The following is a 42081-nucleotide window of genomic DNA, read 5'->3' on the forward strand; positions in this document are numbered from 1 at the left end:
CGGGGAGAACGGGCTTACGACATTTATTCCCGTTTGTTGAAAGACCGAATCATCTTCCTGGGCACTCCCGTGAACGACGTGGTCGCCAATGCCATCATCGCGCAGCTTCTCTTCCTGGCTGCGGAAGATCCGGAGAAGGACATCAGCCTGTACATCAACAGCCCGGGCGGCTCGATCACGGCCGGCATGGCCATTTACGATACGATGCAATTCATCAAGCCGGACGTCTCCACCATCTGCGTGGGCATGGCCGCCTCCATGGGAGCGTTCCTGCTCGCGGCTGGGGCCAAAGGCAAACGGTTCGCGCTGCCCAACAGCGAGGTGATGATCCATCAACCGCTCGGCGGCGCCGAAGGCCAAGCCAGCGACATCGAGATCCGAGCCCGCCGCATTCTCCGACTGCGCGACAAGCTGAACCGCATCCTGTCCGAACGTACGGGACAGCCGCTTGAGCGGATCGAGAAGGACACGGACCGCGACAACTTCATGGAAGCCGCCACCGCGATGGAATACGGCCTGATCGACAAGGTCATCGAGAAAATCTGAGCGGAATGCCACCTTGGCGCCGCGCAAACCAAATCCCCTTCCGCCCTTCTGCGAAAGGGGATTTCTCATACCATATCTCCCCTATTCCGTCAAGAAGAATTCGCAGATTTGAATCCCCCCTCTTCCTCGCAAGCGATCCATGGTATCCTTTCAACAGAGGTTGTACCAGTAACCTCCAATTCTAGTTTTTTACTAGGAACTCTGGAATAGGGGGATCCCGAACATGAACCAACGGACCTATCCTTATCTTGTGTCCCAGCAGCCGGAATCAAGCGAGTCCGATCCGCGCTCCAATGGCGATCCCGTCGAGCTGATAGCCGCTCGCCGCTTAAGCGATAAAGCGTCTTTGCTCCGCCCGCTGCAAGATGAACACCTGCTGGAAGTGTACCGTGAAGCCAAGAAAATGAACTTATCCGAAGAGTTCATCGAATTGCTGGAAGAAGCGATCTCGATGCGCCATTTGGAACACCGACGGGAAGCATGATCCCGTGGGTGCTTGTCTTTCCCATCCACAACGCCGCTCCGAACCGGAGGCGGCGTTTTTTCTTCCCTCCCCAAAAATCGCTGGCTGGCGAGGTCGTTCGGTGGTACGGGAGGCTGGACGGTCGAGCTTCTTCAAAATGGCTTCAAGACCATAAGCACGGTAATGGCAACCATCAGCGCCTGCGCCGCCGATTCGAACGGCACGATCGTTCTCATCGCTTGCGCGAACTCGCGAGGAATCTCGTCCCCTTGACCTTGATTTTCGGGCATCATCTGCATGATCTTCTTCGCTCGCGGCTCGATCATGGCGCCGATCGCGACGATCATTAACAGCGAGAGCAGGATGGCTACATTCAGCCATATTTGGGTGAACCCTATCTGAGTCTCAGCCATGAGCCAAACTCCAGTCACGATAAGGACGACTCCGCCGATTTTGGGCAGGAATGCCAGCTTGGCCGCGACGCCGAAAGCAAACCGCAGCTGGCCTGCGGTTCTGGCGGATCTGCGGATGACGGGCACGACAAACGCGGGGCCGATGACGGCCATCGACGCCAATACATGAAAAACAAGCAGCCATCCATACAAGCTGTTCACTCTTGTTCCCTCCTCAGCGCGCCGGAATATCGCTTCGATAAGCGAGTCCAACCCTTTTCCGTTTATACGGCCCGTCGAGCCCGACATGGTTCAGCATCCAATTCGCCACGTCCTCATAAGCGACATTCAGCTCTTGAAGCCGGCTGAACAAATAACCGGCGATATCGGCCTCGGAAAGTTCCTTGATCGTCTCCGGAACGGACAAGGGCAAGATGTCCGTCGTCACATGCAAGCGAATCGGCTCCGGGTGCCAGGTCGAATCGACCATCGTTCCCGGGCACATCACGGACCAGTCGAGCCGGCTCCGCCGCAGCCTCTCGAGGTTCCGATTGTGCGTCTGATACATGGGCGGGAAGCCGGGTAGATGATTGCCGATGAGATCGGTATGCGGAATATCCAACAGGCCGGCTCCACCCATTAGCCATACCCGCCCGGTGTAGCTGGGGTGGTCCTCGCATTGGCTGACAATGTTATCGACGATTCGAACAAATTCATCTCCCTGCCCCGCATGTCCGGCTGTGATAATCGCGGCGTCTTGATGCGAGAGCGCCTCGCGGACGCTGTGCGGATCCATGATATCTTGCGCGATCACCTTCACTAGCCTTGTCGCACGCTCTCCTTGCTGTTCATACAGCTTCTCGGGGCTTCGCACAAAGGCGGTCATTTCAAGCCCCATCCGAACCCCTTGCGCCAGCACTCTTCTTCCCGTATTTCCCGTTGCTCCGAAAACGATGATTTTCATCTTCCTTGCCCTCCTTCAAATTGTTTCCTTATTTATCATCTTTGGGTTGATTGAAGCTTAACATTGCTCTAAGATCTTGATAAGAACGCACTTTGATGTCGGGTACTCACTTGAAAGTAAGTATAGGCAAGGAGGGATATCATGTTTGTCCGCGCGGAAACCGGGGAGGACAGAAAATGCCCCATCGAGACCGTGATTCAAGTCGTTGGCGGCAAATGGAAGCCCCTGATTTTATGGCATCTGCTGAACTCCTCCAAGAGGTTCAGCGAGCTGGAGAAGTTGATTCCCGAGGTCACCCAGAAGATGCTGGCGCAGCATTTGCGGGAGCTGGAGATCGATCGGCTGGTGACGCGCACGATCTATCCTTCGGTCCCTCCCAAGGTGGAATATTCGATGAGCGAACACGGCAAGACGCTGATTCCGGTGTTGGAAGCCATGTGCCAGTGGGGCGACAATCATAACAGGCAGAGCCCGAAGCCGATTGCCGGGGCAGCGTCGAATTCGGTGTAAGTCTGCGTTAAGCGCAAATAAGCCCCGCCACATCCGGACGGGGCTTATCTGTGCCGAATATTCTTTCTCCGTGCTTGAACGAACCTCCGGTTCGAAACGGAATGTACGCAAGGATATACTCGTTACATCTGATACTGAACCGTTACGCTCGTGCTGATCTCGATCTGTCCCGCTTGAACGGAAGTCGGCGCGCTGGCCGAATCCGCCGCCATCGACTTCTCCATTGCCGCATACATCACCGGAGGCGCGGAAGCGGCGCCTTGCACGATGTTCACGACGCCTTTGACCTGACGTTTGGCGGAAGCGGCGAGCACGTTCGCCTTGGCGTCGGCATTCGCCATCGCTTTCTTCAAGGCTTCCAGCTCGTATTGGTCGGCCTTCTCCGTCGAGAACTGCACGCCGTCCATCCGGTTCGCACCGGCCGCGGACATGGCGTCAAGCAGCTTGCCGATCTCGTCCAGCTTCCGGTAGCTGACTTTCACGGAATGGACAGCGGTGTATCCGATCAGCTTGCGCCCTTCCTTCTCCATGTAATTGTACTCCGGCTGTACGTAGAAACCGGTCGTCTGCACGTCTTTCTTGCTCAGTCCGAACTTCTCATACAGCACCTTCTCGATCGCGGCGAATTTGTTCGCGTTGTCCTGCTGGGCTTCGCCCGCCGTGGCCCCGCGCGTCTCCACCGCCGCGTTCACGTAGGCGATGTCCGGATCGACCATGACGGAACCGGTCGCGCCCACCGTAATCGTGTTCAGCGCCGTCTGGCTTCCCGACGCCGCTGCCGTCTCTGCCTTCACGATGCCGACCTCCCCCTTGCCGATCCCGAACCACCCGATCACGGCCGCCGCCATGACCACAACCGCCATTTTCCAACCCTTCTTCATCACCCGTCATCAGCCCCTTTTGCGCGTTTGATCCTATGGACGCAGGATGGACAACAAAGGTTTCAAAATTACATCGCCATTGCCGAAAAAATGCAAAAAGCTCCCTCACGGGAGCTTTGAGCGGTTGATTTTACTGGTTTTCCAGCTCTTCTTTGCTGACAAGCTGGACTAAAGCGGTTACAGCTTGCTCTGCATCGGAACCTTCCGCGCTGATGGAGACCTCCGTGCCGGAGCTGATGGCCAGACTCATGATACCCATGATGCTCTTGGCGTTGACTTTCTTGTCGTCCTTCTCCACGAAGACGTCGGAGGAGAATTTATTGGCTTCTTGCACGAAAAGCGCCGCCGGTCTGGCGTGAAGCCCCGTTTTGAGCCGAACAACCACCGGCTGTCTCGTCATTGGAACGGCTACCCCCTATCATGATTCAACCAACCCGCACATGATCTTCCGTGCATGGTTTCATACAATATTATAACATTGTTTGGAACAAAAGCGCCATATCGTTATGATCCGCCGTTCCGGATTTTTTCCGCCCATTCGTCAAGCTTCCTCAGCCTGTGGTTCACGCCGGACTTGCTGACCTGGCCTTTCAGCAGATCGCCGACCTCCTTCAGGTTGATGTCGGGATGCTTGAGACGGATTTCCGCCACTTCCCTGAGCTTCTCCGGCAAATTCTCTAGCCCGACTTCCTTCTGCAGCAGCTTGATGTTGTCGATTTGCCGGACGGCCGCGCCGATCGTCTTGTTGAGGTTGGCGGTTTCGCAGTTGACGATCCGGTTCACGGAATTGCGCATGTCCCGCATGATGCGGACGTCCTCGAACTTGAACAGCGCCTGATGGGCTCCGATGATGCTCAGGAATTCGATGATCTTCTCGCCTTCCTTGATGTACAGGATGAAGCCTTTCTTGCGCTCGATGAACCGGGCGTTCAAATGGAACTTGTTCGCCAGCTCCACGAGGGCGCGGCAATGCTCCTCGTACATCGAAGCGATCTCGAGGTGGTACGAAGAGCCTTCCGGATTGTTCACCGACCCGCCGGCCAGGAAAGCGCCCCGCAAATAAGCGCGCTTGCAGCACCCTTTCTTGATCAGGTTCTTGTCGATGCTCGGGTGGAACTGGAAGCCCTCCGTCGTGATGGCCAGTTCCTTGAGAAGCTCCTCTACGCCCCCGGGGACCCGCACCATGTAAACATTATTCTTCTTCAGGCGCATTTTCTTGCGGACCAACAATTCCGTCGGGACGTTAAAATGCCGTTTGAGCAGCGTGTACATTCTCCGCGCGATAGCGGCGTTTTCGGTGGAAATGTCCAGCACGATGCGTTTGTTCGTCAGCCCGACCGAGCCGTTCATCCGGATCAGCGCGGAGAGCTCCGCCCGCTCGCAGCAGGATTCGGAATCCACCAGCGTCAATTCTTTTTTGGTCTGGGCCGCAAAAGACATCGTTCTTACCCCTTCCGAAGCATCCAATTCTCCACGAGCTGGTAAATGTGGTCGCTCAGCTTCGCGGCGTCATGGCGCAAATACGTTCTAAACAAGACAAGCTTATCGGCGATGACCTTGTAACCCCGGCGGGTCACTTCCTCCAGGTCCAGGTGGACCGCCTTCGCGCCTTGCTCGGCGTAGAGGCTTTGGACCTGCGGAGGAATCTCTCCGTTGTTCACGATGACATAATCGAATAAATGATGCCCGATATGGCGGTGGATCGCGGCCAGATGGTCGCTCACCGAATAATTGTCCGTCTCGCCCGGCTGGGTCATGACGTTGCATACGAACAGCTTCACCGCATCCGATGCGACGATCGCTTCGGCCAGCTTGGGCACGATCAGGTTCGGAATGATGCTCGTGTACAGGCTGCCCGGCCCGATCAGGATGGCATCCGCCTCCCGGATCGCGTCCACGGCTTCCGGAAGCGGCTCCACGCGCTCCGGTTCGATGAAGACCCGGCGGATCGACATGCCCGCCTTCGGGATCGAAGATTCGCCGACGACGATCGTTCCGTCATCCATTTCCGCTTTCAATACGATGGCCTGGTTCGCCGCCGGCAATACGCGCCCTCTCACCGCGAGGACCCGGCTCAGCTCCTTGATCCCGGTCACGAAGTCTCCCGTGATCTCGGTCATCGCCGCCAGGATCAGGTTGCCCAGGCTGTGACCGGCCAAGCCGGTCCCGTTGTTGAAGCGGTATTTGAGCATTTCGTACAGCAGAGGCTCGGTATCCGCCAGCGCCGTCAGCACGCTCCGGATGTCGCCCGGCGGCGGGATCTGCAGCTCCTCCCGGAGAATGCCCGAGCTCCCGCCGTCATCGGCCACCGTCACGATGGCCGTAATGTCGAGCGGCTTCATCTTGAGGCCGCGAAGCATGACGGACAAACCCGTTCCGCCCCCGATCACGACGATGCGGGGAAGCCGGGGCCGTGTCGCAGTCGATTCCATTCCTTCACCTACCCTTGCCGCTCGCGTTCGGCATCGCGGTGGTGAACCCTGACCGTTTCGGTCTCGCCGGCGGCAAGCATTCTGCCCAAATATTCGCCGAGCGCCACCGAACGGTGTTTGCCGCCCGTGCAGCCGATCCCGATGACGATTTGGCTTTTGCCTTCCTTCTGGTACAACGGAATCAAATACTGCAGCATGTCGAGCAGCTTCTGCAGGAATGTCTGGGTTTCGGGCCATTTCATGACGTAGTCGTACACTTCTTGGTCCTGGCCGGTCTTCGGCCGCAGGTTCTCCACGTAGTGCGGATTCGGCAAAAACCGGACGTCGAAAATGAGATCGGCGTCGATCGGCACCCCGTACTTGAAGCCGAAGGAAGTCACGTTGATATTGATCCGGTTCCGGTCGAGGTTGGTGAATCGGGAAACGATTTTTTCCTTCAGCTGGGCGGGTTTCAGGCTGCTCGTATCGATTACCTGCGTGGCCCAGCCTTTCAGGTCCTCCAGCAGCTTGCGCTCCATGTGGATGCCGTCCAGCGGCATGCCCTCGGGCGCGAGCGGGTGGCGGCGGCGGCTTTCCTTGTACCGCTGCACGAGCACCGAGTCGGTCGCGTCCAGGAACAGGATTTCGTAATGGATCGTGTAGTGCTCCCGGATGAAGCCGAGCGATTCCGACAAGGCGGTGAAGAACTCGCGGCCCCGCAAGTCGATGACGAGGGCCACCTTCGCGATCCTCCCTTGCGACTGTTCGATCAGCTCGGCGAACTTCGGAATAAGGACCGGCGGCAAATTGTCCACGCAGAAGAACCCGAGGTCCTCCATGCTCTGGACCGCGATCGTCTTGCCCGCACCCGACATGCCGGTGATGATGACGAGCGTCGGTTGTGATCCGTGCAATTCCATGTCCGTACCTCCCCTGGAATGACAGGGCGCCTGAACCGCGCGGAGGAGCCGCGTCGGAACAGGCGCCGTATAACGGAATCAGGCGTTATGCATCAATCCGGCTGCGCCGACGACGCCGGCATTGTTACCGAGTTCGGCCGCCACGATGTCGACACCCTCCTGCGCCTTATCCTGTGCGTACTTGTGGAAGACTTCGCGAATTTGGGCGAATAGGAACTCCCCGGCTTTGCTGACGCCGCCTCCGAGGATGAACCGCTGAGGATTGACGATGACGGCCACGGTGGCCATCGATTTGCCGAGATAGTAGGCGGCCCGGCTGACGATCCGCTGGGCGACCTCATCGCCGTTCTTCGCGGCGTCGACGACATCCTTCGCGGTGATCGTCTCGATGAGCGACAGCGTCGTGCGGTCCCCCCGCTCGACGGCGTCTTTGGCCATCCGGATGATGCCCGTCGCCGACGATACCGTCTCCAAGCAGCCCATTTTGCCGCATCCGCACTGGATCGCTTCCAAGTCCGGGACGATCGACATATGGCCGAGCTCGCCGCCCATTCCGGAGAATCCCTCGATCAGCCGCCCTCCGACGACGATGCCGCCGCCCACGCCGGTGCCGAGCGTATAGCACACGACGCTGGAAATCCCGCGCCCCGCGCCGCCCCATGCTTCTCCCAGCGCCGCGACGTTGGCGTCGTTGTTAACCCTGACCGGTTTATTCAAGACCGCTTCCAAATGATCCTTCAGAGGAACGTTCGTCAGCGGCAAATTCGGCGAAAATTTGATGAAGCCCTTATCGAAATCCATAAATCCGGCGATGCCGATTCCGACCCCGGCCACCTGATCCCAAGTATACGGCGACTCCGACACGACATGCCGGGCATAACCCGCAATGTTGCCGAGGATCCTGTCCGTCCCCTGCTCCGTTCCCGTCGGGCCTTCATAAGTTTGAAGAAGGTCCCCGCTCTCGTTGCATATGCCAACCTTGATGGCGGTACCGCCGATGTCCGCACCGACGTAGATTTTTTCCGGCATTTCCAGGCACACCTCAATGTTATGAATACTGATCAATCACAGGGTTACAGTACCCACTATAAGGCAACGGGCCCCAGCGGTCAAGGAATCTCGAAAGGAGTGACGCCTTCTTCCACGACATGGAAGAAGGCCACCTATGGGTGACCTTCTTGGCATGCCGGAGATGGGAAGTGCTTCCGCAGGTGTCTCCTTATTCCCGCTTTCGGGCGACTACCGCTAACCGGCCGTTGTCGGTCGAGTATTCGCACGTAGACAGTACGATAAGCTTGTCGCCATACCGGGCTGTCACGCCTGTGTCGTAAAGAGCGAGTTTTTTGACGTTCTGCATGTACGAATCGAACCCGCCGGGCGTTGCCGCGTTCTCGATCCGGTAGTATTTAAAAACGTTGTCCGATTTGCGATAAACCTTGGACAGAATGACGGCGACAATCTCATATTCTTCTTTTTCGTAAAGAGTACTGAACTGGAACACCGCATGTTCCTTGTAGTAGCTTTCTTTCTTGTACTTCATCAGATCCGCGAACATGAAGCCGCTTTTCATGTGATGTCCGTGAATCAGCAAAATGTTCGAATCGTCTATCCGACTGTGGGCGGCGTCCAAAAAAGGGAGCCCGTTGATGTTCGGCTTTTTATCGAAATCGTGATCGAGATAGAATTCCTCGTCCTGCGCGTTCTGCATGATCGGGTAATCGATTCGGGTACCGCCGATAGACAGCCAGCCGACGATGTCCGGGTTTCTCGCGTGCAGCTCTTGAAACTCGGGGAGCATGGCCGGCTCTTGCTTCGCGGTGAGAAGCGAGGGGGTTGCGGCACCCCCGCCCGCGTTCGAATGCGATTTCCGGACTTCCGTCGGATGCGGCAGCTCTTGTATTTGCTTCTCCGCCTCATAATCCCGCAAGTAAATTCTCGCGGCGGAGGCAAGAGAGTAAACCAACAGAAGACCGGAAACGGCGATAAGAATTTTTTTGGTTTTGCTCATGTTCTTACCGCCTTTCCGTTTACTGAACGCGTTGTTTCTCCTTGCTTTTGCGCAGACTGAAACCGAGCGTGATCAAGGACATGAGCGCCAAAGCCATGTAGAAGATGGGCGATGCGCTGTTATCTCCTGTTTTCGGAACATCGTCCAGCTCGTTGCCGTTGCGCGTTCCGTTGTTGCCGTTACCGGGTACGCCGTTGCCGGGTACGCCGTTGCCGGGTACGCCGTTGCCGGGTACGCTGTTACCGGGTACGCCGTTGCCGGGTACGCCGTTGCCGGGCAAGCCGTTGTCGGGTACGCCGTTGTCGGGCACGCCGTTGTCGGGCACGCCGTTGTCGGGTACGCCGTTGTCGGGCACGCCGTTGCCGGGTCCGTTGTCGCCGTCAGGTTGGTTGCCGTTGCCAGGCGGAGTGCTCTCGGGCGGAGTGTAGGTTCCGCCGCCACCGTCGGAACGAATCGGTTGCATGGGTACGTTGTGTCTAACGATATCGGATTCGACAGAGATTATAGGGCTCTTATACTCCTCATACCCCGTCTTGGTGACGACCAAATAATAATCCGTTTCCGGGAATACCATATACGCATAGAAACCGGTCGGATCGCTGAATTGTTCCGGGCTATCGTTATCGTTAGGCGCAAAACCCGGAATCGGAGGTAAGATTACTTTATCGTGCGCAGTAATCCCTTTCTTTTTATTCCGCTCCGTATCCGCATAATACAGCGTCACCGTTGCTCCTTCGATCTGCCCTGTGGCGATCCCCTTGGTTGCATCGTAAACGGTGCCGTACGGATCAACCAGTTCTTCGGAGATATTGAGCTCTCCGCTGTCGCTCACCTTCAAATCCTTGCCCGCGATCACGAGCAATTCCTTGCCGTCCACTTCATATCGCAGTTCCAGCTTGTAATTGCCCGTAGACAAGCCTTCTGCCGCGAATGTGCCTTGCTCTCCCAGCGGGAACGCCTTGCGCTCGCCGTTGTCGTCCAGCACATAGTTGCCGCCAGACTTCAAATAAATCTTCATCTTCTTGTGATCGAGAAAATCAGCTAGGAGCGACTTCTCGCCATCCTGCTGCTTGAACAGAACGATCCCTACCGCTGTAATGTCCGCCGGAACGGTTTCGTCCGTCACGCTGCCGTCCACGTTCGCTTTTTGCGTGAACTCGACAGGCACGTCCCTCCCGCCTACAGGATACACCTTCGTGTACGTGATGGTATAGTCGGCATCCGCTTGGGCAGGGACGGAATATTCCCCATCCCCATTCGTATAGATGGTTTGCTTCTCGCCTGTCTTCACATTCGTCACGATGATTTCCGCATTCGGAATGATTTTTCCTGTGTTGTTGTCACGCAGCACGCCTTCCAGATACGGGCGGGTATTGACAAAGAGTGCTTTGGCCACTTCTTTCTCCGGAATGTGATCTGTGCGAACGAAACTTTTAGGTTCCGTCACATAACCGTCCTTCGTATAATCATCCTGGGTCACCGTATACTCGAGATCCGCCGGAAGTCCTTGCACAACGAACGTCTGGCCATCTGTAAGTTCGAAGGTGTCACCGCTCTTAACCACGCCCTTGCTGCCGTCCGACTTCTCATAGGAGTAGGATTTGTCTCCCCCCTCGCCTGTGAAGGTTACGGTGTACTTGAACGGCTTCTTCTTGTCGTCGTCTTTACCTTTAACCTCGTTGCTGATGAGCAAGCCGCCCTCCACGACTCGCACGTTCGTGAACGGGGCATTTTCATCTTTGCCCGCCATGACTCCAGTTCGATACCGTTCCTCTGGGTTGGTCACGTAGTCTTCGGTTGTGTAATCCTTCTGGGTAACTGTGTATTTCAGACCCTTAGGCAGACCCGAAATATCCAGTGTCTCTCCATGCTTGAGCTTGAAGGTATCGCCGGACTTGATCGTACCTGAGCCACCGCCCAACTTCTCGTAAGCGTAGCTTCCCTCCTTGCCTGTGCCGTCAAAGGTCACCGTGTACTCGAAGTCCTTCGTCTTGACGCCGTTGCCCATGACCGTATTGCTGATCGTCAGCTTGTTGACGCTCCGATCATTGGTGAAATCGGCCTTGCGATCGGCGCCCGCCATGATGCCGTCATCAGACAATGCAGGCGTGGTCGCGTAGCCGTCGTTCTTGTAATCGTCCTGGGTGATCGTATACTTCAGGTTATCAGGAAGCCCCTTAATCTTAAAGGTCTCGCCATCCTTGAGCATGAAGGTATCGCCGGATTTGATCGTGCCAGTCTTGCCGTCTGAACGCTCATAATCATAGGCTTGACCCTTTCCTGCACCGTCAAAGGTCACCGTGTACTTAAACGGCTTATCCGGTTCTGCGCCGTCTCCCGTGACGGTATTGCTGACGGTCAGATTGCTAACGTTCCGCTTGTTGACAAAATCCGCTTTGTGGTCGCCTTTATTCACGATAGTGCCTGACAGCTTTCTCGTCTCCGGCATGGTCGTGTAACCGTCAACGGTCGTATAATCGCCCTCGGTTACGGTATAGATCAGATTTACTGGCAATGCCGGCAGCGTCACAGATTGCCCGTGTTTGAGGGTAATCTTGTCACCGCTCTTGATCGTGCCAAACGTATTATCCGGCTTCTTATAGGTGTACTCTCCATCCTTGCCTTCGCCGGTGAAGGTCACGGTGTATTCAAAATCCTTGGAAGAATCGCTGCCGTTGCCTTCCACCTTATTGCTGATGGTCAGCTTGCCTTGGGCCGGTGTGGGCACGACCAGCGGATTATCAGAGGATACTTTCACTCCGTCTACCCAGATGGGCTTCCCGGGTGTATTACCTACATACACCTGATAAATTCTTGTTGTCGGCAACCATGTCGTTGTGTCAATATAGGTTTCCTTCAGCTCATAAAGGCCCGGATCCGGGAACAGCAGATTAAGCTTGCCGTCATTTCCGGTTTTTCCTTTGGCAACTTGCGCTCCGCCGTCTTTCTTATACAGCGTAAACTCTACGTCCTTCAGCGGATTGCCATTGGGATCTACCTTTTTTAGTGCCAACAGGGCATTGGAGCTGGACGCGCCTGCTACGTCCGTGCTATCCAACGTGCTCTCGCTCTTGGCGCTGATAGATTTCAGCTTGTCATCGCCCATCAGCTTGACCTCGTTGCCCATCTTGTCGCCGGCTTTTGCTTTCTTGTTGTCCACCTCGGTCTGGTATACGAACTGATAGAGCCGATTCGGATCGGTCATCCGGAATGTCAGAACGGTCGTGCCGTTCGCGCCGGGCATTGCTTCTGCTTGAACCTCGCTATTCGGATCGCTGAGGTCCAGTGCGGTACCCTTCCTTACCAAAGTCCCGCTCGCGGTCATCTCGGCGCGGTATACCGCCATGCTCGGCGCGGTCAGCACCAGCTTGCCGTCTACATCATAGCGCAGGTTCATGTTCGCGCCGATCGTATCCTGCAGGTACACGCCTTGCTCCATGTTGAACGGAGGGGTATAGTTTACCGTCCATTCCAGCACGCCCGCCGTCGGCTTGCTCACCGATTTGCTCAAGGTCTGGATCGGGACGATGACCTTGCGCTGTTCCGTGACCTTCTTCTCCACGCCGCCCCATGTCATGAACAGGTCGGCTTTGTTATAGAGCACCTGCTTGGCTGTTCCGTTGGCAATGTACTCCTCCAAATATTTCTCCAGCGCCGCATTGGAAGGTCTTGCCTTTACTAAAATGACATAAGGGCTTTCCAGCTTGGAGAAAGTAAAGGTTCCGATATTGCCACTACTGGCGAATTTGACTACATGACTCGGGTCAGTCCGTTCAATTACCTTTATTGCATCATTGCGCACACCGTACTCAGTGCCACCGCCATTGTCCGAGTAGCCTTTGTACAGCTCGAAGTTCTTGTCCTCGGAGAACGGAACAAATTCCCAACCCTCTGGCAGGGTGTCCACCAGTCTGATGTCGGTGACGACTCGACTGCCGCCGTCCTTCGCCAATTCATCGGTGTTGTAGCCCGGCATGTTCACGCCCAAGCGGAACGTAACGGTCTTGGTCGTCCGGTCAAAGGCAGAAATCGTCCATGTTTCATTGCTATCGTTTCTAATGTAGCTGCCGACGTTATTCGGGGTAACGATCTCAGGCGTACCGTCTGCCTTCAACGGCGTTGACGCGAAAAGCATATCCTTGTTCAGCATACGCACATGAAGATTAATCCAATTATCCGCCGCTTTTACGGTTTCGCCGTCAAAGAGCAGGGCCCGATTCCAGCGGGTTTTACCTACGTTAATATCTTGCCTGAAGAGAACGTCCGGGTTGGTCTCAAGTGCACGGAAGCTGAAGGAGGTAGCTTTGTCCGTGTTGTATCCGGTCACTTTGATCAAATCCGCTACCGCTTCGCCGTTCACTTTTAAAGGAATAGCCTTCAAGGTCAAGCCAGACGCATTGGTCACGCCCTTCAAGCTTCCCGCATGATACTTCTTCCACAGCTGCGCAGTATTTACATTTGCTTTGATTTTCGCAATCGTTTCCGCGCTTACCTCGCCGGTTTCATCCACAGCGTCGTTCAAGACGTTCAGATCTCCGCCATGAACGAGCACATCGTAAACTACTGCATCCGGCAGTGCATACTGTGGCGTTAAGTTAACGGTCCATGTAATGCCGCCTAGGTTATAATCCGCCATCGAAATAGAGCCTGCTTTTGTGAACGTATGCGCCCCGATCGTAATGACTGCTTCGTCGGTTACCGCAGCGGGTCTGGTACCGGTGCTCACATCATTATTCTGGATGGCGTTGCCGCTCGCGTCCTTGACGTCTAGGTCCCAGTTCGCGCGGGGGACGTTGGTGAAGCTGGAACCGCTAATCACCTTGGACTTTACGACCAGCCGGACAGCTTCATTTACATCCCCGAAGGAATAGATGCTTGTCGTGGCTGGATCCGGTTGGATCTCCGTTGCAGTGCCCCACTTCTTCCCTGCGGCATCCCACAACTGCCACTCTGCCGATACGAATTCAAGTCCCGTCGGCAGCACATCCGTGATCGTAAAGTTTTTCAGACCCGTCTTATGATAATTCGCATTGACGTCGGTCGTCCAGGTGATGATTTGATTCGCGTGGTCATAGGCACCGGACGCTGTAATCCAATCGGGTGCAAAGGAAATCTCTTGGTTTGCGCTCACTAAAACCGTGTCATCACTCTTTTTTAATTGCACGATGCCATTCATGTCCCGATAGCTGCGACCAAGATTTCCCGGCGGATTCCGGTGCTCGTAATAGTAAGCTTCTTTCGGAATCCATGTCTTGAACTCGACCTTCGGATCTATACCGGTACCTGGCGGGAAGATGTAGCTCAGCTTACCGTCGGAGTCGATATTGGGCTCTACCGCTATGTCGTTGACCTTGAAGGAACCAAGCACATAGATGCCTCGGACATTACCAAAGCCAGTATTATAAGAGGCGGGATCCGTAAAAAACTTCTCCCCGTCGAGCGGCAGCTTGATTGTGGCATCAAACTTATCGAAAGCAGATACTGTTGACTGCCAGGTAATCGCACCTTCAACAAATTGTGCGGGTTGAATTCCGCGATAGCTATATTGATCCCACTTGATCATTCCCGGCGAAAGCAATGTAATGCTGTATGCCGGTGTGACTTCCGGATTTTTCAGTTGATACGCCCCTCCGAAAATGGAGATAGGCTTTGACTCTCCGTATTCTAAGCCCGTCAAATCCGAATTGGCGGTGGTTTCAAAGCCGAACGTAACCGCTCGTCCAACACCGTTGAAAAAGCTATCGTCGCCATTAAACACGATCTTGATGCTGTTCGGGGTGAAATAGGCAGTCCCAAGCTGTTTCGCGCCAAATTCAGTTGTTGCCATCAAAGTTTTGGTAGCTGTCGGCAACACCACTTCCTTGAAGTGGGGATCTCTCGTCAGCTCAATCCAGTCGCCCTTCTGAATGTACTTGCTAGAATCAGCATTCGTCGGATTCGGATCGTCGCCATTCACCGGCACCTTGAGACCCTCCGACTTCAGCGTAAATTGCTGTCTGCCTTGGATGGTTTCTCCGGGTGCAATAACAGCAAGAGGAGTTCCCTGCAGCACTGTCAACGGAAAGGTTGAATTCGCCCCCATAAACACATCGGTTTTGTCCGATGCAACTGCCGCCGCCATAGCCATCGGGGCGGCAGCCCCCGGGTTTCCATACACTGCCTCGGATACGGACGGTTCCGTCGCGCCGGCCTCGCCGACCGTTGCCGTCCCGGAATCGTCTGATGATGCGGCAGCAGCGAATGTCGCGGTCTGTAAGGCAAGCAAAACCGCCAACAAGAAAGAGATTACCGTTTTGCCTACGCTGCGTTGTCGTTTCATTGCATGATTTCCCTCCACTTCCCTATGTATACTTTCTTATATGAATGAGTCTATCAATCCAACCTCAACAAAAACTATACAACCTGACCGTCTATACAAACGGAAGCCATTTTCCGATAATTAGGAGATGTGCAATCCAGCGATTCGTAATAGGGTTGCATGCACAAAGCCAACAACAAGTTAGACTCTCAAGGAGGCAGCTCCTGTGAAAGCCATATTGGTTGACGATGAGCCCTTGGCATTGCTTGAGTTACAAAAAGCGATCAAGAACGAAGTGAGCGGAATGGAGGTGATCGCCGCTTACTCGAATCCGGAGGATGTCGTGGCCGGCGTATTGGCGCATCGCCCCGACGTCGTGTTCCTGGACATCCAGATGCCCGAGATCGACGGACTGAATCTGGGCAAGCAAATCCAGTCGGTCGTACCCGGAATCGAAATCGTATTCGTGACCGGTTACGACCGGTACGCGGTGCGCGCTTTCGAGCTCAATGCACTGGACTATATTATGAAGCCCATAGATCGGGATCGTTTCCGCCAAACCGTGCTGCGACTCAAGGAGAAATTAAGCCTGAAGGGCGCCGCGAATGTCCGAGAGACGAACTCCCCATTCATTCGTTGTTTTCATCAGGTTCAGTTTCAATTGCCCGGCATGGATGCGCAGACCGTCAAATGGCGGACGAGCAAAGCGCAAGAGTTGTTCGCCTACTTGCTCCATCATCGGGACCGGACGATCAGCCGCGGCGTTTTGCTGGAGCTCCTGTGGCCGGACCTCGAGGAGTCTAAAGCCGCGCAGCAGCTCTATACGACGATTTATTACATCCGCCAAACGTTGAAGAAATACGGCATGGACATGATTTCCATTCAAAGCGGGGATTGGGAAGCGGGATACCGACTGGAACTGGGGAAGGTGCGGGTGGAAGCCGAGAAATGGGAAAACGACTTGAAGCAACTGGGCCCCCTGGATCCGAACACCGCGGATGCTTACGAGCATGTACTGAATGCTTACAATGGCCATTATCTTGAGGCTTATGGCTATATATGGGCGGAACACGAGCGGGAACGGTTTCGGTTGCTCTGGTTGCACCAAATGAGAAACTTGGGCGAGTTTTACGAACGGCACGGACTACCGAGAAAAGCGATCGAGGTTCATCTCCGTATCCAACGAATGCTTCCGGACGAGGAGGAAAGCTATTTCTCGCTGATGAAGCTGTATGATGCAGCCGGCGAAAGCATAGGCGTTGAGGAGCAGTATCTGCTGCTGACAACGAGACTGGAACGGGATTTGGAGACGCCGGTCAACACCGACATCGACAATTGGTATAGAAGCTGGAAATTGGTTGGCCAAGCCACATAACGACTGGGACAGCGCCGAAACGACAGAAGAACCGGAGGAGACTCCGGTTCTTCTGTCGTTTCGTGCGTCTATTAAGATACCGCTCCCGACCAGTCGTGGACGGCCGAGCCTTCCAGGAACTTCTCCGCGTCGAGCGCCGCCATGCAGCCGCTCCCGGCCGCCGTGATCGCTTGGCGGTATTTGTTGTCTTGCACGTCTCCGCAAGCGAAGATCCCTGGCACGTTCGTCTCGGAGGAGCCCGGCTTCACCTTGATGTAGCCGATTTCGTCCGTGTCGATCTGGCCGTTCAGGAACTTCGTGTTCGGCGTATGGCCGATCGCCACGAACAGGCCTTGCGTTTCGATGACCTCTTCCTTGCCGGTCTCGTTATTCAGGACTTTGAGTCCCGTGACGCCCATTCCGGTCGCGATAACTTCCAGCGGCGTGCGGTTAAGCGCCCAAGTGATTTTCGGATTCTCGCGGGCGCGGTCCTGCATGATTTTGGAAGCGCGCAGCTCCTCGCGGCGGTGTACCAATACGACTTCGGACGCGAACCTTGTCAGGAAGTTCGCTTCTTCCATCGCGGAGTCGCCGCCGCCGACGACGATGATTTTCTTGCCGCGGAAGAAAAATCCGTCACAGGTCGCGCAGGTGCTGACGCCGCGTCCGACATTGTCGCGTTCGCCGGGGATGCCCAGGTACTTGGCCGATGCGCCGGTCGAGATGATGAGCGTCTCCGCCTGCAGCGTTTCCCCGCCTTCGAGGGTCAGGGTGAAAGGACGTTTGGACGTATCCACGGAATTGATCCAACCCGTCCTGAATTCCGCTCCGAAACGCTCTGCCTGCTTGCGCATGTTGGCCATCAGTTCCGGCCCCATGATGCCTTCCGGGAAACCCGGGAAATTCTCGACTTCGGTCGTGGTCGTCAATTGTCCGCCCGGCTCCGGGCCTTCGATGACCAGAGGATTCAGGTTGGCGCGCGCCAGATAGATGGCCGCCGTGAGTCCGGCAGGGCCGGTTCCGATAACGATCGATTTGTACATGGTTTCTTCCTCCGTCTCTCTATATGTGACGTTCGTTTATTTCTTCTCCTTGAAAGCGGGAGTCGTCAAATCGAGCTTCTCGCGGATTCCGCAGGCCTCGTCAATCCGGTTGGCATACCGGCTGATGCTCGCCTGCGAAGCCCCGTAGCGGCTCACCAGATCGGAATAGGTGACCGTTCTCCGGTGCATCTTGGCGGTCCAATATTCGAGAGCCGCCGCCCAGCCTGCCGCCTTGTGCAGCTTCGGCACTTCCGGGTACACCCGGGACAGGTAATCGACCCACAGCGTCATCATATCGTGCTGCTGGACGACGTCGTACCGGCCCGACATGTTCTCCAGCGCCTTCTCCAGCACCGCCTGCCACGCGCTGTCCCATACGGGCAGCTTCGCCGACTTGCGGCGGGCTTCCAGCGTGATCGTGCGGCCGCTGAACGTCACGGTTAGCGCGTCCTGGACGCCGATCGAACGGAGCACCAGCACCGCCACCCGCTTGAGCTCGTCCTCCTCCTCGGGATCGACCAGGAACGCCTTCAGCGCCTCGATCACCTCTTCGTCCGCCACAAGGCCGAGCGCTTGGATGACCTGGACCTTCGTACGGCGGTCGCCATGCCGGAGCGCCCAGAAGAACGAGGAGCGGATCAGAGGATCGCGCTTCAACGCTTCGGATACGAGCCCGGGGCTGGCTTCCCAACGCTTGAACTGTTCTTCGAAAGGCAGGTGGTAATGGTAATGGACCGGCGGCCTTTCCTCGCCCGTCCGGATTTTGTCCAGCTTCCGCAAGTAGAACGTCGGAACCTCCGACTCCGGATCGAGTCTCCCGGCCTGCCGCCAATAGCGGTCGGCTTCGTCGTACAAGCCGAGATTAACCGCCGCCACGGCCGCAAAATGGTGCAGGCTGGGCTCGCCCGACAGCTCGCCGGTCTTCAGCAGGCGGCGGAAATGGCGGTAAGCCTCGCGGTGCTCTCCGACGATTCCGAGCGTCGTGGCCAGCTTGAACACGTGCTCGGGATGGAAAGGCACGGTTTTGCGAAGCTTCTCCATCAGCGACCGGAGCTGCGCTTCGCGGTTCGCGTGCTGGTAGAAGATGGCCAGGTTGCACAGCGCGTGCAGGTTGCCGGGCTCCGCGTCCAGCACCTCGGTGATCGTCTGGACCGATTTGTCGAACAATCCCATGTAATAGTATGCCAAGCCCAGATTGTTGCGGGCCGCGAGGAAATCGGGCTGGCGCTGAATAATTTCTTCCAGGATCTTGACCGCCTCGGCGAACCGTCCGGCCTCGAGGAGCTCGCGCGCCTTGTCGTGGGCGAATACGTTCTCCTTGGATTTGATCGTCGAAATCTTGGTCGGCCGGTTCAGCTCGTAGCCGAGCAGGTCCAGCAGTTCGTCCGCCTCGTCGAGGAACTGGCCCTCCGGGTCGTTCTCGAGGTAGCGCACGAGCGCTTCTTCCGCCGCCTCGTACAGCTCCATGTTGGCGTAATTGTTCGCCAGGTAGTAATAGCATTCGGTCATGGCCGGATCGATGCGGTCCAGAACCGAGCGCAGAATGACGTTCGATTCCTCGTACCGGCCCATTTCCGACAAAATCCCCGCCATGTTGCAGTGGTTGACCGGGTTCTCCGGTTCGTATTCGACAGCCCGGCGGAAATACTTCAGTGCCTTGTCGTAATGGAAGCGGTCCAGCGATTGCACGGCGCGTTCGAAGAAAAAAGTCGCATCCAGACGCATCGGGATGACTTTGGGACGCCGGTTCTTGTTCTTGGCAACGCGTTTCCGCTGACTCATCGGCAAGGCACCTCCCCGGTTGTTCTCGCGTTATCGTTCACTCTATGCCTCCATGCAGTTCCCCTCTTCGTTATCCAAGATTATATCACAGCGTTTGCCATCCATAAAATAAAAACGCGCGCCCGGGGAGGACGACCAATTTATAATCATTATAATCTAAGCTTGATTTTAAACAAGGGGGTTGGCTGATTTTATAAGAATGAAACGAACAGCCTTAGTCCGATGGATGATCGAACTAAGGCTGCCGATATCGCTTGTTTCATTGCCTAACACGAAGACGTTCATTGACCGTCCAAGGCTTCGCCGAGCCGATCCAACAACGCCTTTGTCCCGTGCTCACGCTGTTCGGGCGTATCGTGACCGTCCAGAAATACGCCCTGTTCCGTATAGATCAACCGCGTTCCGACTTCCGCGTGCTTGAATTCCACCGTGGATACGGAAACGGATATCCGCGTGTCATCCATGTCTAACGTATACGAATAGACAATGCGCTGGTCCGGAACGATTTCCTGGTAGCGGGCGTCGAAGGTGTACACCGGGCCCCCGGGCGGACCCCCGCGGTTGAACTCGCGTCCTCCGACTCGGAAGTCGAACTCTTCGGCATTCGGGAACCAGGCGGCTTTGGCGGCCTGGCCCGCCCGGGCTGGCGAGTGTTTATAAATTCGTTCGATGACGAAAGTGGAATGTTTTGCGGATGGTTCATTCATCGTTGCTTCCTCCTTGTCCGGGTTCTCCCGGATGTTTGTCGAGATACGCGCCAAGCCGGTCGAGATGGAAGTCCCAGCTCGACTTTCGCTCGGCGAAATATTTCTCGTGATTCATTCGCATCACCCGCATGGATAACATGGTTTCAGCCGCTTGTTCCGGGTTTGTCTTCAGGTTCTTTGTCATGCAATCTCATGAACTGCGCACCACCTGTCATCTATGCACTTCCATCACCTCGTGGTTTGCTGGATATTTTCACTCCTTAGTCGACGCACTGCCAACGCAAAAAGCTGCGTTTAGGCACCAGGTTCCTAAACGCAGCTATTATTTATTGCTAGTTTAACACTGGCGTAATGTTAAACCAATTTAGAGTGTTTTCAACTTGAGTATAAACTTCGACGTGATTTCCATTCAATGTTCCGTCACCAACATGAGTTCCCATTAATATACCATCATAATCATCAAATAAGATTCCACCGCTATCTCCGGGTATTGCAGTATAGTTGGCTGCAGTTAAATTGCTATTACCGAGTGAACTTATATTCGTCGAGCCTATTAATCCATAGCTTGTATTATTATAACCAGAGAATGCTACATATTGCCCAACATATTCATTACTTTCTCTTTGATAACTTGTAATTGCCTCATCTCGTGATGAATTAAGATATACATCATTGCTTACGATCCAACTGGGTGTAGGGATAAGCATTGCATCTACAGAACCAGCATCCCTCACTTGTCCAGTGATATTTGAAGAGCCAACGATGTATGCATCCGCATGACCCCAATAAGGTTGTTTAAATGTATCCATGGCTACGCCATCATGGCAGTGGCCAGCAGTAACAACAAAGTAACTGTTACTTGAATTCTTCGCAGAAAATCCAACTGAGCAGGTACTTCCGCTGCTCGACCCAATTATTACACCACTCTGAATCGGATTATACATACTTGTTTTACTCTCGTTTCTCAACATGCTCTCATCCACTTGGAAGAATTCCAACATTTTTCCGTAACGATTGGTCATGTAATTTGTTGCATTCTCTGTCACATATCTAAGTCCTACTTCAATCTCATTGTCAACAACATCTGTTGCAATTGACAATACATCAATACCTTGAGCCTTTAGAGTTTCTGTATCTTCGAATATTGCTTATGCTTTTCATTCAGCTCTTCTTCACTAAATTTTGCATCAATAAACTTTATCTTTTCAGGTTTTCCAAAAAGACGTGTTGTCTTCTCAATTTCTAGGTTTGATGTATTATTAATGCCCTTGATTCTGACATATAGAACGCCACCTTCATTCTGCTTAACAAATAATCCTCCGAAATTATCATCGCCAAATGCTGTTTTTAATTGAGCTTTAACTTGTGGGATTCGCTCATTTAAAAATGCGAGTCTTTCCTTAAATTCTTTTTCTTCATCCAGTGTCATATAAAAATCGTGCAGAACAAGATCTTGTTGATTCTTTTTTTCTAACAAACCTTTCACATAATCTGAGTCAGACTTAAAGCCAAGTTCCATCCTCTTTTTAATATTATATTCCAATGATGCGGATTTCTCGTCCCTTATTTTCGAATCGACTTCATTGTTTACGTCATGATCGTTTGCCCCAAATACATTACCGGCCAATAAAAGAAAACAACATAATGCACTCATTCCAGTAAAAAAGATCTTTTTCATAAAGTTCATCTCCTTTTTATAGTCAACCTTTTTCATTAAATGTTTGTAATATTTGTCACCTTCCTGTATGTAGTATAATAAAAAGTGAAATTAATGTAAATTATTCTGTTATATCATATCTTTTGAGGGAGGGCTGAATGTGAGCAGATCACTATTCATTTTCTTCTTGTGTTTATCATTAATTACCGCGTGTAGTAAAGCAGAGAAGAGTCAATTTGTTGTGGAAGGTACTGTTGAACGCATTGAATACTCCAATGATTACGTATTAATGTATGTGGAGAATTTCCCAATTCCAATATCTAAGGACGAGAAGCAACAATATTCAGTTGGACAAAAAGAGAGAGCGACACTTCAAAGTACAAAAAGAACGGATATCTATAATCCTAAGTATATTAAAGTCAAAAAAATTGAGATTCTTTCTCCCTAATAAAAAATGAAGAACAGAAGCCGTAAGGCGAACTGTTCTTCATTGTCTCATAAACGTATTAGATTCCCGCGTTCTTGAACAGCGTGCTGATCGAGCCGCCTTCCATGATGATCCGGATCGATTCCGACAGCATCGGGGCGACCGACAGGACGCGGAATCGCGGCGAGCGGTCCTCCGGCAGCAGGATGGAGTCCGTCACGACGACCTCCCGGATATTCGGATGGTCCAGCTTCTGCAGCGCGTTGGCCGAGAAGAGCGGATGGGTGGCGCAGACGTAGGCGTCTTGCGCGCCGCGTTCCTTCAGGCCTTCGACGACATTGACGATCGTGGAGCCGGTATCGATCATGTCCTCGATGATGATCGGCGTGCAGCCTTCGACATTCCCGATGACGTGGGTGATGACCGACTCGTTGTGGCTCGGCCGTTTCTTGATCATGATCGCGAACGGCGCGTTCAGCTGGTTCGCCAGCTTCTCCGCGGTCGAAGCGCGGCCGGCGTCCGGCGAAACGACGACCGGATTCGGCAAATTCAAGCACTTCAGGTGGTCGCTGATCAGATCCAGAGCGGTCAGGTGGTCCACCGGAATGTTGAAGAAGCCTTGGATCGCCGGAGCATGCAGGTCGATCGTGATGACCCGGTGGGCGCCTACCGTTGTCAGGACATCGGCGACCATCTTCGCGGAAATCGGTTCCCGCGGCGCGGCTTTCCGCTCCTGTCGGGCGTATCCGTAATAAGGAAGCACGAGATTGATGGTACGGGCGGATGCGCGTTTGGCCGCATCGATCATGACCAGCAGCTCGACGAAGAAATCGTTGATCGGATGGGAAAAGGACTGGATCAGGAAAACGTCGCAGTTGCGGATCGTTTCTTCATAGTGCACGTAAACCTCGCCGCTTTTGAACCGGGATACCTTGATTTTTCCGAGCGGAAGTCCCAGCTGTTCGGCGATCTTCCTGGCCAGCGGCTCGTTGGACGTTCCCGAGAAAACCCGGAGTTTGCTGCTGCTGTACATGTGCCCCTCCAAAAATATCGGAATGTGCGACATTAACCGACTCATTTCGTTCAAACCCATTATACATGACGCGGACGGGTTTTCACAAAGGAATCCTTCCCCTTAAGCGGCCTTCAAATGTGGCTATTTCGTTAATTCCGGAGCTTCGGAGAATACGCTCCGCCTCTTCGGCTTTCTGCCCGACCCGGTCGGGATGGTGCGCATCCGAGCCGTACGTGACCGGAATGCCCAGCTCCCTGGCGCGCTTCAGTATCCTCGGGGACGGGTACATTTCCTTGGCCGCCGTATGGATGCCCGCCGCGTTCAGCTCGATCGCGAGTCCATGCTTCGCGACCGCTTGCAGCGCGCTTTCCTCCAGCTCCGCCGTGTCCTCCTCCGGCCGGTACCCGAACCGCTTGATCGCGTCGATATGGCCGATGTAGTCGTACAACCCGGCGGCCGCGGCTTTGCGCACGGCACCGTAATATTGCTCATACACCTGGAAAATGTTGCGGCCTTCCCAGTTGTGCACCTGGCGGAAATCCGTCACGTCCCACGTCCCGAGAAAATGCACCGAACCGATGACGTAATCCCAAGGATACGCCTCGATGATTTTGGCGATCTCGTCCTCGTGGCCTTCGATGTAATCGCCTTCCAGTCCGACGCGCACGGAAATTCGATCCCGGTACTTCTCTTTGAGTTTCAGGCACTCTTCCACGTACCGCGGCAGCTCGTCCATCGGCATCGCCATCTCGGGATAATACGAAGCGGGGTCGACGTGAAGAAGAGGCATGTGATCGGACAATCCGATCTGGACCATGCCTTGGGCGATCGCGCTTTCGATGTATTGCTCGAGGGTGCCGACGGCGTGGCCGCAGCGCACGTGATGCGTATGGTAATCGATTTTCATGGCTGCCATCCGCCTAATCCTTCTTGACGGGCTTCCGGTGGCGGAATTCGAGCTCTTCCAGCACGTCGTCCAGCGGAATCCGCTGCTCGCGCAGCAGCACCATCAGGTGGAAAATGAGATCGGCGGCTTCGGCTCGCAGCTCCTTGGCATCGCGGTTTTTCCCGGCGATGATGACCTCGGCCGTCTCTTCTCCGATTTTTTTGAGGATTTTGTCCAGGCCCTTGTCGAAAAGATACGTCGTATAGGAGCCCTCGGTGCGCTCGGCGTCCCGCTGCGCGATCGTGGCCTCGAGCTGGGCCAGCGGGGCGAAACGGTCGGGTTTTGCGTCGTCGGCGGTTGCGTCATCCGCCTCCGCGCTGCGGTAGAAGCAGCTGTACGCCCCGGTGTGGCAGGCCGGGCCGTTCTGGTTGACTTGGACCAGCAACGTATCCCCGTCGCAGTCGTATTTCAGGGACACGACCTCCTGCGTATGGCCGCTCGTCGCGCCTTTGTTCCACAGTTCCCCGCGGGAACGGCTCCAGAACCACGTTTGCCCGGTTTCGACCGTTTTCTGCAGCGATTCCCGGTTCATGTACGCCAGCATCAGCACTTCCTTGCTGGCCGCGTCTTGCACGACCGCCGGCACGAGGCCTTGGTCGTCGTACTTGATCTGCTCCATCCAGGCGGCATCGGTCACCTGACGTTCACTCCTTTGGCGCGAAGCGCGTCCTTCACCTCGCGGACCGTCACTTCTTTGTAGTGGAAAATGCTTGCGGCCAGCGCCGCGTCGGCGTGCCCGAGCGTAAGGACGTCGGCGAAATGGCCGGCGTTCCCCGCTCCGCCCGAGGCGATGACCGGAATGCCCACCTCGTCCGAGATGACCCGGGTCAGCGCCATGTCGAATCCGTCCTTCGTGCCGTCCGCGTCCATGCTGGTGAGCAGCAGCTCGCCCGCGCCTCTCCGTTCCGCTTCCTTGGCCCATTCCACCGCGCGTTGGCCGGTCGCTTTGCGGCCGCCGTGGGTGTACACTTCCCACTCTTCCCACTCCGCGTTGAACTTGGCGTCGATCGCGACGACGATGCACTGGGCGCCGAACGTCCGTGAGCCCTCCGTGATCAGCTCCGGCTTCAGGATGGCCGCGGTGTTGATGCCGATTTTGTCCGCGCCGGCTCTCAGGAGCCTCTTCATGTCTTCGACGGCCTGGATGCCGCCTCCGACCGTGAACGGAATCGACACCTCCTCGGCCGTGCGGCGCACGACGTCCACCATCGTGGCGCGTCCTTCGTGGGAGGCCGAAATGTCGAGGAACACGAGCTCGTCGGCACCTTCTTTGTCGTAGAGCGCCGCGAGCTCCACCGGGTCCCCGGCGTCGCGAAGGTTCACGAAATTGACTCCCTTGACGACCCGGCCGTCCTTGACGTCGAGGCAGGGAATGACTCTTTTGGCGAGCATGGGGCGTTCTCCTTTCGTTCGTGCCGGATAAGCGGTTAGTTGTCCTTAGCCAGCTTGCGGACGGCGTCCGCGAGACTGATGCTTCCGGTGTAGAGCGCTTTGCCGACGATGGCGCCGCCGACGCCGTCCTTGGCATGGGCCGCCAGGCGGTCCAGATCCTCCGGCCGGCTGACGCCGCCGGAAGCGATGACCGTGCGCCCGGACACTTGCGCGAGGCGAACGATCGCCTCCACGTTCGGACCGCCCATCATGCCGTCGCGCGAAATGTCGGTGAAGATGAACGTTTGCGCGCCCTCGGCCGCGAGTTGTACAGCCAGGTCCTCCGCCTTCACTTCGGAGGTCTCGAGCCATCCGCGCGTGGCGACCAGGCCGTTACGGGCGTCGATGCCGATGGCGATTTTGGCGCCGTGCTTGGCGAGAACGCGGGAGACGAACGCGCGGTCCTCGATCGCGGCCGTGCCGAGAATGACGCGGGAGACGCCGAGGCCGAGCAGGCGATCCACGTCTTCTTCCTTGCGAAGGCCGCCGCCAACCTGCACCGGCACCTTCACCGCCTGCGCGATTCGGCCGATCAGCTCGTCGTTGACGGGATGGCCGGCTTTGGCGCCGTCGAGGTCGACGAGGTGGATCCACTCTCCGCCTTGCGCTTCCCAGTCGCGCGCGACCGCCGCCGGGTCGTCGTTGTACACGGTTTCGCGGTTGTAATCGCCCTGCACGAGACGGACGCATTTGCCGTCCCGGATGTCGATGGCGGGGTAGATGATGAACTTGGACATGATGGTTGAAACCTCCGAACGTGACCCTCGCGCGGTCGGCGCGGGATCGAGGTGATGAGTGGTGTGAGTGTGGGCACGGTGCGCTTCTTGTGATAATGAGCATCGCGTGTTGCTCTCAACCGCAGCTGTAAGACGGTCTGGGCGTCTTGCGGAGCTCGTTTTGGCGTGTTGTGCCGCTTTAAGACGCTCTGAGCGTCTTGCGGAGCTCGTTTTGGCGTGTTGTGCCGCTTTAAGACGCTCTGAGCGTCTTGCGGAGCTCGTTTTGGCGTATTGTGCCGCTGTAAGACGGTCTGAGCTTCTTGCGGAGCTCGTTTTGGCGTGTTCCGCAGTTGTAAGACGGTCTGAGCGTCACGCGCAGCACTTTTCGGCGAGTTGCCGCCGCTGTAACCTAAGCTACTTTTCGGCGCCTTAACCGGTTTAAGTCGGTTACGGCACACGCTCAACTACTTCTCGGCGCCATAACCGGGTTTTCCCGGTTACGGCACACGTTCAGCTACTTCCAGGCGCCTTAACCGGTTTTTTCCGGGCTACAGCACTCGTTCAGCTACTTTTCGGCACTCTACCCGGGTTTTTCCGGGTTACAGCACACGCTCAGCTACTTTTCGGCGCTCTAACCGGGTTTTTCCGGGTTACGGCACCTGTTCAGCTACTTTCCGGCGCTCGATCCCGGTTTCTCCCGGCTGCCTTCCTTCTTCCGACGGATTCAGCCCGCCCGGCGGGCGGTCATCTCGAGAAAACGGCGGAGCAGCGCGGTGCCGAGCTCCCCGCTTTTCTCCGGATGGAACTGCATGCCGTACACGGAGCCGCGGCCGACGATGGCCGTCACCGGCTGATGGTAATCCGTCACCGCGAGCAAATCCTCCTGCCGCTCAGGCAGCGCGTGATACGAGTGCACGAAGTACACGTGCCCCGGTTCCAAGCCTTCAAACAAGGGGCTCGGTTGCAGGAATTCAAGATCGTTCCATCCCATATGCGGCACCTTGTAGTCGCCCTGGAACCTCACGACGCGGCCGGGCAGCAGGTTCAGCCCCTCGTGCCGGCCGTGCTCCTCGCTCTCGCTGAAGAGCAGCTGCATGCCCAGGCAGATGCCGAGCAGCGGCTTCCCGCTGCCGGCGTACCGCTTCACGACCTCTTCGAGCCCGCTCTCGCGCAAATTCGCCATCGCGTCGCCGAATGCCCCGACCCCGGGCAGTACGGCCCCGTCCGCTTCCATGATGACGCGAGGGTCGGACGTCACCACCGCCTCGTATCCGAGCCGCTCGATCGCTTTGCTGACGCTGTGCAGATTGCCCATGCCGTAGTCGAATATCGCGATCAACTTACAGCACCCCTTTCGTGGAAGGCACGCCTTTCACGCGGGGATCGATCGAAGTCGCCTCGTCCAAGGCACGTCCGAGCGCCTTGAAAACCGCCTCGATCATATGGTGGGTATTCCGCCCGTAATGGACGATGACATGCAGCGTGATCCGCGCCTCGAGCGCCAGCTTCCACAGGAACTCGTGCACGAGCTCCACGGTGAAGCTGCCGACCGTCGCCGCCGGGAAGTCGCCCCGCATCTCGAAATGCGGCCGCCCGCTGATGTCGATGATCACCTGCCCGAGCGCCTCGTCCATCGGAACGAATACGCTGGCGTACCGCTTGATGCCCTTCTTGTCGCCGAGCGCGTCCCGGAGCGCCTGTCCCAGGCATATGCCGATGTCCTCCACCGTATGGTGGTCGTCGATATCGACGTCCCCCCGGGCTTCCACTTTCAAATCGAACTGTCCGTGTCTGGCGAACAGGTCGAGCATATGGTTGAGAAAAGGAACGTCGTTCTCGATCGACACGTCCCCGGTTCCGTCCAGGTTAAAAGCCAGCGAAATGTCCGTTTCCCCCGTTTTCCGGGATACGGAACCTTGGCGACCTTCCGGCCATTCACTCATTGCGATTCCCCGCCTTCCCACCGAATTTCCACCGCTCGCGCGTGGCCTTCGAGACCTTCGTGGCGGGCCAGCGCCGCAATGCCTGACGTATCCCGCCGAAGGGCTTCCTTGCTGTATCGGATCAAACTGGATTTCTTCAGAAAATCGTCCACGTTAAGCGGCGAAGAGAATCGTGCAGTGCCGTTCGTCGGCAAAATGTGGTTCGGTCCCGCGTAGTAGTCGCCCACCGGTTCGGAGCTGTACGGCCCGAGGAAAATCGCGCCCGCGTTCTCGATCCGCCCGAGCAGCTCCAGCGGATCCTCCGTCATCACTTCCAGATGCTCCGGTGCGAGCCGATTCACGACATCCACACCTGCGCTCAAGCTCTCCACCAGCAAAATCGCCCCATACTGCTCCAGCGACTTCTCCGCGATCTCCCGCCGCGGAAGCAACGCGACCTGTCTCCGCAGCTCCGCCTCCACCGCGCGGCCAAGCCGCTCCGACGGCGTCACCAGCATCGCCGACGCCATCTCGTCGTGCTCCGCCTGCGACAGCATGTCCGCGGCCACGAACCGCGGATCCGCGCTATCGTCCGCCAGCACGGCGATTTCGCTCGGGCCCGCGATGCTGTCGATGTCGACCGCGCCGAACACGGCTCGTTTCGCCAGCGCCACGTAGATGTTGCCGGGCCCGCAAATCTTGTCGACGGGGGGAATGCTCGCCGTCCCATAGGCCAGCGCCGCGACCGCTTGGGCGCCTCCGACCCGGTAGATCTCCGTCACGCCCGCTTCCGCGGCGGCGACGAGAATATACGGGTCGATGCCTTCGCGCCCTCCGGTCGCGGGCGGAGTCACCATCGCGATCTCCGGCACGCCGGCCACCTTGGCCGGAATCGCGTTCATGAGCACCGACGACGGATATGCCGCCTTGCCGCCCGGTACGTACAATCCGACCCGGCGAAGCGGCCGGATGACCATGCCGAGCATCGTGCCGTCCGGCGATACATCCATCCACGAGTTCCGCTTCTGCTTCTCATGGAACGCCCGGATGTTCGCCGCCGCCTGCCGCAGAGCCGTCAGAAATTCTGGCTCCACCTGCCCGTATGCGGCTTGGATCTCGTCTTCCGCAACCCGAAGTCTTCCCGGCGTCAGCGCGACTTTATCGAATTTCTCCGTATATCTCAGCAAGGCTGCGTCGCCTTCCCGGCGGACCGCCTCGACGATTTCCGCCACCGCCGCATTCTGTTCCGGCGAGCCATACTCGCTTTCCCGCTCCAGTCGGAATCCCGATGCCAAACCGAAATACATGCTCAAGCACCTCCCTGCAAGTAAAAACGACTTCGTCGTCGCGCAAAATAAAGAATTTCGTTTTTATCGTAGGTGATTCAGATAAGGATGGGAATTGCGATCCTTACTGAATCACAGACGGAATCGCGCGGCCGAGCCGGTCGCACAGCGTCTGGATCGCCGTATTTTTCAAACGGTAACTCACCCGGTTCGCGATCAAGCGGCTCGTTACCTGGAACATTTCCCGCATCTCCACCAAACCGTTTTCCCGCAGCGTCTGCCCTGTTTCCACCATATCCACGATCCGGTCGGCCAATCCGATCAGCGGCGCCAGCTCGATGGAACCGTTCAGCTTGATCACTTCCACCTGTTGGCCTTGCTCGCGGAAATATTGGGATGCCACGTTCGGATACTTGGTCGCCACGCGCGGATGGATCACCGGCTTCCAATCCGGCAGTCCGATCACCGACATTCGGCACCGGGCGATGCCGAGATCCAGCAGCTCGTACACGTCCTTGGCTTCCTCCATCATGACGTCCTTGCCGACGACGCCGATGTCCGCGACCCCGTATTCCACGTAAGTCGGCACGTCCACCGGCTTCGCCATGATGAACTCCATGCCCGCTTCCGGAACGGGAATGATCAGCCGCCGCGAGTCGTCGAAATCGTCGGGAATGGGCAGGCCCGCCTGCCGGAACAACTCGCTCGCTTGTTTGTATATGCGCCCCTTAGGCATTGCGACCTTCAATACGCCGCCGTTCGTCATGCCTGCTCCCCCCCTTGCCCGCCGAACGCGACCAACCCGTCATATTCGGTTCCCTTGTAGGTGAACGTTCCCCCGACGCCGCCGCTACCGTTGCCGTTATCGCTGCCATTGCCGTTGCCATTGCCATTACCGTTACCATTGCTGTTGCCATTGCCGTTGCCATTGCCGTTGCCATTACCGTTGCCATTGCCGTTGCCGATACCGTTGCCGCTACCGTTGCCATTGCCGTTGCCGATACCGTTGCCGCTACCGTTGCCATTGCCGTTGCCGATACCGTTGCCGCTGCCGTTATCGTTGCCTTTACTGTCGCCATTCCCGATACTGCCGCCGCTCCCGGCCCCCGCCCATGCCTGCCGCAATTCCGTCACTTCCGCAGCGTCCGCCGCCATCGCCGTCACGGCGACCTTTCCGGCCGCGCGCAGGCGTTCGGCTTCGCCCAAAGCCTGCTTCCGATAGGCTGCGGTATAGACGACCAACGTTTTCTCCGGCGCCGATGCCTCGTCCTCGACCACTTCCAGGATCCGCGTCGTCTTGAGCGCGAAACCCGTCGCCGGAGCCGTGCGCCCGAACTGGGCGAGCAGATTGTCGTAACGACCGCCGCTGCACACCGGAAAGCCGAGCTTCGAAGCATAGCCTTCGAACGTCATGCCCGTGTAATAAGAAAAATCCCCGATCATCGTCAGGTCGATCAGCACGTGCTCCTGCACGCCATAAGCCGCCAGCACGTCCCATACCTCGCACAAATGCCGGATGGCCGCCCGGGCGCGCTCGCTGCCGCTCAGCTGCATCGCCTGCTCGCACACCTCCTGGCCTCCGCGCAGCCGGAGAATGCCCTCCAGCTCGCCCCTCCAGGCTTCGTCCAAAGACAAGGTGCGCAAAATATGGCGGTAACCGACATGGTCCCGTTGCAGCAGGCACGATTTGAGCGCCTCCTGCTCCTCTTCCCGGCCGGGCAGCGTCTCCTCGAACAGTCCGTTCAGGAAACCGACGTGTCCGACCGCGATTTTGAAGGAACGCACCCCTGCCGCCTGCAGGGAAGCGATGGCCAGGGCGATCACCTCCGCATCCGCCTCCGGCGAAGGATCCCCCACCAGCTCGACGCCGGTCTGGAAAAACTCCGCTTCCCGCCCGGCATCCTCCTCGAACGCCCGGAACACGTTGCCGTGATAGCTCAGCCGCAGCGGAAAAGGCTGCTCTTTCAGCAACGAGCCGACGACCCTCGCGATCGGGGCGGTCATGTCGGACCGCAGAACGATCGTCGTCCCCCGCTGGTTCAGCAGCTTGAACAGCTTCTGGTCGGACGTGGCGCTCGCCACCCCGACCGTATCGTAGTATTCCAACGTCGGCGTCATGATCTGCTCGTAGCCCCAGCGGCGCATGCAATCCAGCACGCCGAGCTCGATCCGGCGAAGCTTGGATACGGCGTGGGGCAAATAGTCTTTGACGCCGATCGGTTTTTCGAAGCCTTTAGGTTTCGACACGCGAAAACACCTCGGAACGCTTTAGTGAGTTAATGTGCTACCATGTTACCATACTGCCAAAATAAAGGGTTTGATCCACTTTAGCATGAAAGCCGCAAGCCGTCAAGAAACCGAATAACCCCCCGATCGCTCAGGGGGCTTTCGAACTTATTCGTATGTGATGCCGGCATACCGCTCCACGACGTCCCGGATCAGCATATACGTATCTCCGTTGGTCAGCTTGCTCGGATCTTTAATCGATTGAAGCGCGTTATCGGTCAGCGCTTTATCGGCGGTGAGCGTCTTCAGCGCCGTATCCGGAGTCGCCTTCAGCCCGGCCGCCAGCGCGATCGTATAGGCCGCCTGTTCCAAGGTTAAAGCCTGCTTCGCCGGTTCCCCCATCCCTTTCGCCGCCTCGGCCGGATTGCCCGGGAACGCAGCCGGATGGATCTTCTTGACTCCGAGCATCAAATTGAACATGCGCTGGGGATTGGACTTCCCGTCTAGATCGAACCCTTTGTTGTCGTAATCGCCGAAAGTTAGCGACATGCTCACGGCTGCCAGCAAGCCCGGATATTGTCGGTGTTTCGCGTAATCCGGCTTCTTGATCGCGGGCATCTTCAAATCCATGCCCTGCGCCGTCAGCCGTTTCCGGAGCTCCGCAATGTCCGCCTCGGATCGGGACAGCTCCCGGAAGGTGACCCCTTTCTCGATCGCCAGCTTCGCCGCGGCCCCGGCCGCTTCGCCCGTCGCCATGCCCAAGGGAATCACGCGCGCGCTGCCGTGCGGAAGCGAATCGAAGCTGGCGGAACGTCCCACGACCAGCATGCCGTCCACCTTCTGCGGCACGAGCGTCCGGAAAGGAACGCCGTATGCCTGGGGTTTCATCATGACGGCGCCAGGGTCGCTCGGGTTTTTACTCTGGATATCGACTTCATACGAGCCGTAGGCAACCGCGTCCCAGAAATCGCGGTTTTCCATCAGGTCGGTGATCTTGAGCCGGTACTCGCCCAGAATGTGGCGCGATTCGCGGACGTACAGCTCCGGCGCCGTTCCGGCGAATTCGAGATCCCGGAACTCTTTGAATTTCTTCTTCAGGAATTCGACGATCAGCGGGGCTTCCTTGCGCCCGATTTCCAGCCCTTCCTCCACGGACTTCGGATCGAGGGGATCCACATCGTAAATATGCATGGCATTGATGAGGATCGTCTGGTCGTTCTGCCGCCCGATGTTCAGGCCCCTGAGCTTCACGCGCTTGGGATTGCTCGATACGTATTCTTTGGCCTCCGGAAAACCCCACGCGCTCATCTTGTCGATCCCGGATTTCGGATGTTTGCCGAACGATTGCCAAATTTCCTGCGTCACGCCGCTCAGCTTGAAGACGAGGGTGACGGCCATCCGCGCGTTCGGCTCTCCGATATCCTCGCGCCCGAAAGTGTAAGGAACGCCTGCGGCCGCGGCCAGATCGGCGTCCTGGGTCGCATCGATCAGCGCCTTGGAAGCAACGGAGATTTCCGTCCCGTCTTGCTGCACGATCCGAAGGCCGGTAACGCGGCTGCCTTCCAGGATCGGCTCCATTCTTCGCGCCATCAGCAGCACATCGATATTCGGCTCGGCCGCCACCATTTTGTTGAAGACGTTGGCCGCCGTATTGACGTCGAAGGAGGTTCCTTCGATCTGGTCGTACCACTCTTGAAAAATGCCTTTGTCCAAAAAGGACAATTTGCCGTTCAGCCAAGCATGTTTGGGAGCTTTGTTCAAATCGAGCGAATTCAGCCACCCCAGCGTCATGAGGCCGCCGAGAATTTCCCGGTCGCGGCCGTCTACCAGCAGCACATGCAGCCCGTTCCGGGCTGCGGACAGGGCAGCCGCGATCCCTTCGGGATCGGTACCCGCCACGATCACATCATACGCGTCCCGGGTTGCCCCCGTGGCTTTCACCGGCTGGAGCTCCTGATGCTCCGCTTGATTCGCCGTATCTTGATACTTTTGCCAAAGAAAATAAGCCGTTGACATTCCAATTAACATCAGAGCGAGCAATAGCACCAGTTTGGTTCGTAGGGATAATACGAGCATGAAGCAACTCCTGTCGGGAAAATCGGAAAAAACCAAGGCAACGCGCCATTCGCGAGAGGTTACAAATCCCGGAGAGGATTGCCTCCCACCCGGGCACCGGCGGGAACGTCGCGATGAACGACGGCCCCGGCCGCCACCACCGCATGGTCCCCGATCGTCACGCCGGGCAGCACGGTGACGTTCGCCCCGATCATGACGTTGGAGCCGATCGTAATGTTGCCGAGTCGGTATTCTTTGATCAAATATTCATGGGTCAGCAAGGTCGAATTGTATCCGATAATCGAGTTCTCGCCGATCGAAATCCTTTCGGGAAAAAAGACGTCGACCATGACCATCAAAGCGAACGCGGTCCGGTCGCCGACTTTCATGCCGAGCACTCGGCGATAGATCCAGTTTTTCACCGGCAAGCTCGGGCAATACCTCGCCGCTTGGATAAAGACGAAATTGCGGACGGCTTTCCACCGGGAAACCGTCCGGTACATTTGCCAAAGCGCATTCGGTCCTTCCACCGGATACCGCTCTACGTTTCTCAAGCTTTCGCACCCTCGATTCCGCACAGGGCCAGCAATTCTTCCATGCGCTCGATGACCTGCTCCGCTCCCGCGTCCCACAGCACGGCTTCGCCCTTCAGAGACCATGCCACGCCGATCGGCATCGCGCCCGCGCGCAGCGCCGATTGCATGTCCACCGTGCTGTCGCCGACCATGGCCGTAGCCTCGGGCTCCGCCCCGATGGCTTCCATGGCCTTCAGAACCGGTTCGGGATGCGGCTTCGCATGCTCGACATCGTCGAGCGTGACGATCGTATCCATGTGCTCGAAGAGACCGAACATGCGCAGCGCCCTCTCGGTCGTCGGACGCATTTTGGTCGTGACGACGCCCAGCTTGATCCCGTGCTCCTTCAAACGCTTCACGACCTCCGCCACGCCCGGGAACAAGCTGACCATTTCGTCATGCTTCAAGTAATTGTATTCCCGGTACGCCTGGGTCAGCTCCGCGACGTCCTCGAGCCCGGAGAACTGCTGCAACTGGTCCTTCAGGGGTTGTCCCATGCTCGGGATGATGTGGTCCCGGCCGAAACCTTCCGGCACCTTGCCCTTCAGGGCGTGCAGAAACGATTGGATAATCAGTTCGTTCGTGTCCACGATCGTTCCGTCCAGATCGAACAGAACGGCCTTGAGTGCATTAGTCATCCTTGCGCGTGTCTCCATTCTGGCTGCCGATGTCCCTGTTTTCGGGAGATACTTGCGGTTCCGGAGTCGCTCCGGGCTCCTGAGCCTCTTGGGAGGACGGAACGACCGGGTCGGCACCCGTTACCGGAGATTCCGCCGCTTCCTCCGGCCCCGCTTGGGAAGCCGCTTGAGCCGCGGCTGCTTGACGGCTGACGAGCGGATCGTGATAATACCCGCCGGCGGCTCCGGTCCCTCTGCGGACCACGATCACGAGAATGCCAAAGATCACGATCAGCAGGGCCAGCAATTGCGACGTCCGGATATTCCCGTAGGCCGGATCCAGATAACCTTCCTGAAACACGACGGTCATCGGGGACCACAAGCCGCGAATCAAGGAAGCCAGCCACGCGGGTCCTTGGAAGGCAAGGCTGTCGGTGCGAAGCGCCTCGATGAAGAACCGGCCGATCGAATACCAGATGAAATAAGTCAGGAAAAGCTCGCCGGTTTTCAGGAATTTCAAACGCCGGACGATGAACAGGATCACGAGACCGACCAAGCTCCACATCGATTCGTATAAAAAGGTAGGATGGCGGTAGATGCCCCCGATGTACATTTGGTCGACGATGAAATTCGGGAGATGCAGCGTATTCCGCAGGAACGCTTCGTCCGTCGGGCCGCCGAACGCTTCCTGGTTCATGAAGTTGCCCCAGCGCCCGATCATCTGCCCGATCAGCAAGGACGGCGCGCAAATATCCGCGATCCGGATGAAGGAATATCCTTTGTTCCTCGCGTAGATAAACCCGCAAATCAGCGCTCCGATCAGGGCGCCATAGATGGCGATGCCCCCGTTCCAAATCTGCACGATCTCGCCCGGATGGCTCCGGTAATAGTCCCACTTGAACAAAACGTAATAAAGCCGCGCACCCACGATGGCGGAAGGGACCCCATACAGGAGCAAATCCAGGAAGAAGTCCGGCGTGATGCCGAACCGCTTGCCCTCCTGGATGGCGAGGAGAAGTCCCGCCAATGCGCCCAAACCCAGAATGATCCCGTACCAGTGGACCGTTAACGGCCCTAGCGTAAAGGCGATCGGATCCAAACTCAATGGAAGCATCGTTGTCCTCCGTCCCGACTCATCTTGAATTTATTCGTAATCGTCGTCCGCGATCGCTTCGGTCAGCTTGTTCGTGAACTGGAGCGCCGCATTGTACCCCATCCGCTTCAGCCGGTAGTTCATCGCCGCCACTTCCAGGATGACCGCGAGGTTGCGGCCGGGCCGTACCGGTACCGTCAACAGGGGAATTTCCGTATCGATGATCTTGGTCGTTTCCTCGTCCAAGCCGAGCCGGTCATACTGCTTGCCTTGCTCCCAATTCTCGAGCTTGACCACGAGACTGATGCTCTTCTGGTTGCGGACCGCTCCGGCGCCGAACAAGGTCATGACATTCAAAATGCCGAGTCCGCGGATTTCGAGCAGGTGACGGATCAAATCCGGGGCGCTGCCGTACAGAACGTTGTCCCCGGTCTGGCGGATTTCCACGGCGTCGTCCGCGACGAGCCGGTGGCCCCGCTTCACGAGCTCCAGCGCGGTTTCGCTTTTCCCGATGCCGCTGCCCCCCGTTATCAGCATCCCTACCCCGTAGACGTCCACCAGAACGCCATGGATGGTGGCTGAAGGCGCAAGCCGCTTCTCCAGGAAGTTGGTGATGCGGCTGAGCAGGATCGTGGTCGCTACGGTACTGCGCAATACCGCGATTCCGCGCTCGTTCGCGATCTCCACCAACTCGGCCGGAGGCTGAAGCCCCCTCGTGATGATGATGCAAGGCGTTTCTTCCTGGCACAGCCGTTCCATCCGGTCCCGCCTGTCTGCGGTCGTCAGCGTCTCGAGAAAAGCCAGCTCGGTTCGTCCCAGGATCTGCGTTCGTTCCGCCGGATAATAATTGAAATAGCCGGCCATCTCCAATCCCGGCCGGTTCAAGTCGTCCGTCTCGATCGTCCGCCGCAGTCCGTCTTCCCCGGCCGCGACCTCCAGATGAAATTGCTGCACGAGTTCGGCTACTTTCACTTTTTTAGGCATCGTACAGCTCCTTTCCCATTTTCCAATATCAACATCGTAACGAAATTAGGCGGCTAAAGCAATGCCGCGTTCCTGCCCGCCGCTTATGTAAAAAACCGCCCGGCCTGGGGCCGGACGGTTGCGTGGCTGGATGCCATTACTTCAGTTCGAAAACGTTGAGCTCGGATTCCTTGTCGAACACGTGAACTTTGTTCATGTCGATGGCGAGCTTCACGTTCTGCCCTTCTTGCAGGCCGGAGCGAGCGTCGACGCGGGCGATGACGTTGTCTTTGCCCAGGCCGTTCAGGTACAGGTACATCTCATGGCCGAGGTTCTCGGATACTTCGATGCTCGCGTTGATGATGCTGTTCGGCGAAGCCTCGATGAACACCGGCTCATCGTGGATGTCTTCCGGACGAACGCCGAGGATGACTTCTTTGCCGATGTAGCCCTTGCTGCGGAGCACGCTGGCTTTGCCTTGCGGGATTTCCACGTTGACGCCCGTCGCGCGGAAGCGGACGGCGCCGCCCTCTTCTACCAGCTGGCCGGTCAGGAAGTTCATGGCCGGAGCGCCGATGAAGCCGGCAACGAACAGGTTAACCGGATGGTTATAAAGCACTTCCGGTGAATCGGATTGTTGAATGAAGCCGTCTTTCATGACGACGATGCGGTCGCCCATCGTCATGGCTTCCGTCTGGTCGTGGGTAACGTAGATACAGGTCGTTTCCAGACGCTTCATCAGCTTGGAAATGTTCGCGCGCATCTGCGTACGCAGCTTGGCGTCCAAGTTGGAAAGCGGTTCGTCCATCAGGAACACTTGGGGTTCACGGACGATCGCGCGGCCCAGGGCTACCCGCTGGCGCTGACCGCCGGACAGAGCCTTCGGCTTGCGCTCGAGCAGGTGCTCGATTTCGAGCGTACGTGCGGCTTCGCGCACGCGGCGGTCGATTTCGTCCTTGCGGAATTTGCGCAGCTTCAGACCGAAAGCCATATTCTGATAAACGTTCATATGCGGATAAAGTGCGTAAGACTGGAACACCATCGCGATGTCGCGGTCTTTCGGAGCGACGTCGTTCACGACGCGGTCGCCGATGTACAGCTTGCCTTCGGAAATTTCCTCGAGGCCCGCGATCATCCGGAGGGTTGTCGACTTGCCGCAGCCGGAAGGTCCGACCAGAACGAGGAATTCTTTGTCTTGGATGTCAAGATGGAAGTCGGATACGGATGCTTTGTCAGAACCCGGATATTTTTTGAATACATGTTCCAAACGTACGCCTGCCATTTTGTTTCCCCCTAACGCTCGTTTAAAGGTACGTTTTCATCTTACCTCGGGCCGGGCGAATTGACTATGCACAAAGCGTACAAAAAATTCATTTCCTTTTCGTGACTTTGTACAATAGCAATAAAATGCGCACCAAAACCGCGTCGTTAAAGGAGCGGACGTCCAAGCCCGAATCTTGCTTGATCTTGTCCAGGCGGTACAGAAGCGTGTTGCGGTGGATGAACAGTTTTTTGGCGGTTTCGCTCACGTTGCAGTCCATGGCGAAGAAGGCGTCGAGCGTCGAGACGGTTTCCGGGTCGTTGAACAGGTCCGGTCTCCCCATCATTTCCTCGACGAAACGGCTCCTTGCCGCCTCGGGAATCCCGCTCAGCAAACGCTCCAGGTGGATGAGCCAAGGCAGATGCACCTGCATGCCCACATGGAACTTCCGCCCGAGCTGGATGGTTTCCCTGAGAATCGCGACGGCATGCACCACGCTTTCCGTCGGATCGATCGGCTCGCCGGCCGCCACGTGGCACTCTCCTCCCCACTCTCCGGTCACCATTTGGTGCAGGCCGGAAGCCAGGGAGGACAGAATGCCTTTCCCTTCGTCGCTGTCAACCATTTCGTCGTCGCCGGTCTCCGTTTCCGCGAGCATCCGGTCGGGAGCCAGAATGAGCCATTCATGCTCGCGCAGCGGGACGAGAAGCGTATCCTCGGTGAGGAAAGACCGCAGCGCCTTCTCCAGGTCCGCGTACGACGGCTCCTTGTCCTCCGCTTGCTCGCACAGCAGGAGGAACGGAATCATCCCGTCGAACAAGCGGGACCTCAGCTCCATCCGGTCCGGCACTTCGGCCCGCCATTCGCCGCCGGCCGCGCATTGTCCGATCCACTCGCCGAGCTTGCGGGCCTGGCGCTCCAAGTCCGTCGTCCCTGCGGGGGGACGTCCGTTCTTCTGCTGCAGCAACAGGCGCAACAGCTCTCTCTCTAAAGCCGTGAGCTCTGCCGTAATGTCGTACACCTGCAGGTCGGATCCGGAAACCCGCGCGACGAATCGCTTGGCTTCCGGAAGCTCGAGCATATCCCCGGCTTCGGGGTACCGTCCGCCGCCGTCTTGCTCCCATTCGGCGACCGGGATCGTTCTGGCAGCCGCTTTGGCGCCCAGCAACCTCTCCAGCTGCTCCCCTGTCGTGTTTTGCATCGCGTTTCCCCTTTGCCGGCCGTTGGTTTCTGCGTGTATTGTATCATATTTCGCGCAGGCGGGGGGAATGCCCGGACAACCCTCAACGGAGCATCAAGAGCACGACGATGGAAAGCAGCGAAAACACGGCGGCGATGAGATAGAGAAAGGACACGGTCTGCACCTGCGTCAATCCCCACTTCATGAGACTGTGGTGGGTATGGAGGTTGTCGGCGCGATGCAGCCCTTTGCCTTCGAAAAGGCGTCGGCTGAAAACGATCACCGTATCGAGGATCGGAACCCCGAGGGCAAGCAGCGGAACGGACAAAGAGAGGAACGTCGCTCCTTTGAGGGTGCCGTCGACCGCCGTCACCGCCAGCGTGTAGCCTAGGAACGTGGCGCCGGCATCCCCCATGAAAATACGTGCCGGGTGGAAATTGTAAGCGAGAAAAGCCAGGCAGGAGCCCGCGAGCGCGACCGCCACAACGGCGGTTACCGGCTGCGCCTCGATCAGGGAGGCGACGAAGATCGTCAGGGAAGAGATGACGCAGACGCCTGACGCGAGTCCGTCGATTCCGTCAATGAAATTGAGCATGTTGATGAGCGCGAATACCCAGACGGCAGTGACGATCGCGGAGAGGACAGGCGGAAACAAAATCATCGCTGCGGGGGACGGGGAGGAAACGCCTTGGATCGCAATGCCGTGCCATACGGGGATGAAGGATACGGCTATGTACAGCAGCAACCGGGGCCACACCGGAAATTCTCGGCCCCGCGACTTGAAGGAATCGTCCAGGAGACCGATCGCGACGAGCAGGATTCCTCCGGTCAGGATGGCTCGGAACAAGGGATGATTCCCCAGGAAGAGGAACGAGCTCAGGATCACGCCGGCGAAGATGGCCACCCCTCCGGAGAGGGGAACCGGCTCCGCATGGATTTTGCGGCCGGTTGGGCGGTCGACGAAGCCCGCCCGGAGCGCAACCGAGCGTACGACCGGAACGAGAGCCATGACCGCGGCGAAAGTGGCGGCCAGCGCATACAGATAGATCATGGGCGTATGCCTCCGGAGGATACTTTCGTTTAGAAGTTCCCCAACTCGGCGCCATTTATCATGCCTTCGTACACGAAATTCCGCAGCCAAGCCGAAATAGCGCATTACATCCACTAAATCGCACGTATCCCCATCAACACGCTGAATTAGCGCACCACGTTCACTAAATCGCAGATATCCCCCATCAACCCGCCGAAATAGCGCATTACATCCACTAAATCGCACGTATCCCCATCAACACGCTGAATTAGCGCACCACGTTCACTAAATCGCAGATACCCCATCAACCCGCCTAAATAGCGCATTACATCCACTAAATCGCACGTATCCCCATCAACACGCTGAATTAGCGCACCACGTTCACTAAATCGCAGATATCCCCATCAACCCGCCGAAATAGCGCTTTACATCCACTAAATCGCACGTATCCCCATCAACACGCTGAATTAGCGCACCACGTTCACTAAATCGCAGATACCCCATCAACCCGTTGAATTAGTTCTTTAAAATACGGAGCTCGAAAATCCCTAGAAACGCAAAAAAACAGACGCCTGTGCGTCCGTTCCGTCATTTGAAAACTGGTGAGCCATGTAGGACTCGAACCTACGACACCCTGATTAAAAGTCAGGTGCTCTACCAACTGAGCTAATGGCTCTTGCTGTAAACATTATTAAAGTAAAAACTGGTGGAGGCTGATGGATTTGAACCACCGAACCCAGGGGGAGCAGATTTACAGTCTGCCGCGTTTGGCCACTTCGCTAAGCCTCCACGGTGTATGCCGTCACCGGCCAAAAGATGGTGGCTCGGGACGGAATCGAACCGCCGACACGAGGATTTTCAGTCCTCTGCTCTACCAACTGAGCTACCGAGCCAAGTTTAATCGTTTTTGGTTGGATAAAGAAAGTGGCGGAGCCGACGGGATTCGAACCCGCGGTCTCCTGCGTGACAGGCAGGCATGTTAGGCCTCTACACCACGGCTCCGCGTTGTAAAGAAATCATGAATGGTGGAGGCTGAGGGGATCGAACCCCCGACCCTCTGCTTGTAAGGCAGATGCTCTCCCAGCTGAGCTAAGCCTCCATGGGAATATGCGTTTATGGTAGCGGCGGAGGGGATCGAACCCCCGACCTTTCGGGTATGAACCGAACGCTCTAGCCAGCTGAGCTACGCCGCCACAAACCAAGGCTTTACACCTTGAAAACCGGATGCGAAACGAAACGTCGTGCTGATTGATGAAACACCGTGCAACCTGTGGGCTGCTGCGTAGGATAAGCCCTCGACCGATTAGTACCCGTCAGCTGCACGCGTTGCCGCGCTTCCACCCCGGGCCTATCAACCTGGTGTTCTTCCAGGGGTCTTACATACTGGGAAATCTCATCTTGA

General features: G+C 56.8%; 38 protein-coding genes, 6 tRNA genes, 1 rRNA gene and 1 pseudogene (1 of these 46 only partly in view). 5 read left to right on the plus strand and 41 right to left on the minus strand.

What is annotated here, in order from left to right:
• Positions 1 to 546, plus strand: the 3' portion of a protein-coding gene (gene clpP / locus GE107_RS23425) for an ATP-dependent Clp endopeptidase proteolytic subunit ClpP (RefSeq protein WP_219643750.1). Its footprint begins 36 nt before the window's first position; 546 of the gene's 582 nt are visible here — the last part of the coding sequence; its start codon lies off the left edge, out of view; its stop codon occupies positions 544 to 546.
• Between the two features lie 223 nt (positions 547 to 769).
• Positions 770 to 1030 carry a sporulation histidine kinase inhibitor Sda gene (gene sda / locus GE107_RS23430; RefSeq protein ID WP_219643753.1) on the plus strand — a complete coding sequence of 87 codons (261 nt, stop codon included), beginning with the start codon at positions 770 to 772 and terminating at the stop codon, positions 1028 to 1030.
• A 131-nt stretch (positions 1031 to 1161) separates the two neighbouring features.
• Here the strand turns inward: sda and GE107_RS23435 are convergent, their stop codons facing one another.
• Both GE107_RS23435 and GE107_RS23440 read right to left on the minus strand, forming a co-directional pair.
• A complete protein-coding gene (locus GE107_RS23435; protein WP_370636509.1) occupies positions 1162 to 1623 on the minus strand; it encodes a DUF2269 family protein in 462 nt (153 codons plus the stop codon).
• A gap of 13 nt (positions 1624 to 1636) precedes the next feature.
• Positions 1637 to 2365, minus strand: coding sequence for an NAD(P)-dependent oxidoreductase (locus tag GE107_RS23440; protein ID WP_219643757.1), 729 nt, complete (start codon positions 2363 to 2365; stop codon positions 1637 to 1639).
• 141 nt (positions 2366 to 2506) lie between these two features.
• Between GE107_RS23440 and GE107_RS23445 the strand changes: the two genes are divergently transcribed.
• On the plus strand, positions 2507 to 2875 hold the full coding sequence (locus GE107_RS23445) for a winged helix-turn-helix transcriptional regulator (RefSeq protein ID WP_219643759.1): 369 nt from the start codon (positions 2507 to 2509) through the stop codon (positions 2873 to 2875).
• Between the two features lie 122 nt (positions 2876 to 2997).
• Here GE107_RS23445 and GE107_RS23450 read toward each other — a convergent pair whose 3' ends face one another.
• The 8 genes from GE107_RS23450 to GE107_RS26935 all read right to left on the minus strand — a co-directional run bounded on the left by GE107_RS23450 (position 2998) and on the right by GE107_RS26935 (position 15414).
• Positions 2998 to 3756, minus strand: a complete 759-nt coding sequence (locus GE107_RS23450) for an SIMPL domain-containing protein (RefSeq protein ID WP_255570815.1) — start codon at positions 3754 to 3756, stop codon at positions 2998 to 3000.
• Positions 3757 to 3886: 130 nt separating this feature from the next.
• Complete coding sequence (locus GE107_RS23455) at positions 3887 to 4156, minus strand: HPr family phosphocarrier protein (RefSeq protein WP_123042820.1); 270 nt, start codon at positions 4154 to 4156, stop codon at positions 3887 to 3889.
• 104 nt (positions 4157 to 4260) lie between these two features.
• Entirely contained in the window at positions 4261 to 5196 is a 936-nt protein-coding gene (whiA, locus tag GE107_RS23460; protein ID WP_219643763.1) for a DNA-binding protein WhiA, read from the minus strand.
• Positions 5197 to 5201: 5 nt separating this feature from the next.
• Positions 5202 to 6188, minus strand: a complete 987-nt coding sequence (locus GE107_RS23465; RefSeq protein WP_219643765.1) for a gluconeogenesis factor YvcK family protein — start codon at positions 6186 to 6188, stop codon at positions 5202 to 5204.
• An 8-nt stretch (positions 6189 to 6196) separates the two neighbouring features.
• The gene (rapZ, locus tag GE107_RS23470; RefSeq protein ID WP_219643767.1) at positions 6197 to 7087 is read right to left on the minus strand and encodes an RNase adapter RapZ; all 891 of its coding nucleotides are present in this window, start codon (positions 7085 to 7087) and stop codon (positions 6197 to 6199) included.
• Between the two features lie 78 nt (positions 7088 to 7165).
• The gene (locus GE107_RS23475) at positions 7166 to 8116 is read right to left on the minus strand and encodes an ROK family glucokinase (protein ID WP_219643769.1); all 951 of its coding nucleotides are present in this window, start codon (positions 8114 to 8116) and stop codon (positions 7166 to 7168) included.
• A gap of 190 nt (positions 8117 to 8306) precedes the next feature.
• Entirely contained in the window at positions 8307 to 9095 is a 789-nt protein-coding gene (locus GE107_RS23480; protein ID WP_219643770.1) for a class B sortase, read from the minus strand.
• Positions 9096 to 9114: 19 nt separating this feature from the next.
• The gene (locus GE107_RS26935) at positions 9115 to 15414 is read right to left on the minus strand and encodes a DUF7601 domain-containing protein (RefSeq protein ID WP_219643772.1); all 6300 of its coding nucleotides are present in this window, start codon (positions 15412 to 15414) and stop codon (positions 9115 to 9117) included.
• A 205-nt stretch (positions 15415 to 15619) separates the two neighbouring features.
• Here GE107_RS26935 and GE107_RS23490 point away from each other — a divergent pair, with 205 nt between their 5' ends.
• The gene (locus GE107_RS23490; RefSeq protein WP_219643773.1) at positions 15620 to 16768 is read left to right on the plus strand and encodes a response regulator; all 1149 of its coding nucleotides are present in this window, start codon (positions 15620 to 15622) and stop codon (positions 16766 to 16768) included.
• A gap of 71 nt (positions 16769 to 16839) precedes the next feature.
• Here GE107_RS23490 and trxB read toward each other — a convergent pair whose 3' ends face one another.
• From trxB to GE107_RS23515, 6 genes are all read right to left on the minus strand, one after another.
• On the minus strand, positions 16840 to 17790 hold the full coding sequence (gene trxB / locus GE107_RS23495; RefSeq protein WP_219643774.1) for a thioredoxin-disulfide reductase: 951 nt from the start codon (positions 17788 to 17790) through the stop codon (positions 16840 to 16842).
• 36 nt (positions 17791 to 17826) lie between these two features.
• On the minus strand, positions 17827 to 19572 hold the full coding sequence (locus GE107_RS23500; protein ID WP_219643775.1) for a tetratricopeptide repeat protein: 1746 nt from the start codon (positions 19570 to 19572) through the stop codon (positions 17827 to 17829).
• A gap of 281 nt (positions 19573 to 19853) precedes the next feature.
• Positions 19854 to 20279: an SRPBCC family protein gene (locus GE107_RS23505; protein WP_219643777.1), complete on the minus strand. Its 426-nt coding sequence runs from the start codon at positions 20277 to 20279 to the stop codon at positions 19854 to 19856.
• The gene (locus GE107_RS26820) at positions 20272 to 20394 is read right to left on the minus strand and encodes a hypothetical protein (protein ID WP_255570808.1); all 123 of its coding nucleotides are present in this window, start codon (positions 20392 to 20394) and stop codon (positions 20272 to 20274) included. Before GE107_RS26820 ends, GE107_RS23505 begins: the two co-directional genes overlap by 8 nt.
• A 217-nt stretch (positions 20395 to 20611) precedes the next feature.
• A complete protein-coding gene (locus GE107_RS23510; RefSeq protein ID WP_219643779.1) occupies positions 20612 to 21379 on the minus strand; it encodes a S1 family peptidase in 768 nt (255 codons plus the stop codon).
• A 20-nt stretch (positions 21380 to 21399) separates the two neighbouring features.
• Positions 21400 to 21957, minus strand: a complete 558-nt coding sequence (locus GE107_RS23515; RefSeq protein WP_219643781.1) for a hypothetical protein — start codon at positions 21955 to 21957, stop codon at positions 21400 to 21402.
• Positions 21958 to 22096: 139 nt separating this feature from the next.
• Between GE107_RS23515 and GE107_RS23520 the strand changes: the two genes are divergently transcribed.
• Positions 22097 to 22384, plus strand: coding sequence for a hypothetical protein (locus GE107_RS23520; protein ID WP_219643782.1), 288 nt, complete (start codon positions 22097 to 22099; stop codon positions 22382 to 22384).
• 58 nt (positions 22385 to 22442) lie between these two features.
• Here GE107_RS23520 and GE107_RS23525 read toward each other — a convergent pair whose 3' ends face one another.
• From GE107_RS23525 to GE107_RS23640, 25 genes and pseudogenes are all read right to left on the minus strand, one after another.
• Complete coding sequence (locus GE107_RS23525) at positions 22443 to 23396, minus strand: ribose-phosphate diphosphokinase (RefSeq protein WP_219643783.1); 954 nt, start codon at positions 23394 to 23396, stop codon at positions 22443 to 22445.
• Positions 23397 to 23478: 82 nt separating this feature from the next.
• Positions 23479 to 24285: a histidinol-phosphatase HisJ gene (gene hisJ / locus GE107_RS23530; RefSeq protein ID WP_219643820.1), complete on the minus strand. Its 807-nt coding sequence runs from the start codon at positions 24283 to 24285 to the stop codon at positions 23479 to 23481.
• A gap of 13 nt (positions 24286 to 24298) precedes the next feature.
• Entirely contained in the window at positions 24299 to 24943 is a 645-nt protein-coding gene (hisIE, locus tag GE107_RS23535; protein ID WP_255570817.1) for a bifunctional phosphoribosyl-AMP cyclohydrolase/phosphoribosyl-ATP diphosphatase HisIE, read from the minus strand.
• Positions 24944 to 24957: 14 nt separating this feature from the next.
• On the minus strand, positions 24958 to 25716 hold the full coding sequence (hisF, locus tag GE107_RS26825) for an imidazole glycerol phosphate synthase subunit HisF (RefSeq protein ID WP_255570809.1): 759 nt from the start codon (positions 25714 to 25716) through the stop codon (positions 24958 to 24960).
• 35 nt (positions 25717 to 25751) lie between these two features.
• Positions 25752 to 26492: a 1-(5-phosphoribosyl)-5-[(5-phosphoribosylamino)methylideneamino]imidazole-4-carboxamide isomerase gene (hisA, locus tag GE107_RS23540; protein WP_219643786.1), complete on the minus strand. Its 741-nt coding sequence runs from the start codon at positions 26490 to 26492 to the stop codon at positions 25752 to 25754.
• Between the two features lie 703 nt (positions 26493 to 27195).
• Positions 27196 to 27810: an imidazole glycerol phosphate synthase subunit HisH gene (gene hisH, locus GE107_RS23545; RefSeq protein WP_219643788.1), complete on the minus strand. Its 615-nt coding sequence runs from the start codon at positions 27808 to 27810 to the stop codon at positions 27196 to 27198.
• A gap of 1 nt (position 27811) precedes the next feature.
• The gene (gene hisB / locus GE107_RS23550; protein ID WP_219643791.1) at positions 27812 to 28414 is read right to left on the minus strand and encodes an imidazoleglycerol-phosphate dehydratase HisB; all 603 of its coding nucleotides are present in this window, start codon (positions 28412 to 28414) and stop codon (positions 27812 to 27814) included.
• On the minus strand, positions 28411 to 29700 hold the full coding sequence (gene hisD / locus GE107_RS23555; protein WP_219643793.1) for a histidinol dehydrogenase: 1290 nt from the start codon (positions 29698 to 29700) through the stop codon (positions 28411 to 28413). The genes hisB and hisD overlap by 4 nt, the downstream gene beginning before the upstream one ends.
• A 103-nt stretch (positions 29701 to 29803) precedes the next feature.
• A complete protein-coding gene (gene hisG / locus GE107_RS23560; RefSeq protein ID WP_219643795.1) occupies positions 29804 to 30445 on the minus strand; it encodes an ATP phosphoribosyltransferase in 642 nt (213 codons plus the stop codon).
• A gap of 407 nt (positions 30446 to 30852) precedes the next feature.
• A pseudogene (locus GE107_RS23565) lies at positions 30853 to 31926 on the minus strand (ATP phosphoribosyltransferase regulatory subunit); the annotation flags it as partial.
• Positions 31927 to 32073: 147 nt separating this feature from the next.
• The gene (locus tag GE107_RS23570; RefSeq protein ID WP_370636511.1) at positions 32074 to 33846 is read right to left on the minus strand and encodes an FAD-dependent oxidoreductase; all 1773 of its coding nucleotides are present in this window, start codon (positions 33844 to 33846) and stop codon (positions 32074 to 32076) included.
• Positions 33847 to 34040: 194 nt separating this feature from the next.
• Positions 34041 to 34514 (minus strand): acyltransferase, encoded by a 474-nt coding sequence (locus tag GE107_RS23575; RefSeq protein ID WP_219643798.1) that lies wholly within the window; start codon positions 34512 to 34514, stop codon positions 34041 to 34043.
• The gene (gene ppaX / locus GE107_RS23580; protein ID WP_219643799.1) at positions 34511 to 35173 is read right to left on the minus strand and encodes a pyrophosphatase PpaX; all 663 of its coding nucleotides are present in this window, start codon (positions 35171 to 35173) and stop codon (positions 34511 to 34513) included. Before ppaX ends, GE107_RS23575 begins: the two co-directional genes overlap by 4 nt.
• Positions 35166 to 36266, minus strand: coding sequence for a prolipoprotein diacylglyceryl transferase (gene lgt, locus GE107_RS23585; RefSeq protein WP_219643800.1), 1101 nt, complete (start codon positions 36264 to 36266; stop codon positions 35166 to 35168). The genes ppaX and lgt overlap by 8 nt, the downstream gene beginning before the upstream one ends.
• A 30-nt stretch (positions 36267 to 36296) precedes the next feature.
• On the minus strand, positions 36297 to 37229 hold the full coding sequence (hprK, locus tag GE107_RS23590; RefSeq protein WP_219643801.1) for an HPr(Ser) kinase/phosphatase: 933 nt from the start codon (positions 37227 to 37229) through the stop codon (positions 36297 to 36299).
• A gap of 136 nt (positions 37230 to 37365) precedes the next feature.
• Positions 37366 to 38490, minus strand: a complete 1125-nt coding sequence (locus tag GE107_RS23595; RefSeq protein WP_219643802.1) for an ABC transporter ATP-binding protein — start codon at positions 38488 to 38490, stop codon at positions 37366 to 37368.
• Between the two features lie 88 nt (positions 38491 to 38578).
• Positions 38579 to 39670: a PucR family transcriptional regulator gene (locus GE107_RS23600; protein ID WP_219643803.1), complete on the minus strand. Its 1092-nt coding sequence runs from the start codon at positions 39668 to 39670 to the stop codon at positions 38579 to 38581.
• A gap of 82 nt (positions 39671 to 39752) precedes the next feature.
• The gene (locus GE107_RS23605; protein WP_219643804.1) at positions 39753 to 40700 is read right to left on the minus strand and encodes an MraY family glycosyltransferase; all 948 of its coding nucleotides are present in this window, start codon (positions 40698 to 40700) and stop codon (positions 39753 to 39755) included.
• Between the two features lie 579 nt (positions 40701 to 41279).
• Positions 41280 to 41355: transfer RNA gene (locus GE107_RS23610), tRNA-Lys, on the minus strand.
• A 28-nt stretch (positions 41356 to 41383) separates the two neighbouring features.
• Positions 41384 to 41468 (minus strand) — tRNA-Tyr (locus tag GE107_RS23615).
• 28 nt (positions 41469 to 41496) lie between these two features.
• Positions 41497 to 41572, minus strand: a tRNA-Phe gene (locus tag GE107_RS23620).
• A gap of 32 nt (positions 41573 to 41604) precedes the next feature.
• A tRNA-Asp gene (locus GE107_RS23625) sits at positions 41605 to 41681 on the minus strand.
• Between the two features lie 21 nt (positions 41682 to 41702).
• Positions 41703 to 41778: transfer RNA gene (locus GE107_RS23630), tRNA-Val, on the minus strand.
• Between the two features lie 17 nt (positions 41779 to 41795).
• A tRNA-Met gene (locus GE107_RS23635) sits at positions 41796 to 41872 on the minus strand.
• A gap of 90 nt (positions 41873 to 41962) precedes the next feature.
• Positions 41963 to 42081: ribosomal RNA gene (locus tag GE107_RS23640) — 23S ribosomal RNA — on the minus strand; the annotation flags it as partial.

Origin of the sequence: Cohnella sp. CFH 77786, from assembly GCF_019400745.1 — a bacterium.
Lineage (GTDB): Bacteria > Bacillota > Bacilli > Paenibacillales > Paenibacillaceae > Cohnella.

Bases quoted from the DNA above. Each gene is read 5' to 3' on its own strand.
- GE107_RS23450 (WP_255570815.1), bottom strand. From the start codon at position 3,756: ATGAAGAAGGGTTGGAAAATGGCGGTTGTGGTCATGGCGGCGGCCGTG.
- GE107_RS23500 (WP_219643775.1), bottom strand. From the start codon at position 19,572: ATGAGTCAGCGGAAACGCGTTGCCAAGAACAAGAACCGGCGTCCCAAA.
- whiA (WP_219643763.1), bottom strand. From the start codon at position 5,196: ATGTCTTTTGCGGCCCAGACCAAAAAAGAATTGACGCTGGTGGATTCC.
- hisJ (WP_219643820.1), bottom strand. From the start codon at position 24,285: ATGAAAATCGATTACCATACGCATCACGTGCGCTGCGGCCACGCCGTC.
- lgt (WP_219643800.1), bottom strand. From the start codon at position 36,266: ATGCTTCCATTGAGTTTGGATCCGATCGCCTTTACGCTAGGGCCGTTA.
- hisD (WP_219643793.1), bottom strand. From the start codon at position 29,700: ATGTATTTCGGTTTGGCATCGGGATTCCGACTGGAGCGGGAAAGCGAG.
- rapZ (WP_219643767.1), bottom strand. From the start codon at position 7,087: ATGGAATTGCACGGATCACAACCGACGCTCGTCATCATCACCGGCATG.
- GE107_RS23505 (WP_219643777.1), bottom strand. From the start codon at position 20,279: ATGAATGAACCATCCGCAAAACATTCCACTTTCGTCATCGAACGAATT.
- GE107_RS23475 (WP_219643769.1), bottom strand. From the start codon at position 8,116: ATGCCGGAAAAAATCTACGTCGGTGCGGACATCGGCGGTACCGCCATC.
- GE107_RS23600 (WP_219643803.1), bottom strand. From the start codon at position 39,670: ATGCAAAACACGACAGGGGAGCAGCTGGAGAGGTTGCTGGGCGCCAAA.
- GE107_RS23525 (WP_219643783.1), bottom strand. From the start codon at position 23,396: ATGTACAGCAGCAGCAAACTCCGGGTTTTCTCGGGAACGTCCAACGAG.
- GE107_RS23465 (WP_219643765.1), bottom strand. From the start codon at position 6,188: ATGGAATCGACTGCGACACGGCCCCGGCTTCCCCGCATCGTCGTGATC.
- GE107_RS26820 (WP_255570808.1), bottom strand. From the start codon at position 20,394: ATGAATCACGAGAAATATTTCGCCGAGCGAAAGTCGAGCTGGGACTTC.
- hisA (WP_219643786.1), bottom strand. From the start codon at position 26,492: ATGTCCAAGTTCATCATCTACCCCGCCATCGACATCCGGGACGGCAAA.
- GE107_RS23455 (WP_123042820.1), bottom strand. From the start codon at position 4,156: ATGACGAGACAGCCGGTGGTTGTTCGGCTCAAAACGGGGCTTCACGCC.
- GE107_RS23480 (WP_219643770.1), bottom strand. From the start codon at position 9,095: ATGAGCAAAACCAAAAAAATTCTTATCGCCGTTTCCGGTCTTCTGTTG.
- GE107_RS23440 (WP_219643757.1), bottom strand. From the start codon at position 2,365: ATGAAAATCATCGTTTTCGGAGCAACGGGAAATACGGGAAGAAGAGTG.
- hisG (WP_219643795.1), bottom strand. From the start codon at position 30,445: ATGACGAACGGCGGCGTATTGAAGGTCGCAATGCCTAAGGGGCGCATA.
- GE107_RS23595 (WP_219643802.1), bottom strand. From the start codon at position 38,490: ATGGCAGGCGTACGTTTGGAACATGTATTCAAAAAATATCCGGGTTCT.
- hisIE (WP_255570817.1), bottom strand. From the start codon at position 24,943: ATGGAGCAGATCAAGTACGACGACCAAGGCCTCGTGCCGGCGGTCGTG.
- GE107_RS23445 (WP_219643759.1), top strand. From the start codon at position 2,507: ATGTTTGTCCGCGCGGAAACCGGGGAGGACAGAAAATGCCCCATCGAG.
- hisB (WP_219643791.1), bottom strand. From the start codon at position 28,414: ATGAGTGAATGGCCGGAAGGTCGCCAAGGTTCCGTATCCCGGAAAACG.
- hprK (WP_219643801.1), bottom strand. From the start codon at position 37,229: ATGCCTAAAAAAGTGAAAGTAGCCGAACTCGTGCAGCAATTTCATCTG.
- ppaX (WP_219643799.1), bottom strand. From the start codon at position 35,173: ATGACTAATGCACTCAAGGCCGTTCTGTTCGATCTGGACGGAACGATC.
- trxB (WP_219643774.1), bottom strand. From the start codon at position 17,790: ATGTACAAATCGATCGTTATCGGAACCGGCCCTGCCGGACTCACGGCG.
- hisF (WP_255570809.1), bottom strand. From the start codon at position 25,716: ATGCTCGCCAAAAGAGTCATTCCCTGCCTCGACGTCAAGGACGGCCGG.
- sda (WP_219643753.1), top strand. From the start codon at position 770: ATGAACCAACGGACCTATCCTTATCTTGTGTCCCAGCAGCCGGAATCA.
- GE107_RS26935 (WP_219643772.1), bottom strand. From the start codon at position 15,414: ATGAAACGACAACGCAGCGTAGGCAAAACGGTAATCTCTTTCTTGTTG.
- GE107_RS23515 (WP_219643781.1), bottom strand. From the start codon at position 21,957: ATGAAAAAGATCTTTTTTACTGGAATGAGTGCATTATGTTGTTTTCTT.
- GE107_RS23605 (WP_219643804.1), bottom strand. From the start codon at position 40,700: ATGATCTATCTGTATGCGCTGGCCGCCACTTTCGCCGCGGTCATGGCT.